The 53,238-nt window shown below is 52.7% G+C and carries 45 protein-coding genes and 4 tRNA genes; 38 read left to right on the top strand and 11 right to left on the bottom strand.

Features of this window, described 5'->3' with window-relative positions; all coding sequences use genetic code 11:
- Positions 1-133 (bottom strand): transposase (locus UC14_RS19025; protein ID WP_157962128.1); only part of this gene is annotated, 133 nt, incomplete at its 3' end.
- A gap of 373 nt (positions 134-506) precedes the next feature.
- On the opposite strand from UC14_RS19025, the gene ytfQ reads away from it, so the two are divergent.
- From ytfQ to yjfF, 4 genes are all read left to right on the top strand, one after another.
- Complete coding sequence (ytfQ, locus tag UC14_RS19015) at positions 507-1,463, top strand: galactofuranose ABC transporter, galactofuranose-binding protein YtfQ (protein ID WP_112198184.1); 957 nt, start codon at positions 507-509, stop codon at positions 1,461-1,463.
- 110 nt (positions 1,464-1,573) lie between these two features.
- Positions 1,574-3,055 carry a galactofuranose ABC transporter, ATP-binding protein YtfR gene (gene ytfR / locus UC14_RS19010; protein ID WP_153376635.1) on the top strand — a complete coding sequence of 494 codons (1,482 nt, stop codon included), beginning with the start codon at positions 1,574-1,576 and terminating at the stop codon, positions 3,053-3,055.
- Between the two features lie 12 nt (positions 3,056-3,067).
- Positions 3,068-4,087, top strand: a complete 1,020-nt coding sequence (gene ytfT, locus UC14_RS19005) for a galactofuranose ABC transporter, ATP-binding protein YtfT (RefSeq protein WP_015690591.1) — start codon at positions 3,068-3,070, stop codon at positions 4,085-4,087.
- The gene (yjfF, locus tag UC14_RS19000; RefSeq protein WP_013577553.1) at positions 4,087-5,073 is read left to right on the top strand and encodes a galactofuranose ABC transporter, permease protein YjfF; all 987 of its coding nucleotides are present in this window, start codon (positions 4,087-4,089) and stop codon (positions 5,071-5,073) included. Before ytfT ends, yjfF begins: the two co-directional genes overlap by 1 nt.
- Before the next feature lie 12 nt (positions 5,074-5,085).
- Here the strand turns inward: yjfF and hdfR are convergent, their stop codons facing one another.
- The gene (gene hdfR / locus UC14_RS18995) at positions 5,086-5,910 is read right to left on the bottom strand and encodes an HTH-type transcriptional regulator HdfR (RefSeq protein ID WP_013577552.1); all 825 of its coding nucleotides are present in this window, start codon (positions 5,908-5,910) and stop codon (positions 5,086-5,088) included.
- 118 nt (positions 5,911-6,028) lie between these two features.
- Between hdfR and UC14_RS18990 the strand changes: the two genes are divergently transcribed.
- Complete coding sequence (locus tag UC14_RS18990) at positions 6,029-6,367, top strand: DUF413 domain-containing protein (protein ID WP_013577551.1); 339 nt, start codon at positions 6,029-6,031, stop codon at positions 6,365-6,367.
- Between the two features lie 25 nt (positions 6,368-6,392).
- Here UC14_RS18990 and UC14_RS18985 read toward each other — a convergent pair whose 3' ends face one another.
- Entirely contained in the window at positions 6,393-7,928 is a 1,536-nt protein-coding gene (locus tag UC14_RS18985; RefSeq protein ID WP_013577550.1) for a YifB family Mg chelatase-like AAA ATPase, read from the bottom strand.
- A 366-nt stretch (positions 7,929-8,294) separates the two neighbouring features.
- Between UC14_RS18985 and UC14_RS18980 the strand changes: the two genes are divergently transcribed.
- From UC14_RS18980 to ilvA, 7 genes are all read left to right on the top strand, one after another.
- A complete protein-coding gene (locus UC14_RS18980) occupies positions 8,295-9,533 on the top strand; it encodes an MFS transporter (protein WP_013577549.1) in 1,239 nt (412 codons plus the stop codon).
- 132 nt (positions 9,534-9,665) lie between these two features.
- Complete coding sequence (gene ilvL, locus UC14_RS18975) at positions 9,666-9,767, top strand: ilv operon leader peptide (protein WP_015699153.1); 102 nt, start codon at positions 9,666-9,668, stop codon at positions 9,765-9,767.
- A gap of 147 nt (positions 9,768-9,914) precedes the next feature.
- Positions 9,915-11,561 carry an acetolactate synthase 2 catalytic subunit gene (ilvG, locus tag UC14_RS18970; RefSeq protein WP_112198183.1) on the top strand — a complete coding sequence of 549 codons (1,647 nt, stop codon included), beginning with the start codon at positions 9,915-9,917 and terminating at the stop codon, positions 11,559-11,561.
- A complete protein-coding gene (gene ilvM, locus UC14_RS18965; protein ID WP_013577547.1) occupies positions 11,558-11,821 on the top strand; it encodes an acetolactate synthase 2 small subunit in 264 nt (87 codons plus the stop codon). Before ilvG ends, ilvM begins: the two co-directional genes overlap by 4 nt.
- Before the next feature lie 16 nt (positions 11,822-11,837).
- Entirely contained in the window at positions 11,838-12,767 is a 930-nt protein-coding gene (locus UC14_RS18960; RefSeq protein WP_013577546.1) for a branched-chain amino acid transaminase, read from the top strand.
- A gap of 134 nt (positions 12,768-12,901) precedes the next feature.
- On the top strand, positions 12,902-14,752 hold the full coding sequence (ilvD, locus tag UC14_RS18955; RefSeq protein WP_013577545.1) for a dihydroxy-acid dehydratase: 1,851 nt from the start codon (positions 12,902-12,904) through the stop codon (positions 14,750-14,752).
- Between the two features lie 5 nt (positions 14,753-14,757).
- Positions 14,758-16,302 carry a threonine ammonia-lyase, biosynthetic gene (gene ilvA, locus UC14_RS18950; protein ID WP_013577544.1) on the top strand — a complete coding sequence of 515 codons (1,545 nt, stop codon included), beginning with the start codon at positions 14,758-14,760 and terminating at the stop codon, positions 16,300-16,302.
- Between the two features lie 48 nt (positions 16,303-16,350).
- Here ilvA and ilvY read toward each other — a convergent pair whose 3' ends face one another.
- Positions 16,351-17,232 carry an HTH-type transcriptional activator IlvY gene (gene ilvY / locus UC14_RS18945; RefSeq protein WP_112198182.1) on the bottom strand — a complete coding sequence of 294 codons (882 nt, stop codon included), beginning with the start codon at positions 17,230-17,232 and terminating at the stop codon, positions 16,351-16,353.
- A 186-nt stretch (positions 17,233-17,418) separates the two neighbouring features.
- Here ilvY and ilvC point away from each other — a divergent pair, with 186 nt between their 5' ends.
- Entirely contained in the window at positions 17,419-18,894 is a 1,476-nt protein-coding gene (gene ilvC / locus UC14_RS18940; RefSeq protein ID WP_013577542.1) for a ketol-acid reductoisomerase, read from the top strand.
- Positions 18,895-18,983: 89 nt separating this feature from the next.
- Here ilvC and ppiC read toward each other — a convergent pair whose 3' ends face one another.
- Positions 18,984-19,265, bottom strand: coding sequence for a peptidylprolyl isomerase PpiC (gene ppiC / locus UC14_RS18935; RefSeq protein WP_015690589.1), 282 nt, complete (start codon positions 19,263-19,265; stop codon positions 18,984-18,986).
- A 175-nt stretch (positions 19,266-19,440) separates the two neighbouring features.
- On the opposite strand from ppiC, the gene rep reads away from it, so the two are divergent.
- Positions 19,441-21,465, top strand: a complete 2,025-nt coding sequence (gene rep, locus UC14_RS18930) for a DNA helicase Rep (protein ID WP_013577540.1) — start codon at positions 19,441-19,443, stop codon at positions 21,463-21,465.
- A gap of 77 nt (positions 21,466-21,542) precedes the next feature.
- Here the strand turns inward: rep and gppA are convergent, their stop codons facing one another.
- Both gppA and rhlB read right to left on the bottom strand, forming a co-directional pair.
- On the bottom strand, positions 21,543-23,033 hold the full coding sequence (gene gppA / locus UC14_RS18925) for a guanosine-5'-triphosphate,3'-diphosphate diphosphatase (protein ID WP_013577539.1): 1,491 nt from the start codon (positions 23,031-23,033) through the stop codon (positions 21,543-21,545).
- A gap of 6 nt (positions 23,034-23,039) precedes the next feature.
- Positions 23,040-24,332 carry an ATP-dependent RNA helicase RhlB gene (rhlB, locus tag UC14_RS18920; RefSeq protein ID WP_013577538.1) on the bottom strand — a complete coding sequence of 431 codons (1,293 nt, stop codon included), beginning with the start codon at positions 24,330-24,332 and terminating at the stop codon, positions 23,040-23,042.
- A 117-nt stretch (positions 24,333-24,449) separates the two neighbouring features.
- Here rhlB and trxA point away from each other — a divergent pair, with 117 nt between their 5' ends.
- The 17 genes from trxA to UC14_RS18835 all read left to right on the top strand — a co-directional run bounded on the left by trxA (position 24,450) and on the right by UC14_RS18835 (position 39,822).
- Positions 24,450-24,776 (top strand): thioredoxin TrxA, encoded by a 327-nt coding sequence (trxA, locus tag UC14_RS18915; RefSeq protein WP_013577537.1) that lies wholly within the window; start codon positions 24,450-24,452, stop codon positions 24,774-24,776.
- A gap of 415 nt (positions 24,777-25,191) precedes the next feature.
- Positions 25,192-26,451, top strand: a complete 1,260-nt coding sequence (gene rho, locus UC14_RS18910; protein ID WP_013577536.1) for a transcription termination factor Rho — start codon at positions 25,192-25,194, stop codon at positions 26,449-26,451.
- A gap of 287 nt (positions 26,452-26,738) precedes the next feature.
- A complete protein-coding gene (gene wecA / locus UC14_RS18905; RefSeq protein ID WP_015690588.1) occupies positions 26,739-27,824 on the top strand; it encodes a UDP-N-acetylglucosamine--undecaprenyl-phosphate N-acetylglucosaminephosphotransferase in 1,086 nt (361 codons plus the stop codon).
- Between the two features lie 44 nt (positions 27,825-27,868).
- Positions 27,869-28,921 (top strand): ECA polysaccharide chain length modulation protein, encoded by a 1,053-nt coding sequence (wzzE, locus tag UC14_RS18900; RefSeq protein ID WP_013577534.1) that lies wholly within the window; start codon positions 27,869-27,871, stop codon positions 28,919-28,921.
- Complete coding sequence (wecB, locus tag UC14_RS18895) at positions 28,918-30,048, top strand: non-hydrolyzing UDP-N-acetylglucosamine 2-epimerase (RefSeq protein ID WP_013577533.1); 1,131 nt, start codon at positions 28,918-28,920, stop codon at positions 30,046-30,048. Before wzzE ends, wecB begins: the two co-directional genes overlap by 4 nt.
- Entirely contained in the window at positions 30,045-31,307 is a 1,263-nt protein-coding gene (gene wecC / locus UC14_RS18890) for a UDP-N-acetyl-D-mannosamine dehydrogenase (protein ID WP_112198181.1), read from the top strand. Before wecB ends, wecC begins: the two co-directional genes overlap by 4 nt.
- On the top strand, positions 31,274-32,008 hold the full coding sequence (gene rffC, locus UC14_RS18885; protein ID WP_112198180.1) for a dTDP-4-amino-4,6-dideoxy-D-galactose acyltransferase: 735 nt from the start codon (positions 31,274-31,276) through the stop codon (positions 32,006-32,008). Before wecC ends, rffC begins: the two co-directional genes overlap by 34 nt.
- 4 nt (positions 32,009-32,012) lie before the next feature.
- Complete coding sequence (gene rffA, locus UC14_RS18880; protein ID WP_013577530.1) at positions 32,013-33,143, top strand: dTDP-4-amino-4,6-dideoxygalactose transaminase; 1,131 nt, start codon at positions 32,013-32,015, stop codon at positions 33,141-33,143.
- 1 nt (position 33,144) lies between these two features.
- Entirely contained in the window at positions 33,145-34,395 is a 1,251-nt protein-coding gene (gene wzxE / locus UC14_RS18875) for a lipid III flippase WzxE (RefSeq protein ID WP_013577529.1), read from the top strand.
- Positions 34,392-35,474, top strand: coding sequence for a TDP-N-acetylfucosamine:lipid II N-acetylfucosaminyltransferase (locus UC14_RS18870; protein WP_112198179.1), 1,083 nt, complete (start codon positions 34,392-34,394; stop codon positions 35,472-35,474). Before wzxE ends, UC14_RS18870 begins: the two co-directional genes overlap by 4 nt.
- Entirely contained in the window at positions 35,471-36,850 is a 1,380-nt protein-coding gene (wzyE, locus tag UC14_RS18865; protein ID WP_112198178.1) for an ECA oligosaccharide polymerase, read from the top strand. The genes UC14_RS18870 and wzyE overlap by 4 nt, the downstream gene beginning before the upstream one ends.
- Positions 36,834-37,574: a lipopolysaccharide N-acetylmannosaminouronosyltransferase gene (wecG, locus tag UC14_RS18860; RefSeq protein ID WP_013577526.1), complete on the top strand. Its 741-nt coding sequence runs from the start codon at positions 36,834-36,836 to the stop codon at positions 37,572-37,574. Before wzyE ends, wecG begins: the two co-directional genes overlap by 17 nt.
- A 241-nt stretch (positions 37,575-37,815) precedes the next feature.
- Complete coding sequence (locus UC14_RS18855) at positions 37,816-39,210, top strand: amino acid permease (RefSeq protein ID WP_013577525.1); 1,395 nt, start codon at positions 37,816-37,818, stop codon at positions 39,208-39,210.
- A 143-nt stretch (positions 39,211-39,353) separates the two neighbouring features.
- Positions 39,354-39,430 (top strand) — tRNA-Arg (locus UC14_RS18850).
- Between the two features lie 65 nt (positions 39,431-39,495).
- Positions 39,496-39,571: transfer RNA gene (locus UC14_RS18845), tRNA-His, on the top strand.
- 29 nt (positions 39,572-39,600) lie between these two features.
- A tRNA-Leu gene (locus UC14_RS18840) sits at positions 39,601-39,686 on the top strand.
- A 59-nt stretch (positions 39,687-39,745) separates the two neighbouring features.
- Positions 39,746-39,822: transfer RNA gene (locus tag UC14_RS18835), tRNA-Pro, on the top strand.
- A gap of 590 nt (positions 39,823-40,412) precedes the next feature.
- Here the strand turns inward: UC14_RS18835 and hemY are convergent.
- The 4 genes from hemY to hemC are packed head-to-tail and all read right to left on the bottom strand — an operon-like array spanning position 40,413 to position 44,465.
- Positions 40,413-41,609, bottom strand: a complete 1,197-nt coding sequence (hemY, locus tag UC14_RS18830) for a protoheme IX biogenesis protein HemY (protein WP_013577524.1) — start codon at positions 41,607-41,609, stop codon at positions 40,413-40,415.
- 3 nt (positions 41,610-41,612) lie between these two features.
- Positions 41,613-42,764 (bottom strand): uroporphyrinogen-III C-methyltransferase, encoded by a 1,152-nt coding sequence (hemX, locus tag UC14_RS18825; RefSeq protein WP_013577523.1) that lies wholly within the window; start codon positions 42,762-42,764, stop codon positions 41,613-41,615.
- A 13-nt stretch (positions 42,765-42,777) separates the two neighbouring features.
- Positions 42,778-43,527: a uroporphyrinogen-III synthase gene (gene hemD / locus UC14_RS18820; RefSeq protein ID WP_037035461.1), complete on the bottom strand. Its 750-nt coding sequence runs from the start codon at positions 43,525-43,527 to the stop codon at positions 42,778-42,780.
- Positions 43,524-44,465 carry a hydroxymethylbilane synthase gene (hemC, locus tag UC14_RS18815; RefSeq protein ID WP_112198177.1) on the bottom strand — a complete coding sequence of 314 codons (942 nt, stop codon included), beginning with the start codon at positions 44,463-44,465 and terminating at the stop codon, positions 43,524-43,526. The genes hemD and hemC overlap by 4 nt, the downstream gene beginning before the upstream one ends.
- Before the next feature lie 327 nt (positions 44,466-44,792).
- On the opposite strand from hemC, the gene UC14_RS18810 reads away from it, so the two are divergent.
- From UC14_RS18810 to uvrD, 7 genes are all read left to right on the top strand, one after another.
- Positions 44,793-47,351, top strand: a complete 2,559-nt coding sequence (locus UC14_RS18810; protein WP_013577520.1) for a class I adenylate cyclase — start codon at positions 44,793-44,795, stop codon at positions 47,349-47,351.
- 158 nt (positions 47,352-47,509) lie between these two features.
- Positions 47,510-47,713, top strand: a complete 204-nt coding sequence (locus UC14_RS18805; RefSeq protein ID WP_013577519.1) for a lipoprotein — start codon at positions 47,510-47,512, stop codon at positions 47,711-47,713.
- A 96-nt stretch (positions 47,714-47,809) separates the two neighbouring features.
- Positions 47,810-48,634 carry a diaminopimelate epimerase gene (gene dapF / locus UC14_RS18800; RefSeq protein WP_013577518.1) on the top strand — a complete coding sequence of 275 codons (825 nt, stop codon included), beginning with the start codon at positions 47,810-47,812 and terminating at the stop codon, positions 48,632-48,634.
- The gene (locus UC14_RS18795; protein WP_013577517.1) at positions 48,631-49,335 is read left to right on the top strand and encodes a DUF484 domain-containing protein; all 705 of its coding nucleotides are present in this window, start codon (positions 48,631-48,633) and stop codon (positions 49,333-49,335) included. The genes dapF and UC14_RS18795 overlap by 4 nt, the downstream gene beginning before the upstream one ends.
- Positions 49,332-50,243 (top strand): tyrosine recombinase XerC, encoded by a 912-nt coding sequence (gene xerC, locus UC14_RS18790; RefSeq protein WP_037035463.1) that lies wholly within the window; start codon positions 49,332-49,334, stop codon positions 50,241-50,243. Before UC14_RS18795 ends, xerC begins: the two co-directional genes overlap by 4 nt.
- The gene (yigB, locus tag UC14_RS18785; protein ID WP_037035464.1) at positions 50,243-50,959 is read left to right on the top strand and encodes a 5-amino-6-(5-phospho-D-ribitylamino)uracil phosphatase YigB; all 717 of its coding nucleotides are present in this window, start codon (positions 50,243-50,245) and stop codon (positions 50,957-50,959) included. Before xerC ends, yigB begins: the two co-directional genes overlap by 1 nt.
- Before the next feature lie 96 nt (positions 50,960-51,055).
- Positions 51,056-53,218, top strand: coding sequence for a DNA helicase II (gene uvrD / locus UC14_RS18780; protein ID WP_013577514.1), 2,163 nt, complete (start codon positions 51,056-51,058; stop codon positions 53,216-53,218).
- Positions 53,219-53,238 lie beyond the last annotated feature (20 nt).

The raw sequence follows: 53,238 nt of genomic DNA, 5'->3' as shown, positions 1-53,238 counted from the left end.
CATACTTCTTACGCCAGGTGTAAAAGGTGGCGTCGGAAATGGCGTGCTTACGGCAGAGCTCACGGGCAGAAACCCCGGCTTCAGCCTCGCGGAGGATACTGATGATCTGTTCGTCGGAAAAACGCTTCCTCATGGGGATGTCCTCATGTGGCTTATGAAGACATTACTAACATCGTGGTGTATTAATCAACGGGGAGCAGGTCAGATTATTTGCACCAATGGGCTCAAAATCTTCGCTTTTGCCAGTTGTTTTTTGTCATGTTTTGGCTGAATACATGCACGAATTGATTGTTCTCCCCGTATGTGACCTTGCTCATGCTCCCATTTTCCCTATGTACTAAACCTAATCATCGTCTTATGACGACTATCAGACCCTGACAGCATTCTTTTATCCTTTTTCCGACAAAACTGTCGTAGCGGCTGAATGCGTATGTCGGGTAAACGTCCTGGCCGTACCCTACGAGTCATAACAAAAAGTAGCTCAGACTACACGCGAGGAAAGAAACATGTGCAAACGCTTATTTGTGGCAGCAGCAGTAGCAACAGCATTTTGTGGCGCAGTTCAGGCGGCTCCGCTGGTTGTTGGTTTTTCGCAGATCGGCTCTGAGTCTGGGTGGCGTTCTGCGGAAACCAAAGTCTCTAAATCAGAAGCGGAAAAACGTGGTATTACACTGAAAATATCTGATGCTCAGCAAAAACAAGAGAACCAAATCAAAGCAATACGTTCATTCATCGCACAGGGTGTTGATGCCATTTTCATCGCTCCTGTTGTTGCTACTGGCTGGGCTCCGGTTCTGACCGAAGCTAAAGAAGCTAAGATCCCTGTGTTCCTGTTAGACCGTACGATCGAAGTCAGTGATCCGTCTCTTTACACTGCTGCAGTCGCTTCTGACAGCGTGTATGAGGGCAAAGTGGCGGGTGACTGGCTGGTGAAGGACGCTGCTGGCAAACCATGTAATGTTGTCGAATTGCAGGGTACGGTCGGTGCCAGTGTGGCGTTAAATCGTAAACAAGGTTTTGCAGATGCGTTGAAAGCTGCACCAAACGTCAAAATTATCCGCTCACAGTCCGGCGATTTCACCCGCAGTAAAGGCAAAGAAGTAATGGAAAGCTTCATCAAGGCTGAGCAAAACGGTAAGAACATTTGTGCTGTTTACGCCCATAACGACGATATGGCGATCGGTGCAATTCAGGCTATCAAAGAAGCTGGCCTGAAACCGGGTTCGCAGATCAAAATCGTCTCTATCGACGGTGTTCCTGATATCTACAAAGCTATGCTGGCGGGTGAAGCGAATGCTTCTGTTGAGCTGACACCAAACATGGCTGGCCCGGCATTTGATGCGCTGATTGCGATGAAAAAGGATGGTACGCAACCGAAGAAATTCATTCAGACTCAATCCGCGTTGATCCTGCCGGACATGGCTCAGAAAGAGTATGACATGAAGAAAAACATGGGTTACTGAGCCGGTTTACCGGCTTGTCTCACGGGCAAGCCGGTAACAATTATTCCCTTTTCGCTTATAGCGAATGCAGCAGGAGTAGTGACGTGACGGATAATCCTGGTTCAGAAACGCTGCTTGAAGTACGCGGTTTATCAGTTGAATTCCCCGGCGTAAAAGCGCTGGAAAATGTCGACTTTACCCTCGAACGCGGTGAAATTGTTGCCCTTTTAGGTGAGAACGGCGCCGGTAAGTCCACAATGATTAAGGCCCTCACCGGTGTCTATAAACGTTCTGCTGGCCAGGTCTTTCTTAACGGAAAACCGATCGAGCCAATCAGTACTGCTGATGCCCAGTCGCTGGGGATTGGTACGGTATATCAGGAAGTAAATCTCCTGCCAAATATCTCTGTTGCTGCCAACTTGTTCATCGGGCGCGAGCCAACCCGTTTCGGTCTGGTCAATCAGCGCAAGATGGAACAACAGGCCGACGCCCTTCTGGAAGGCTATGGGCTGCATCTGGATGTCAGCCAGCCACTCTCAACCTACTCCATTGCGATTCAGCAAATCGTGGCAATTGCCCGCGCTGTTGACCTGTCTGCACAGGTTTTAATTCTTGATGAACCCACCGCCAGCCTTGATGCCAAAGAAGTCAGTATGTTGCTCGATATTCTGGTTCAACTGCGTGATAAAGGGGTGGGGATGATTTTCGTCACCCATTTCCTCGATCAGGTTTATCGGATCAGCGACCGGATTACCGTTTTGCGAAACGGTAAGCGTGTGGGGTCTGAACGAACGGTGGATTTACCGCGTATCGATCTCGTACCGATGATGCTGGGACACAGTTTTGATGAAAACCTGCTCAAACGCACCGAACATAGAAATGTGACGGGTGAGCCGTTAGTGGATTTCAAAGACTATGGGCGTCGAGGTGTGGTCGAGCATTTTGACCTGAAAGTACGTCGGGGTGAAATCGTCGGACTGGCGGGGTTACTGGGATCAGGACGGACAGAAACCGCTCAGCTGATTTTTGGCATTAAAGGGCATGACAGCGGCAATGCACGTGTCGATGGTAAAGAAGTCGCCATCAGCACGCCCAGAAAAGCGGCTAAACTGGGATTTGGTTACTGCCCGGAAGATCGTAAAACTGATGGCATTATCGGCGCGGCTACAGTGCGTGAAAATATCATCCTTGCCTTACAAGCGCAGCGCGGCTGGTTGCGTCCTTTACCCATGAAAGAGCAGTATCAGATCGCCGAAAAATTTATCAAACTCCTTGGCATCCGTACACCCGGCACTGAGCAGGAAATTCAGTATCTTTCCGGTGGTAACCAGCAAAAAGTATTGCTGTCCCGCTGGCTTGCAACCAATCCTCGTTTCCTCATTCTCGATGAACCTACCCGTGGGATTGACGTCGGTGCCCATGCAGAAATCATCCGTCTGATTGAAAAACTTTGTGACGAAGGCCTGGCGTTACTGGTCATTTCCTCTGAGCTGGAAGAACTGGCGGGTTATGCCGATCGTATTGTTGTCTTACGAGACCGTCGTCATATTGCCGAAATTGAGCAGGCTGATATCTCCGTGCCAGCCATTATGAAAGCCATTGCGGCGCAATGAGGGGAGATAGTGATGAATAACAGGAGCCTGCCAATGACGGGAAAACCGCGCAAAGTAAGATGGGTATTTCCAAAAGGCACCACGCAAATCGGTGCTTTCGTCGCAATATTAATCATAGACAGCCTGGTCGCCCCGGGCTTTTTCTCTATCCATATTCAGGATGGCCGCTTGTTTGGCAGCCTGGTGGATATTTTCAACCGTGGTGCCCCTGTCGCTTTGCTGGCTCTCGGGATGACGCTGGTTATCGCGACCGGCGGCATCGACCTTTCCGTCGGTGCGGTCATGGCGATTGCCGGTGCAACAGCCGCGACCATGACGGTGCAAGGATATCCGCTGATGATCGTGCTGCTGGCCTCGGTCGGGGTGGGGGCAATATGCGGTTTGTGGAATGGCTTTTTGGTCGCTGTTCTCCAAATTCAGCCGATTGTTGCCACGCTGATGCTGATGGTTGCCGGACGTGGCATCGCACAGCTAATTACGGAAGGGCAAATCGTCACGTTTGAACACAATGGCCTATCGCAGTTTGGCAGTGGTTCTTTGTTCTATCTGCCAATGCCGGTGATCATTGCCGTCGCCATGCTGGTTCTTGTCTGGGCACTGACGCGGAAAACAGCGCTTGGCCTGTTCATCGAATCAGTCGGCATCAATATCCGTTCTGCTTATAACGCCGGCGTAAATGCCCGTTTAGTGCTGATCTCCACTTACGTCATTTGTGGGATTTGCGCGGCCGTTGCGGGCGTTATCATAACAGCCGATATTCGCGGAGCGGACGCCAATAATGCCGGACTATGGCTGGAACTTGATGCCATTCTTGCCGTCGTCATCGGCGGCGGCTCGTTACTGGGTGGACGTTTTAACCTGCTTCTTTCGGTTGTCGGTGCACTGATCATTCAGGGAATGAATACCGGCATTCTGCTCTCCGGCTTCAAACCGGAATTCAACCTGGTGCTGAAAGCTCTGGTGGTGCTCGCTGTACTGGTAGTTCAGTCTCCCCGCGTCTCTTTCAGTAATCTGTTCCGGAGGAAAGGATAATGCTCAAAAGAAATCTGCCCCTGCTGATTACGATCGTGGTTTTCCTGGCCGGATACGCCTATTGCTTCACTCAGTTCCCCGGTTTTGCATCCACACGCGTGTTTTTTGATTTGCTGACGGATAACGCGTTTCTCGGCATCGTGGCCGTCGGGATGACATTTGTCATCTTATCCGGCGGCATCGATCTGTCAGTGGGTTCTGTTATCGCTTTCACCGGTGTTTTGCTGGCGAAACTCATCGGTGCTTATGGCATCGCGCCTGGCTATGCCTTTGTCATCGTGCTGTTGATGGGCACCACGTTTGGTGCGCTGATGGGATGGATCATTGATACGTTGAAACTGCCTGCTTTCATCATCACGCTGGCGGGCATGTTTTTTGTGCGCGGTATGAGTTTTATTGTTTCGGAAGAATCGTTGCCGATTAACCATCCGGTTTATGAATTCCTCGCCAATTATGCCTGGAAAATGCCCGGTGGTGGTCGTTTCACATTGCTGGCTCTGGTTATGCTGCTGGTGGTGCTTGGCGGGATTATTCTGGCTCACCGTACGCGATTCGGTAACAACGTCTATGCCGTTGGCGGCAGCAATGTGTCGGCTGCGCTGATGGGGGTGCCGGTAAGGCGTACCACGATTTATATCTACATGCTGTCCAGTACGCTGGCGGTCTTATCGGGCATCATTTTCTCGCTCTACACTTCTGCGGGTTATGCACTCGCGGCGAGTGGTGTAGAACTGGATGCTATCGCCTCTGTTGTGATTGGCGGGACGTTACTGAGTGGCGGCGTAGGCACGGTTTTAGGCAGCTTGTTTGGTGTGCTTATTCAGGGGCTGATCCAAACCTACATCACTTTCGATGGTACGCTTAGTTCGTGGTGGACCAAAATCGTGATGGGCGTTTTGTTGTTTATCTTCATCGGATTGCAAAAAGGGATGGGCAGCTTCTGGACAGCCAGAAGAGCGCGCCATCCGCGACCAGAACCGTCCTGAAACAGGGCGGTATCAGAAATTAGTGATCAGCGGTGTTTTGAGTAACTGACGGATCAACACTTGCTGGTCGCTGGTTTGCAGCCAGACGGCGTAAAGCGGGCGGATCACCGGCGGAACATCTTCATGTGCGGCCAGTTGCGGATATTCTTTGGCCCAGTGCGCAGGCAGGAACGCACAACCGCCGGTATTTTCCAGCAACTGACGCGTCAGATGTGCAGAGGTTGTGGTTAACACCGGTTCCTGATCGCTGTTTTGCAGTTTTTCCTGCTGAGGAAAATCAGCGCCCCATTCCAGCTTCACATACGGTGATTGTTCGCTTCTGACCGTTTTCTGCGATGAGAATAGTCGTAACGAGAAATTACCTAGTAACTGACTTGAGAGCTCGTCCATCTTTGGTGGCTCGGTGGTGATCAGCAAATCCAGTTGTCTTTCATGCAATTGTTTGACCAGCGACTGACGCAGTGCAATGCGCGCCTCAAGCCTAAGCGTGCCACGCTGGGTGTAAAGAGACTGCAGCCACGGGGTCAGATAGGCTTCCCAGAGCGACGCCGTCGCACCAATCGACAATTCTGTGTGCTGTAACGAGCGTACAACCTCTTTTTTCGCCATTTGCCATGTTGACATAAGATTCTCTGCATAAGGCAGCAGACGTTCTCCTGCGGGCGTTAAGCGGATGTTATTGCGATGCCGTGTGAATAAATTGGCGCCAAGTTGGGTTTCCAGTTGCCGGATACGAAAGCTGACAGCGGATTGAGTCAGGTAAAGGGATTCCGCCGCCCGACCAAAGTGGCGAGTTCTACTGACCTCCAAAAAGGTTTTCAGTAATTCCGTGTCCAAAACTATCTCCAATATTTTTTGTCGTTAAGATTTAAATGTTTTGTTTTACACAATGTCAAGCCTAACTAATACTCCGCGCCATAACAGCACGACCATGAGAGAATTAGGAGCGTGTCAGATGGCGGAAAGCTTCACCACGACAAGTCGTTTTTTTGATAATAAACATTACCCTCGCGGGTTCTCCCGGCATGGCGATTTCACCATTAAAGAAGCGCAAATGCTAGAACGTTACGGCTTTGCTTTTAACGAGCTGGATCTGGGAAAACGTGAGCCCGTTACCGACGAAGAAAAACTGTTCCTGGAGGTTTGCCGTGGTACGCGCGAACCGGTAACGGATGCAGAAAAAGTGTGGAACAAATACATTGTCCGCACTCGTCGTCCGAAGAAATTCCACACGTTGTCTGGCGGTAAACCGCAGGCTGACGCTGTAGAAGACTACACGGAAAGCGATGACTAATGAAACGGGGCGATGCCCCGTTTTTTTATGCCAGGCTCTTATGTAGAGTTAACAATAGCCTATCCATGCTGCGATAGCTCAGTGCTTCAGCAATATGTCTTCGTTCAATCGATTCCCCGCCACCCAAATCAGCCAATGTTCTCGCGACTTTCAGAATGCGATGCCAGGCTCTGACCGATAATCCCAGTTTGTGCAGGACTTCTTCCAGAAATTCAGCATCTGCTTTGGTTAACACACAGTACGTCTCCACTTCGCTACTGCTCAGATGCGCGTTGACTTTTCCCGCGCGTTTTAACTGAATTTCTCTGGCGGTCAGTACCCGTTCCCGTACTTGTACACTATTTTCCCTGAGCACAGGCGTATGGTTTTGCTGGCTCAAAATGCCGGGCGGCAGGAGCGGGACTTCAATCGACAGATCGAATCTGTCGAGAAATGGCCCGGAAAGCCGGCTCAGGTAGCGTAAAACCTGCTGTGGCGGTGTGCGGTTATGAATGCCCTGATAGTGTCCGGTCGGGCTGGGATTCATCGCTGCAATCAGTTGCGCTCTTGCCGGATAGCGGACTTTCGCCCGTGCACGGGAAATGGTGATTTCGCCGGATTCCATTGGCTGGCGCAGAGCATCAAGAACCTGGCGCTGAAATTCTGGCAGTTCGTCGAGAAACAATACGCCGTTATGTGCCAGTGATATTTCTCCCGGTCTGGGTAACGACCCGCCTCCCACCAGCGCGCTCATGGATGTGCTGTGATGCGGTGCACGAAAGGGGCGGATGCGTGAAAACTCGCCGTCATCTTCGGGGTTATACACCAGGCTGGCAATGGCGGCCGTTTCCAGCTTTTCCTCGTTACTCATGGGCGGCAGTAAACCGGGCAACCGGCTAGCCAGCATGGTTTTTCCGGTGCCAGGAGGCCCAATCAACAATAAATTATGCCCTCCCGCTGCCGCCACTTCGAGCGCGCGCTTTGATTGCTCCTGTCCGATGATATCGGCAATGTCAGGTTGATACTCGGGCGGAGGCGCCGTCGCCGGAAATTCAATCGGTGGCAAATTGTCCTCGCCCTGAAGGAATGCGCAGACCTGCAATAAGTGCCCGGCCACCTGCGCTACACCGGGATCAAGAAGCGTCATTTCCGTCTGATTACTTTGCGGCAGGATCAACACCCGGCCTTCTTTTTGCGCCTCAAGTGCCGCCGGAATCGCGCCATTTACGCTGCGCAGCGCACCGGAAAGGCCCAGCTCACCCAGAAACTCGTACTCCTCAAGCTTATCGCCCTGAAGCTGCTCTGAGGCCACCAGAATCGCCAGCGCGATGGACAAATCATACCGGCCGCCTTCTTTGGGTAAATCAGCGGGTGCAAGATTGACGGTGATGCGTTTGGCCGGAAAGGTAAACCCGCAGTTGATGATGGCGCTGCGAACCCGATCTCTGGCTTCCTTGACGGTGGTTTCCGGTAAACCGACCAGTGTCAGGGCCGGTAATCCGTTGCTGATATGGACCTCGATCGAGACACCGGGTGCCTGAACCCCCAGCGATGCGCGGGTATATACCACGGCTAATGACATGCTTTTTCCTTTGCTATGAGCTCTGCTGACGGCAGCATGCCTGAGCTGGAAACGCTTTCGGGAAGAAGTTTGCTGCAATGCGTAATGCGATGGGAAAATAATCTGCAAGTCACCGACTTAACATGAAGGGATGCGAACTGCTTCGCAACGACAGCAATACTCCTTAACAGTTTAAGGTTTCTGGAAACAAATTAGCGGACTAATTAAGTTGCCGCAAATACCGGCAGGGGTGTTTAATCTTGCTGTATTTAACAATAAATAAACAAATACAGAACACTGATTAACATCTCTCTGCCTGACCAGGGATTTTCCGCAATGCTCTGGTGAGTGCACTACCTGCAGCTATTCCGAAATAGGGACTCACCCATGTTTGGTTGGACTTCTCGGCAGCGTAACGTTGCCATCGCCAGCTTTCTGAGCTGGACTCTCGACGCTTTCGATTTCTTCATTTTGGTCTTCCTGCTCAGCGATATCGCATCGGCATTTCAGGTAGATATCAAACAGGTCACGCTGGCAATACTGCTGACGCTGGCCGTGCGACCGATTGGGGCGTTGCTGTTCGGGCGTGCGGCGGAAAAGTACGGGCGCAAGCCGGTGCTGATGGTCAATATCGCGCTATTTTCTTTCTTCGAGCTGTGTACTGCGGCGGCACCTTCCCTGACCGTTTTCCTGATCCTTCGCGTGATTTACGGCATTGCGATGGGCGGTGTCTGGGGCGTAGCTTCTTCTCTGGCGATGGAAACCATACCTGACCGTTCCCGTGGCGTGATGTCGGGGATTTTTCAGGCGGGTTATCCGTTTGGTTATCTGCTGGCGGCGGTGGTATATGGTTTGCTGTTTAATGTGGTCGGCTGGCGCGGCATGTTTGTGATTGGTGCTGTGCCGGTTTTCCTGCTGCCTTTCATCTGGTTCAAAGTACAGGAATCGCCGGTCTGGCTGGCGGCGCGGGAACGCAACGAAAGCACGGCACTGATGCCGGTGCTGAAGAAAAACTGGAAGCTATGTATTTATCTGGTTGTGCTGATGGCGGGTTTTAATTTCTTCAGCCACGGTACGCAAGATCTCTATCCGACGTTCCTGAAAGTTCAGCACGGTTTTGACGCACATACCGTCAGTTTAATCGCCATAAGCTACAACATTGCGTCAATTATCGGTGGGATCTTCTTTGGTTCGCTGTCTGAGAAAATTGGTCGTAAGAAAGCGATTATTATCGCCGCGTTGCTTTCACTGCCGGTCATTCCATTATGGGCCTTCTCCGGCGGTTCATGGATGCTGGGGCTGGGCGCGTTCCTGATGCAGTTTATGGTGCAGGGCGCATGGGGCGTCGTGCCGACTTATCTGACCGAACTGGTGCCTGCTAACACGCGCGCGGTTCTGCCGGGGTTTGTTTACCAGCTCGGTAATCTGATTGCTTCGGTTAATGCGACGCTTCAGGCTTACATTGCCGAAAGCCACGGACACAACTACGGACTGGCGATGGCAATTGTGGCCGGTACCGTCGCCATTCTGATTTCTGTTCTGGTGGCATTTGGCCGGGATACCCGTGGAAAAGCGATTGCTGGAGCAATAAATAATCAAACGGCAAATCATCACGCTAAGTTTTGATTTTTCAGATGATTTTTCATGGTTTCTGCAACGGACTGCAAATAATAACGCAAGAAAAATGTTGTCATTAATCATCTTACTGTGATAACTCTGTAGGCAATCGTTCGCAATATGAATTTTAGAAACCTAAAAATGAAAGCCCTTCTCCTCGTAGTTAGCCTAGTCGTGATTAGCGTGGTGGTGATTATTATCCCACCGTGCGGGGCTGCACTTGGACGAAGAAAGGCTTATTAAACAAGCCTGAACCTGAAAAGAAACCCCGCACCGAAAGGTCCGGGGTTTTTTTTTGGGTCAGGAATTTCAGAGAACAGAGAAGCGGGGTCGGAAAATGAGCAACAGCATAATATTCTGCACTTGTCGCAAAAAGGCAGGAGAATAAAGATGAACGGAGCACAATGGGTAGTACAAGCGTTGCGTGCGCAGGGTGTAAATACAGTATTTGGTTATCCTGGCGGGGCAATCATGCCGGTATACGATGCATTGTATGACGGCGGCGTGGAACACCTGTTGTGCCGGCATGAGCAGGGTGCTGCAATGGCCGCCATCGGCTATGCCCGTTCTACCGGAAAAGTTGGCGTCTGTATCGCCACTTCCGGTCCTGGCGCGACCAACCTGATCACCGGTCTGGCCGACGCGCTGTTAGACTCCGTTCCGCTGGTGGCCATCACCGGGCAGGTTGGTTCTGCCTTCATCGGCACCGATGCCTTCCAGGAAATCGACGTTTTAGGGTTGTCCCTGGCCTGCACCAAACACAGTTTCCTGGTTGAATCTCTGGAAGCGCTGCCGGAAATCATGGCGGAAGCCTTTGCCATCGCCAGCTCCGGTCGTCCGGGCCCGGTTCTGATCGACATTCCGAAAGATATCCAGCTGGCCGTGGGTGAATTACCGCCGCATCTGGTGGCGGTTGAAGAAACTTTTCCGCACCCTGCGGCTGAATTACAACAAGCCCGCGCCATGATCGCTGCCGCGCAAAAACCGATGGTTTACGTCGGTGGCGGTGTCGGTATCGCGCAGGCCGTTCCGGCATTACGCGAATTCATTACTGCGACAGGCATTCCTGCGGTAGCAACGTTGAAAGGTCTGGGGGCGCCGGATGCCAGCGACCCATGTTATCTGGGTATGCTGGGCATGCACGGTACCAAAGCGGCGAATCTGGCTGTTCAGTCCTGCGATTTGCTGATTGCCGTCGGTGCGCGTTTCGACGACCGCGTGACCGGCAAGCTGAATACTTTTGCGCCAGACGCCGCGGTTATCCACATGGATATCGACCCGGCCGAGCTGAACAAATTGCGCCGGGCGCATGTGGCGTTGCAGGGTGCTCTGAATGCGCTGTTACCGGCGCTGCAACAACCCCTGAACATCAACGCCTGGCGTGATGAAGTGATGACGCTGAAAGCGCAGGGCGAATGGCGCTACGATCATCCGGGTGAAGCGATTTATGCGCCGTTGTTACTGAAACAAATCTCTGACCGTAAATCGGCCAATACCGTGGTGACCACCGACGTCGGCCAGCATCAGATGTGGACCGCGCAACATATGCAGTTCACTCGCCCGGAAAACTTCATCACCTCCAGCGGTCTGGGCACGATGGGTTTCGGCGTTCCTGCCGCCGTCGGCGCACAGGTTGCCCGCCCCGACGATATGGTGATCTGCGTTTCCGGTGACGGTTCATTCATGATGAATGTTCAGGAGCTGGGCACCATCAAGCGAAAACAGTTGCCCGTCAAAATCCTGTTGCTGGATAACCAGCGATTAGGGATGGTTCGACAGTGGCAGGAATTGTTCTTCGACGGACGCTTCAGTGAAACCAACCTCTCCGATAACCCCGATTTTGTCACGCTGGCCAGCGCATTCAACATCCCCGGCCAGCGTATCCACCGTAAAGATCAAGTCGATGCCGCTCTGGACGCTTTCTTCAACAGTGAAGGTCCGTATTTGCTCCAGGTTTCCATCGACGAAAATGAGAATGTCTGGCCGCTGGTTCCACCGGGCGCAGGCAACGAAACCATGCTGGAGAAAATGTCATGATGCAACATAACGTCTCAATTCAGGCCCGCTTCCGCCCCGAAATGTTAGAGCGCGTATTACGCGTCGTCCGTCACCGTGGTTTTCAGGTGTGCGCAATGAACATGACGCCGATGGTCAATGCGGAAAACATAAATATCGAATTGACCGTTGCCAGTCAGCGGCCCGTAGATTTACTGTCTTCACAGTTACGCAAACTTATGGATGTCGCTTGTGTCGAGATCCAGCAACATACATCACAACAAATACGCGCGAATGCGTGAGTAAAGGAACGAGAGAATGACGAAGAAAGCTGATTACATTTGGTTCAACGGCGAGATGGTTCCGTGGGCAGAAGCTAAAGTCCATGTCATGTCACACGCACTGCATTACGGCACTTCCGTTTTCGAAGGCGTGCGTTGCTACGACTCCCATAAAGGCCCGGTCGTATTCCGTCACCGTGAACATATGCAGCGTCTGCGCGATTCCGCAAAAATTTACCGTATGCCTGTTTCCCAGAGTGTGGATGAGCTGATGGAAGCTTGCCGCGAAACCCTGCGTAAAAACAATCTGGTCAGCGCGTATATCCGTCCGCTGGTGTTTGTCGGCGATGTGGGTATGGGCGTTAATCCGCCGGACGGCTACAAAACTGATGTGATCATCGCCGCCTTCCCGTGGGGCGCGTATCTGGGTGAAGAAGCGCTGGAGCAGGGTATCGACGCGATGGTGTCTTCATGGAACCGCGTTGCTGCAAACACCATTCCAACCGCTGCGAAAGCCGGTGGTAACTACCTGTCCTCCCTGCTGGTCGGCAGCGAAGCACGTCGTCACGGTTATCAGGAAGGTATCGCGCTGGACATTCACGGCTATGTGTCTGAAGGCGCTGGCGAAAACCTGTTTGAAGTGAAAGAAGGCATTCTGTTCACACCGCCATTTACCTCTTCTGCCCTGCCAGGTATCACCCGTGACGCTATTATTAAACTGGCAAAAGACCTGGGTCTTGAAGTGCGTGAGCAAGTTCTGTCCCGTGAATCCCTGTATCTGGCAGACGAAGTCTTCATGTCCGGTACCGCTGCAGAAATCACCCCGGTGCGCAGCGTTGACGGCATTCAGGTCGGTATCGGTAAACGTGGTCCGGTGACCAAACAAATTCAGGATGCATTCTTCGGCCTGTTCACCGGCAAAACCGAAGATAAATGGGGTTGGCTGGATCCAATCAACCCACAATAATTTTACCCGTCATCCTTCAGGCCGCCTCCGCGTTCGCTGCCTGGTGCAACCCGAATGATTCAGGGTAAATAAGAAATTCAGCAGGTAGCGATTTCGCTGCCTGCTAAACAGAAATGATTTGGAGTGAACAGAGCATGCCTAAGTACCGTTCCCACACCACGACACACGGCCGCAACATGGCTGGCGCCCGCGCATTATGGCGCGCTACCGGCATGACGGATAACGATTTTGGTAAGCCCATTATTGCCGTCGTCAACTCATTCACCCAGTTCGTGCCGGGCCACGTGCATTTGCGCGATTTGGGTAAGCTGGTTGCCGAGCAAATCGAAGCGTCCGGCGGCGTGGCGAAAGAATTCAACACTATCGCTGTGGATGACGGGATTGCCATGGGGCATGGCGGCATGCTGTATTCATTGCCTTCACGCGAACTGATTGCTGACTCGGTGGAATACATGGTTAACGCGCACTGCGCTGATGCCATGGTGTGTATTTCCAACTGCGACAAAATCACCCCGGGAATGCTGATGGCGTCACTGCGCCTGAATATTCCGGTGATCTTCGTTTCCGGTGGTCCGATGGAAGCCGGTAAAACCAAACTGTCTGACAAAATCATCAAACTCGACCTGGTCGATGCGATGATTCAGGGCGCAAACCCGAACGTCAGTGATGCCGACAGCGAACAAATCGAACGTTCTGCCTGTCCGACCTGCGGCTCCTGTTCCGGTATGTTTACCGCCAACTCCATGAACTGTCTGACCGAAGCGCTGGGCCTTTCTCAGCCGGGTAACGGTTCATTGCTGGCTACTCACGCCGATCGCCGCGATTTGTTCCTTAACGCCGGTCGCCGCATCGTTGAGCTGACCAAACGTTATTACGAAAAAGACGATGAAAGCGCATTGCCGCGCAACATCGCCAGCAAAGCGGCATTCGAAAACGCCATGATCCTGGATATCGCGATGGGCGGCTCGACTAACACCGTTCTTCACCTGCTGGCTGCCGCGCAGGAAGGCGAAATCGACTTCGACATGACCGACATCGACCGTCTGTCACGCAAAGTCCCGCACCTGTGTAAAGTCGCGCCAAGCACTCAGAAATACCACATGGAAGACGTTCACCGTGCCGGTGGCGTGCTGGCGATTCTGGGTGAACTGGATCGCGCCAATCTTCTGAACCGCGACGTGAAAAACATTCTTGGCCTGACCCTGAACCAGACGCTGGATCAGTACGACATCATGCTGACCAAAGACGAAGCGGTGAAAAAAATGTTCCGCGCCGGTCCCGCAGGTATCCGTACTACCCAGGCGTTCTCACAGGATTGCCGCTGGGACACATTGGATGATGACCGTGCCGATGGCTGTATCCGTTCTCTGGAACATGCTTTCAGTAAAGACGGCGGTCTGGCCGTGCTTTACGGCAACATCGCCGAAGCGGGCAGTATCGTTAAAACGGCGGGCGTGGATAAATCCAACCTGACTTTCCGTGGTCCGGCAAAAGTGTACGAAAGCCAGGACAGCGCAGTTGAAGCGATTCTTGGCGGCAAAGTGGTTTCCGGCGACGTTGTTGTGATTCGTTACGAAGGGCCGAAAGGCGGGCCGGGCATGCAGGAAATGCTGTATCCGACCACTTACCTGAAATCCATGGGTCTCGGCAAAGAGTGCGCGCTGATTACCGATGGTCGTTTCTCCGGCGGCACATCCGGTCTGTCTATCGGCCACGTTTCTCCGGAAGCGGGCAGCGGCGGCCTGATTGCACTGGTGGAAGATGGCGACATCATCGATATCGACATTCCGAACCGTAGCATGGTGCTGGATGTGCCTGCGGCAGAACTGGCGGCGCGTCACGAAGCTGAACTGGCACGTGGCGACAAAGCCTGGACGCCGAAAAACCGCGAACGTGTGGTTTCACTTGCGCTGCGTGCTTACGCATTGCTGGCGACCAGTGCCGATAAAGGCGCAGTGCGCGACAAGTCTAAGCTGGGAGGCTGACAGTCATGGCGGTATCACAACCTCTACCCGACCAGCCGTGCGGCGCAGAATACCTGCGTGCCGTGCTGCGTGCGCCGGTTTATGAAGTCGCACAGGTTACGCCTTTGCAGGTCATGGAAAAGATCTCTTCCCGGTTGGGTAACACCATTCTGGTGAAGAGGGAGGATCGTCAGGCCGTCCACAGTTTTAAACTGCGCGGTGCCTATTCGATGATCGCCAGCCTGACGGAAGAACAGGCTGCGCGTGGCGTTATCACTGCGTCCGCGGGAAATCACGCGCAGGGTGTTGCATTGTCGGCGACCAAAAAAGGCATCAAATCTCTGATTGTGATGCCGGTTGCCACAGCGGATATCAAAGTGGATGCCGTGCGTAACTTTGGCGGTGAAGTGTTGCTGCATGGCGCGAATTTCGATGAGGCGAAAGCCAAAGCGATCACGCTGTCGCAGGAACAGGGCATGACTTTTGTGCCGCCATTTGATCATCCGGCGGTGATTGCCGGGCAGGGCACGCTGGCCATGGAGTTGCTGCAACAGGATGCGCATCTCGACCGCGTATTCGTGCCTGTCGGCGGTGGCGGTCTGGCCGCTGGTGTCGCCGTGCTGATCAAACAACTGATGCCGCAGATTCAGGTCATCGGTGTTGAAGCTGAAGATTCTGCCTGTCTGCGCGCGGCAATGGACGCCGGTGAACCGGTCGACCTGGCGCGTGTGGGTTTGTTCGCAGAAGGCGTGGCGGTGAAACGTATCGGCAACGAAACGTTCCGCTTGTGTCGCGAATATCTTGATGACGTCATCACCGTCGACAGCGATTCAATTTGTGCCGCGGTGAAAGACTTGTTCGAAGACGTGCGTGCAATTGCCGAACCTTCCGGCGCACTGGCGCTGGCAGGACTGAAGAAATACGTGCAGCAGCACAATATTCAGGGCGAACGACTGGCGCATGTGCTTTCCGGCGCGAACGTGAATTTCCACGGTCTGCGTTATGTGTCGGAACGCTGTGAGCTGGGCGAGCAACGCGAAGCGCTGCTGGCGGTGACCATTCCTGAGCGCAAAGGCAGTTTCCTGAAGTTTTGCCAGTTGCTGGGTGGCCGTTCGGTGACAGAGTTCAACTACCGTTATGCCGATGCCGACAACGCCTGCATTTTTGTGGGCGTGCGTCTGACGCGCGGTCACGCAGAGCGTCAGGAAATTATCGACGAACTGAATCACGACGGTTATCAGGTTGTGGATCTGTCCGACGATGAAATGGCGAAACTTCATGTGCGTTACATGGTGGGCGGGCGTCCGACCAAACCTCTGCGCGAGCGGCTTTACAGCTTTGAATTCCCGGAATCTCCGGGGGCTTTGCTGAAATTCCTGCATACGCTGGGCACGCACTGGAATATTTCGCTGTTCCATTACCGCAGTCACGGTACCGATTTCGGTCGTGTGCTGGCCGCGTTTGAGCTGAACGAGGAAGAGCCGGAGTTCGAGCAGAACCTGTCGGCGCTGGGTTATGACTGTCACAACGAAAGTGATAATCCGGCGTTCCGCTTCTTCCTGGCGGGCTAAAACTAAACGGGGCATCTGAAAAGTGCCCCTTTTTTATTCTGTAAACGTTCAGAGCAACTGCCAGAACGCGTCGATCAGTGGCTCGCTAAGGCGTTTTCTTTGCACGCAGACGCCCAGTTCCAGCGGCGCGCCGAGCGTGATGTTATCCAGAATGGAAATACGGTTGCGCACCGGTTCCGGGCTGTTATCGACCACTACGGACGGGATCAGCGCGATGCCGCAGCCGAGCGCGACCATCGATACAATGGCTTCGTGGCCGGATACCGTGGCATAAATCAGCGGATTGCTCAGGCGGTTGCGTTTGAACCAGACGTCAATGCGTTTTCGCGCCGGGCCATGTTCCGGCAGGATGAAGGGAATTTGTGACCAGTCCGGATGCGACTCACTGACCTGGGTGCGGACGGCGCAGGGCAGGGAAGGAGAAATCAGGATCATCGGGATTTCGCCGATCTGCGTGAAATCGACGCTGCCTGGCAAACTTTCCGGACGTCCGGCAATCGCCAGATCCGCTTCGGTGGACTGGACTTTTTCAACCGCATCCGCAGCGTCGCCGGTGGTGAGTTTGATTTCGACCAGCGGATGCTGCGCACGGAAGCGGTCAAGGATTGGCGGCAAATGGCTGTAGGCGGCCGTCACCGAGCAGAACAGGTGCAGTTCGCCGCTCAGCGTCGGGCCATGCTGATCCAGCCCGCTGCGCAGTTGCTGGTAATGCAGCAGCGTCTGCTGGGCAAAGTTTTTGAGTTGTTCACCGGCACTGGTCAGTTGCACGGTGCGGTTATCACGCTGAAATAACGGCTGGCCGAGTTCTTCTTCCAGCCGCTGGATCTGGCGTGACAACGTGGACGGGCTGACATGCATCGCCTTCGACGAACGGCCAAAATGGCGGCTTTCCGCCAGATGTAAAAACAGTTTCAGATCACGTAAGTCCATAAAGAATATCCGGCTCTTTGGTTTCACAGATGACAGGCTAAGTATATTGCATAATTTGCAACGTCATCTTCGTAATATATCAATTTAAGCAATGTGTCACATGACATATAGTGAATTCACGGCGTTCACCGGCTCACCGGTGAAACAAAAAATAACAGCACTTACCTCGATAGAACGGAGCAAGACATGGCTAACTATTTCAACACACTGAACCTGCGTCAGCAGCTGGCACAACTGGGCAAATGCCGCTTTATGGGTCGCGATGAATTCGCGGACGAAGCCAGCTACCTCAAAGGTAAAAAAGTGGTGATTGTAGGCTGTGGCGCACAGGGCCTGAACCAGGGGCTGAACATGCGTGATTCCGGTCTGGATGTGTCCTACACCCTGCGTGCAGAAGCGATTGCTGAGAAGCGTGCTTCATGGCGTAAAGCGACCGAAAACGGCTTTAAAGTCGGTACTTACGAAGAACTGATCCCGCAGGCAGATCTGGTTATTAACCTGACACCAGACAAACAGCACAGCGCGGTAGTGAAAGCGGTTCAGCCTCTGATGAAAGACGGTGCAACACTGGGCTATTCCCACGGCTTCAACATCGTTGAAGTGGGCGAGCAAATCCGTAAAGACATCACCGTGGTGATGGTTGCGCCGAAATGCCCGGGTACCGAAGTGCGTGAAGAATACAAACGTGGTTTCGGTGTACCAACACTGATCGCCGTTCACCCGGAAAACGACCCGAAAGGCGAAGGCATGGCGATCGCTAAAGCCTGGGCAGCAGCAACCGGCGGCCATCGTGCAGGTGTTCTGCAATCTTCCTTCGTTGCCGAAGTGAAATCTGACCTGATGGGCGAGCAGACTATCCTGTGCGGCATGTTGCAGGCGGGTTCTCTGCTGTGCTTCGACAAACTGGTTGCTGACGGCGTTGATGAAGCTTACGCAGAAAAACTGCTGCAGTTCGGCTGGGAAACCATCACCGAAGCGCTGAAACAAGGCGGCATCACGCTGATGATGGACAGACTGTCTAACCCGGCGAAACTGCGTGCTTATGCGCTGTCCGAACAACTGAAAGAGATCATGGCGCCGCTGTTCCAGAAACATATGGACGACATCATCTCTGGCGAATTCTCCAGCGGCATGATGGCTGACTGGGCGAACGACGATAAGAAACTGCTGACGTGGCGTGAAGAGACGGGCGCAACCGCATTCGAAAACGCGCCACAGTTCGAAGGTAAAATCTCCGAGCAGGAATACTTCGACCACGGTGTTGTGATGATTGCGATGGTGAAAGCAGGTGTTGAGCTGGCTTTCGAAACCATGGTAGCTTCCGGCATCATCGAAGAATCTGCTTACTACGAATCACTGCACGAACTGCCGCTGATCGCCAACACCGTTGCACGTAAGCGTCTGTACGAAATGAACGTGGTAATCTCCGATACGGCTGAATACGGTAACTACCTGTTCGCTAACGCTGCTGTACCGTTGCTGAAAGAGTTCATGACCACTCTGCAGGCAGGCGATTTGGGCAAATCAGTTGCCGAAACTCAGGTTGATAACGCGCAGCTGCGCGATGTTAACGAAGCGATTCGCAATCACCCGATTGAGTCCATCGGCCGCACCCTGCGTGGCTATATGACCGATATGAAACGCATTGCTGTAGCGAGTTAATTCATTAACCCTCAGGTATGAAATAGAAATAAAAAGGGCACTGCATGAAAATGCGGTGCCCTTTCTTTTGGTTCTGTCTGAGGCAGAACTTAGTTGCGGTACAAAATCTTAATGATGTGGTAACCGAACTGAGTGTGCAGCGGGCCCTGTGGCTCGATCAGCGGCGCAGAGAAAACCACTTTATCGAAAGCTGGCACCATTGCGCCTTGCTTGAATTCACCTAAATGGCCGCCTTTCTTGCCTGACGGACAGGTAGAATGTTTTTTAGCCAGTTTCTCAAAATCGCCACCGTTCTTCAGTTGTTCCAGAAGATCAAGTGCCTGTGCTTCTTCCTTTACCAGGATATGCATTGCTGCGGCAGTTTTTGCCATGATAAGACCTTTTTGCGAGAGTGTTTCCAGAGGCGTAATGTAACATCTGAAACACTGCGGGGGGAATCCGGCCTGCATTCCATACATCACAAATTGCGCCTTAAAGCCTGTCAATCTCAGGCGATGTTTCTGCTACAATCGCCGTCCTTGTCTATCAGGTGAGCAAAAATACGCCATGCGATTAAACCCCAGCCAACAACACGCCGTCGAATTCGTCACCGGACCCTGCCTGGTTCTGGCGGGGGCTGGCTCCGGTAAAACCCGTGTAATTACCAATAAAATCGCACACCTGATCCGTGAATGTGGCTATCAGGCACGTCACATTGCGGCTGTCACCTTTACCAATAAAGCCGCGCGTGAAATGAAAGAGCGTGTTGCACAAACCCTCGGTCGCAAAGAAGCGCGGGGCTTGCTTATTGCAACGTTCCACACGCTCGGGCTGGAAATCATCAAACGCGAATTTGCTGCCCTGGGGATGAAATCTAACTTCTCTTTATTTGATGATCAGGACCAGCTGGCGCTGCTGAAAGAGCTGAGCGAAAAATGGCTGGAGAACGATAAAACATTATTGCAGCAGTTGGTTTCCACGATCTCCAACTGGAAAAACGATCTGGTTGATCCTTCGCATGCCGCCGGGCTGGCGCGATCTGAACGTGATCAAATCTTTGCGCACTGCTACAGCCTTTATCACGATCATATGCGCGCGTGTAATATTCTCGACTTCGATGACCTGATCCTGTTGCCTACGTTACTGCTGCAAAGTAATGAAGAAGTGCGTGAACGCTGGCAGAACAAGTTGCGTTATCTGCTGGTCGATGAATATCAGGACACTAACACCAGCCAGTACATGATGGTGAAATTGCTGGTTGGCAACCGCGCACGTTTCACCGTTGTTGGTGACGATGACCAGTCGATTTACTCCTGGCGCGGTGCTCGACCGCAAAACCTGGTGCTGCTGAAAGAAGACTTCCCGCAGTTACAGGTCATCAAACTTGAGCAAAATTACCGTTCCACCCAGCGCATTCTGAAAGCCGCCAACATTCTGATTGCCAATAATCCGCATGTGTTCGAGAAGCGCTTGTTCTCTGAACTGGCTTATGGCGAAACGCTGAAGGTCGTGACGGCGAATAATGAAGATCATGAATCCGAGCGGGTGGTCGGTGAGCTAATTGCTCATCATTTCATCAACAAAACCGCTTATGGCGATTACGCGATTTTGTACCGTGGTAACCACCAGTCGCGTTTGTTTGAAAAAATGCTGATGCAAAACCGCATCCCGTACCGGATTTCCGGCGGCACGTCCTTCTTCTCCCGACCGGAGATTAAAGATCTGCTGGCCTATTTGCGTGTGCTGACCAATCCGGACGACGACAGCGCATTCCTGCGCATCGTTAACACGCCACGTCGTGAAATCGGCGCGGCCACCCTGCAGAAACTGGGGGAGTGGGCCAATCAGCGCAACAAAGGGCTGTTCAAAGCCAGTTTTGATATGGGGCTGAGCCAGTCTCTGACCGGACGCGGGCTGGAATCCCTGCAACGTTTCACGCACTGGATGGGCAATATCTCTGAGCTGGCCGAACGTGAGCCGGTTGCGGCTGTCCGGGATTTGATCCACGGCGTTGACTATGAAAGCTGGCTGTTTGAAACCTCGCCAAGCCCGAAAGCGGCTGAAATGCGCATGAAAAACGTTAATCAGCTGTTCAGCTGGATGACGGAAATGCTTGAGGGTACCGATCTGGATGAGCCAATGACGCTCACGCAGGTGGTCACCCGCTTCACGCTGCGTGACATGATGGAACGCGGTGAGAACGACGAAGAGCTGGACCAGGTTCAGCTGATGACGCTGCATGCTTCGAAAGGGCTGGAGTTCCCGTATGTGTATCTGGTCGGTATGGAAGAAGGTTTGCTGCCGCATCAGAGCAGTATCGATGAAGACAACGTGGATGAAGAGCGGCGTCTGGCTTATGTGGGGATTACCCGGGCACAAAAAGAGCTGACGTTTACACTCTGTCGCGAACGCCGTCAGTACGGCGAGCTGATCCGTCCGGAACCGAGCCGCTTCCTGCTGGAGTTACCGCAGGATGACCTGGCCTGGGAAAGCGAACGCAAAGTGGTAAGTGCGCAGGAACGCATGGTGAAAGGGCAAAGCCATCTGGAGAAAATTCGCGAGCAACTGGCGAAAGCGAAAGGCGGCAATTAGCCATTAAGCATGAGCCATTAAAAAAGCAGAGGCTGATGAATCAGGTCTCTGCTTTTCTAACGTTTTACAACTGCTCATTACTGTTCTTCGACAAACAGCGGCCAGTGGACATAACTTTGCCAGTGGCTTTCCTGCTCTAATTCTTCAGCGCGCAAAGGATGCTGTTCCAGCCAGCCCTGCGGCACAATCACACTCAGTTCATCATCATTAGCACGTAAACGCACAGCCGGCAGTGTGTCGTCGCGACGACGGCTGGCAAATATAATCGCCAGGCGCAGAATACGACAAAGACGTTGTGCCTGACGCGGCGGCACGGCGTTTTGCTCATTGAGCAACGGTAAATCGAGCATGTTGTTCTGGTTTTGCAGTAACGTCGCCAGCAGTTTTTTCTGTGCTGGCGTGAAACCCGGTAAATCCAGATGACGGATCAGATAGGCTGCGTGATGCGGTGCTTTCTTGAAATCGACACTCAGCCCAATTTCGTGGATCAGGCAGGCACTGTTGAGCAGTTCACGGGCACGGGCATCCAGCTTCCATTCCTGAGCCACCTGCAGCGAAAAGTTCTCGGCCAGTTGCGCCACACGCTCGGCCTGCTCGTTATCCAGCAGATAACGGCGTTGCAGATTACGCAGCGTACGCTGACGGATATCCTGCTCGATCGGCAAATGCAGCATGCCGTAAACCAGACCTTCACGCAGTGCACCACCCGCCAGTGTCATCATCTCGATGTTCAGCGTTTTGAAAATGGCGATCAGAATAGACAGTCCGCTCGGGAAAACCAGCGCACGTTCAAGGGTCAGACCTTCAATCTCCAGTTCTTCCAGCTTGCCGCACTGAATGGCGCGCTGTTTGAGCTGCTGAAGTTTAGGCAGTGTGATGCGTTCATCCATGCCCTGAGCGACCATGATTTCCTGCAAGGCTTGCACGGTACCTGAAGCGCCGACACAAATCTGCCAGCCATTGGCAATCAGCTCAGGTGCCACAGGAAGGATCATGTCGGTCGCAGCCTGTTCAGCCTGATCAAAGTTTTCTTTTGCCAGATTTCGATCTGCAAAATACTGCTCGAGCCAGGTGACGCAGCCCATCGAAAGGCTATAAAGCGTGGTGGCCTGAGCCCCAATGCCGGTCACCAGTTCGGTGCTGCCACCACCAATATCGACCACCAGACGTTTATCTGGCCCGCCCGTGGTGTGAGCAACGCCGTGATAAATCAGACGTGCTTCTTCTTCACCGGTAATGACCTGAATCGGGCAACCGAGAATTGCCTGAGCTTTACCCAGAAACTCATCGGCATTGCTGGCAAGACGCAGCGTTGCGGTGGCAACCACACGAATTTGGTCGCGCGGGATATCCTGCAATCTTTCAGAAAATAGTTTCAGACATTGCCAGCCACGCTGCATCGCTTCCTGAGAAAGCAGGTTTTGTTTATCCAGACCGGCTGCCAGACGCACTTTGCGCTTAATTCTGGCGAGGGTCTGGATACTGCCTGCCACCTCACGAACAACCAGCATGTGAAAGCTGTTAGAGCCCAGATCAATCGCTGCATACAGTGAGGTGGAACTTAACATAGGTTATCAGCCCGGACGTTTACGGTTGCTACGTGGTGCACTGCTGCGACGTGAAGACGAATTACTGTTGCGGCGCGGGCCGTTACCGGTGCGCGAGCGGGCAAGACGTTTTGCAGGAGGCAAATCAGTTAACAGCGCATCGCTGTTGTATTTACTCACCGGAATGCTGTGGCCGGTATAGGTTTCTATCGCTGGCAGATTCAGGGCATATTCTTCACACGCCAGGCTGATGGAATGACCACTCAGACCCGCACGGCCGGTACGACCAATGCGATGCACGTAGTCTTCACAGTCGTCAGGCAAGTCATAGTTAAAGACGTGTGTCACGGCAGGAATGTGCAAACCACGGGCAGCAACGTCGGTCGCAACCAGAATATCCAGCGTGCCTTTAGTGAAGTCTTCCAGAACGCGAAGGCGTTTTTTCTGCGGGACGTCACCGGTCAGCAAACCGACGCGGTGTCCGTCGGCAGCCAGATGGCCCCAGACATCTTCACAACGGTGTTTGGTGTTTGCAAAAATAATGCAACGATCCGGCCATTCCTCTTCAATCAGCGTCTGTAACAGGCGCATTTTTTCTTCATTTGAAGGATAGAACAGCTCTTCCTGAATACGGTGGCCCGTTTTTTGTTCCGGTTCGATCTCAATCGACTCGGCATTATTCATGTTTTCGAACGCCAGTTCTTTCACACGATAGGAAAGCGTTGCTGAGAACAGCATGTTCAGGCGTTGATTAGCAGGAGGCATCCGGCGGAACAACCAGCGGATATCTTTGATGAAGCCCAGATCGAACATACGGTCTGCTTCATCCAGTACCACCACCTGGATCGCGCCCAGGTCGATGTGGTTCTGTTTAGTGTAATCGATTAAACGGCCGGTGGTTCCGATCAGGATGTCCACGCCGCTTTCCAGCACTTTAAGCTGTTTGTCGTAACCGTCGCCGCCATACGCCAGACCTAATTTCAGCCCGGTAGATTCAGATAATGCTTCGGCGTCGGAGTGAATCTGCACCGCGAGTTCACGCGTAGGTGCCATGATCAAGGCACGCGGCTGGTTAGTCTGACGACCTTCCGCAGCAGGGTGAGAAAGCAGATAATGGAAAGTAGACGCTAAAAAAGCCAGCGTCTTGCCGGTACCGGTTTGCGCCTGACCTGCAACATCACGCCCAGCGAGCGTGATTGGCAATGCCAATGCCTGAATAGGAGTACAGTAATGGAACCCTTTCTTTTCAAGGGCTTCTACTGCCAGCGGGTGCAGGGCGAAGTCGGAAAACTTCTGTTCGGTCAAGTGTGTTTTGCTCATAGTGTGGTAGAATATCAGCTAACTATTGCTTTACGAAAGCGTATCCGGTGAAATAAAGTCAACCTGATGTTGGTTAATGCTACATCAACAAGGTAAAGATAATCCTTTGGAGTAAACATGAGCGATAAAATTATTCACCTGACCGATGACAGTTTCGACAACGACGTATTGAAAGCCGAAGGGCTGGTGCTGGTCGATTTTTGGGCAGAGTGGTGCGGACCATGTAAGATGATCGCTCCAATTCTGGATGAAATTGCCACTGAGTTCGAAGGCAAGCTGACCATCGCGAAACTGAATATCGACGAAAACCCAGGTACTGCGCCTAAATACGGCATCCGTGGTATTCCTACCCTGCTGTTATTTAAAGGCGGCGAAGTCGCAGCAACTAAAGTTGGCGCACTGTCGAAAGGTCAGCTGAAAGAGTTCTTAACAGCTAATCTGTAATCGGTCGGGATGACCCAAGCCAGGTGTTTAGCGGGCTGTCGTGTTTTTCACATTGTCCGCTAGACGCCTGTCAAGAAGCGTGCTAAGTTTACGCTTACTGCAAATAGAGCTTACCTGTAGTTTGATTCTTACGTTTTACTCTGTTGTGTCAAAAACATCTGCCTATAAAGTTTCTTTGAATAATAATTAAATTGAACTGGCACTGTGCTTGACCATCTAACGGTTTTGACAAAATCGGCTTTAAGACACCTTCAATATCAGCACTATCCCTCAAGAATCGCCCGCGAGCGACTACCTGCGGCTGGATTTCCGGGCTGTTATTTAAGTGTCATACAATAAACAGGCATGGATGACCCTGCCATACCCATTCACGACAGATGTTCGAGACATACCCCGAGTTTAAGAACCCACCATTATGAATCTTACCGAATTAAAGAATACGCCGGTCTCTGACCTGATTGCACTCGGCGAAAATATGGGACTGGAAAACCAGGCCCGCATGCGCAAGCAAGACATTATCTTTTCAATATTGAAGCAGCATGCGAAAAGCGGAGAAGACATCTTCGGTGATGGCGTACTGGAGATATTGCAGGATGGATTTGGTTTCCTCCGCTCCGGAGACAGTTCCTACCTCGCAGGCCCCGACGACATCTACGTATCTCCAAGCCAAATCCGCCGCTTCAACCTTCGTACTGGCGACACCATTTCCGGTAAAATCCGCCCACCTAAAGAAGGTGAACGTTATTTTGCCCTGTTGAAAGTTAACGAAGTTAACTACGACAAACCAGAAAACGCCCGCAGCAAAATCCTGTTTGAAAACTTAACCCCTCTGCACGCAAATTCACGTCTGCGTATGGAACGGGGTAACGGTTCAACAGAAGATTTGACCGCTCGCGTACTGGACTTAGCGTCTCCAATTGGCCGTGGCCAACGTGGTCTGATTGTTGCGCCGCCGAAAGCCGGTAAAACCATGCTGCTGCAAAACATCGCGACCAGCATTGCGTATAACCACCCTGATTGCGTACTGATGGTTCTGCTGATTGACGAACGTCCGGAAGAAGTGACCGAGATGCAGCGTCTGGTGAAAGGCGAAGTTATCGCTTCCACCTTTGACGAACCGGCATCCCGACACGTTCAGGTCGCCGAAATGGTGATCGAGAAGGCGAAGCGTCTGGTTGAGCATAAGAAAGATGTGATCATTCTGCTGGACTCCATTACCCGCCTGGCACGTGCTTACAATACCGTGGTACCGGCTTCAGGCAAGGTACTGACCGGTGGTGTGGACGCCAACGCCTTGCACCGTCCAAAACGTTTCTTCGGTGCTGCGCGTAACGTGGAAGAGGGCGGCAGCCTGACCATCATCGCTACTGCGCTGGTCGATACCGGTTCTAAAATGGATGAAGTTATCTATGAAGAATTTAAAGGTACCGGTAACATGGAATTACATCTGGCGCGTAAAATCGCTGAAAAACGTGTATTCCCTGCCATCGACTACAACCGCTCTGGTACCCGTAAAGAAGAGCTGTTGACCACTTCTGAAGAACTGCAAAAAATGTGGATCCTGCGTAAAATCATTCATCCGATGGGTGAGATTGATGCGATGGAATTCCTCATCAACAAGCTTGCAATGACTAAGACAAATGACGACTTCTTCGACATGATGAAACGTTCGTAATTTGGTGTAACGTCAGATCAACGCCACGCACAGTCGTGGCGTTTTTTGCTTTTGGTGGCTACCATAATGCTACTTTGGGAAGATTGTCAGACTATTCGGATAATAGCTGATGGTTTTCCACGTGCCCTTTCTTTACTTTGTCGGTTGATTGCCCAAGAAATGGCAGCAGATAAGGTCTTGCCCGAGACAAAACCATAACTGCCACCATAGGATATGATTTAAGGCTGTGAGGTTTATGATGCTTTCGACTCCACACACCTTATTTTTGCAGAAGAGAATTCTTAACTGTGAATTTACTCAATATGAGTACTGAGCTAGCTGTTGTTTTCGTATTTTCATTCCTCTTTTTATTCGTTGCCCGGAAGGTAGCGAATAAAATCGGACTTGTTGATAAGCCAAATTTTCGTAAGCGTCACCAGGGACTGATCCCACTGGTGGGTGGGATCTCTGTATTTGCTGGCGTTTGCTTTGCCTTTCTGATCACCAGTTATACCATCCCCCATGGCTATCTTTACCTTGCCTGCGCCGGACTACTGGTATTAGTCGGTGGTCTGGATGACCGTTTCGATATCAGTGTCAAAACCCGGGCGATGGTTCAGGCTGTGGTCGCTGTTGCGATGATGAGTTTTGCTAACCTCACCCTTCGCAGCCTCGGACATCTGATTGGTCCCTGGGAAATGGTATTAGGCCCGTTTGGCTATCTTGTCACCCTGTTTGCCGTTTGGGCTGCTATTAATGCCTTCAACATGGTCGACGGTATTGATGGCTTACTGGGTGGCTTGTCTTGTGTCAGCTTTGGTTCGTTAGGCATTATCATGTACGACAGCGGACACATGGAACTCGCGTTCTGGTGCTTCGCGATGATTGCCGCGATCATCCCCTATATTTTACTCAATCTGGGTGTTTTAGGGCCCCGTTACAAAGTCTTTATGGGTGACGCTGGCAGCACGCTGATAGGGTTTACTGTCATCTGGATCCTCCTGCAAAGTACGCAAGGTGAATCTCATCCGATGAATCCGGTGACGGCACTTTGGCTTATCGCTATTCCCCTGATGGACATGGTTGCCATCATGTACCGACGCCTTCGCAAAGGAATGAGCCCGTTCTCAGCGGATCGTCAGCACATTCATCATTTGATCATGCGTGCAGGTTTTACTTCTCGCCAGGCTTTCGTCTTAATTACCGTCGCTGCCGCCATTCTGGCGGGGATTGGCGTGGTGGGCGAACATCTGAGTTTTGTTCCCGAATGGATAATGCTGGCTTTATTCTTCGTTGCCTTCCTGGTGTACGGCATTTGCATCAAGCACGCCTGGCGCGTGGCGCGGTTTATTAAACGGGTTAAAAGACGTTTGCGCCGTTCCTCTAATCAATAATCACTCTTTTAAGCAAGGGCATACTGGCTGTGGATAAACCAGAAATGATGAGAAACCAGAACGAACACGCCATCGAGAACGAGCTTGATATCCGTGGGTTGTGCTGCACTTTATGGAACGGAAAATTCTGGATTGCAGGTCTGGCGATACTCTTTGCCTTAATCGCCCTGGGTTCGTCTTACCTGATGAAACAGGAGTGGAGTTCCACGGCGATCACGGATCGACCTACGGTCAATAATCTTTCGTCCTATTTCTCGCAGGCACAGTTTCTGCGTAATTTGGATGTGCATAACGCGCCGCAGTCAGACGCCAGCAGGCCACCCATTTCTGATGAAGCCTACAACGAGTTTGTCATGCAACTCGCGGCTTATGACACCCGCCGGGATTTCTGGCTGCATAGCCCTTATTACAAGCAACGTCAGGAAAATGATGCGCGTGCTGATGCCGTTTTGCTGGATGAAATGATCAATGACATTCAGTTTACTGCCCGTGATGTACCGAAAGTGCCGAACGATATTGTGAAACTCACTGCGGAAAACGCCGCTGATGCTAATAAGCTTTTACGCCAGTATGTCGATTTTGCCAGCCAGCGTGCTGCACAGCATCTGTATGATGAACTGGAAGGTGCGTGGGCGGCACGAACGCAGTCAATGAAAGCGCAGGTCAAACGTCAGGAAGAAGTTGCTCAGACTATTTTCAAGCGCACCACGCATAATACTGAGCAGGCACTGAAGATTGCTCAGCAGCAAAACATTCATAAAAGTGTGACTGACACCCCCGCTGAAGAATTACCGGATTCCGATATGTTCCTGCTGGGTGTGCCCATGCTCAAGGCCCGTCTTGAATTACTGCAAGCATCCGGTCCGGGATATGATCTGGACTACGATCAGAACCGTGCGATGCTGTCGACCCTCAACGTCGGGCCAACGCTTACGGCAAAATTCCAGACTTATCGTTATTTGAGAACGCCTGAAGAACCTGTAAAACGTGACAGCCCGCGCCGGGCATTACTGATGATTATGTGGGGCATTGTCGGTGGTTTAATCGGGGCTGGCGTTGCCCTGACTCGCCGTAAAAATAAGAGAAACACATTGTGAAAGTGTTGACGATTTTTGGCACTCGTCCGGAGGCCATCAAAATGGCCCCGCTGGTGCTTGCTTTGTCGCAGGATGCGGCTTTTGAATCTAAAGTTTGTGTTACGGCTCAACACCGTGAAATGCTCGATCAAGTATTGCGCCTCTTTGAAATTACTCCGGATTATGATCTCAACATCATGAAACCAGGGCAGGGTCTGACAGAAATTACCAGCCGGATCCTGACCGGGCTTAAGCCTGTTCTGGATGAGTTCAGGCCTGACATTGTGCTGGTTCACGGTGATACCACCACGACGTTATCTGCCAGCCTTGCGGCGTTTTATCACCAGATCCCCGTCGGGCATGTTGAAGCAGGCCTGCGTACCGGAGATCTGTCTTCTCCGTGGCCGGAAGAAGGCAATCGCCTGTTAACAGGTCATCTGGCGAAATGGCACTTTGCGCCCACCGAGAATGCCAGTGCCAATTTGCAGCGGGAAAATATTGCCGGAGAGAATATTTTTGTCACTGGAAATACGGTGATTGATGCACTGCTCTGGGTTCGCGACCGCTTTAACAGCGATGCCTCGCTGGCCCAGCAACTGGCTGATAACTATCCATTTCTTGATGCGAACAAAAAGCTGATTTTGGTGACGGGCCACCGCCGTGAAAGTTTTGGCGAAGGCTTTGAGCGGATTTGCTCGGCCCTGGCGGAAATTGCGTGCAAGCACCCTGATGTACAAATTGTTTATCCGGTGCATCTCAACCCCAATGTCAGCGAGCCGGTGAACCGCATTCTGCAAAGCATCGACAATATCGTGCTGATTGATCCTCAGGATTATCTGCCGTTCGTTTATCTGATGGATAAAGCCTATCTGATCCTGACCGACTCCGGCGGCGTGCAGGAAGAAGCGCCTTCACTGGGCAAGCCCGTGCTGGTGATGCGTGAAACCACAGAACGTCCGGAAGCGGTTGATGCCGGAACAGTCCGGCTGGTGGGTACAAATCCCGCTAAAATAGTCGAGGAAGTGAACCGTCTGCTGAACGATGAAAACGAATACAACAGCATGAGCCGGGCGCACAATCCTTACGGCGACGGGCATGCCTGCCGCCACATTCTTGACGCATTGAAAAATCATTGGGTATCACAATGAGTTTTAACACTATCTCTGTTATCGGACTGGGCTACATCGGTCTGCCAACCGCCGCCGCTTTTGCCTCACGCCAGAAAAAGGTGGTGGGTGTTGATATCAATCAGCATGCCGTGGAGACGATTAACCGCGGTGCGATCCACATTGTTGAACCCGATCTCGACCTTCTGGTCAGACAGGCGGTTGATGCGGGATTTTTGCGGGCAGTGACTCAGCCTGAACCTGCGGATGCTTTCCTGATCGCTGTCCCGACGCCATTTAAGGGCGATCATTTACCGGATATGAAATTCGTCGAATCTGCTGCACGTTCTCTGGCGCCGGTTCTGAAAAAAGGCGATCTGATCATTCTGGAGTCCACGTCACCAGTGGGTGCGACAGAGCAAATGGCCGCCTGGCTGGCAGAAGTCCGCCCTGACCTGAGCTTCCCTCAGCAGGCCGGTGAGCAATCCGATATCAATATTGCCTATTGCCCGGAGCGCGTGTTGCCAGGGCAGGTGATGGTTGAACTGATTAAAAATGACCGCGTGATTGGCGGCATGACATCAGTTTGTTCACGGCGTGCCAGCGATTTGTATAACATTTTTCTCGAAGGCGAATGTGTTATTACCCACTCCCGCACTGCCGAAATGTGCAAGCTGACGGAAAACAGTTTCCGCGACGTAAACATTGCCTTTGCTAATGAATTGTCGCTGATTTGCGATGCGCAGGGCATTAACGTCTGGGAACTGATCAGCCTGGCGAACCGCCATCCACGGGTAAATATTTTGCAGCCGGGTCCGGGTGTGGGCGGGCATTGTATTGCGGTTGATCCGTGGTTCATTGTTGCGCAAAACCCTGAGCTGGCAAGAATTATCCGCACGGCGCGTGAAGTGAACGACAGCAAACCGCACTGGGTGGTGGAGCGCGTGAAAGCGGCACTGGCAGATTGCCTGACTACCACGGGCAAACGTGCAGCCGACATCAAAATCGCCTGCTTTGGTCTGGCGTTTAAACCGAATATTGACGATCTCCGTGAAAGCCCGGCAGTGGAAGTGACGCACCTGATTGCCGACTGGCACGCCGGAGAAACCTGGGCGGTTGAGCCTAATGTGCATCAGCTTCCTGCTTCTCTGGCGGACAAAGTGACGTTACATCCCCTTGATCGCGCGCTGGCAGAAGCCGATCTGCTGGTGATGTTAGTCGATCACAAGCCGTTTAAAGCGATCCCTGCTGATCAGGTCCGGCAGTCATGGATTGTGGATACCAAAGGCGTATGGCGATAAACCTGCCTTTGCACGGCAATATCGCCCCGCTCGAATGGGAGAGTGATTTCTTCCAGCTCAACAGTGCGCGTCTGACGCCAGAGGCCTCTGCCGGTGAAATCACGCCGCAGAGGCTGGAACAATATGCGCTGGTGCAGTCGAAAGTGGATGCGTCACAAACGCACACGCTGGACGCACTTTCTGCGCTGGGTTTCCGGCTGGCAGAAGGTGAAACGGACATTTGTGTCGCGGTGACGACGCAAGATAATGCGCTGACGGCCGGGCGTCTGGCGGTACCGGACAATATTGCGGATGTGACCGCGATTGCCCGTCAGGCTTTTCATCTCAGCCGTTTTCGCGCGCCCTGGTATCAGCCTGATGACAGCGCCCGTTTCTATGCGATGTGGTCGGAAAAGGCGGTGCTGGGTACGTTCGACCATCTTTGTCTTTGGGCCGATGACGAGCAGGGCAATGCGCTGGGTTTTGTCACCTTGCGTCGTATTTCGCAAGACGAAGCAAGAATTGGCCTGCTGGCTGTCAGACCTGAATATCAGGGGCAGGGAGCGGGCAAAAAGTTAATGGCGGCTGCGAAAAAATGGTGTGCTGAACAGGGCGTGTCGCGAATGTATGTGGCCACGCAAACCGGCAATATCGCGGCCTTAAATCTTTATCTCGCCAGCGGTGGCAAAGTTATCCGCACGGCGTACTGGTTGTACAGGTGAAACGATGATCCCTTTTAATGCGCCACCGATTGCGGGTACTGAAATTGATTTCATGCGCGAGGCGATGAACAGCGGCAAACTGTGCGGTGACGGCGGGTTTACCCTGCGCTGCCAGAAATGGTTTGAACAGCGTTTCAACTGTCCGAAAGTTTTGCTCACGCCGTCCTGTACGGCCTCGCTGGAAATGGCCGCGTTGCTGCTGGATATTCAGCCCGGCGACGAAGTGATTATGCCGAGCTTCACGTTTGTTTCGACGGCCAATGCGTTCGTTTTGCGCGGTGCGAAGATTGTGTTTGTGGATGTCCGCCCGGATACCATGAATATTGATGAAACCCTGATTGAAGCGGCTATCACGGAGAAAACGAAAGTGATTGTCCCGGTGCATTACGCGGGCGTGGCCTGTGAAATGGACACCATTATGGCACTCGCCGAAAAACATCATCTGTTTGTGGTGGAAGATGCCGCGCAGGGCGTGATGTCGACCTACAAAGGCAAAGCGCTGGGCACTATAGGTCATATCGGCTGTTTCAGTTTTCACGAAACCAAGAATTACACGGCGGGTGGCGAAGGCGGGGCAACGCTGATTAACGATCCGGCGCTGATTGACCGTGCTGAAATCATTCGCGAAAAAGGCACTAACCGCAGTCAGTTCTTCCGCGGTCAGGTGGATAAATACACCTGGCGCGACATTGGTTCCAGCTATCTGATGTCCGATTTGCAGGCTGCGTATCTGTGGGGAAATCTGGATGCGGCTGAAAAGATTAATCAGCGCCGTCTGGCAATCTGGAATCAGTATTATGAGGTGTTGCAGGATCTGGCCGATGCAGGCCGCATTCAGTTGCCTTCGGTTCCACAAGATTGTGTGCAAAACGCCCATATGTTCTATGTGCGCCTGAACGATATCGACGACCGCGATGCCTTTATTCGTCACATGAAAGCGGCCGATATTCTCACCGTATTCCATTACATCCCGCTGCATGCTTGTCCGGCGGGCGAAAATTTTGGTCGTTTCGCGGGTGTCGATCGTTTCACGACAAAAGAGAGTGAGCGGCTGGTGCGTTTACCGTTGTTTTACAACATGACCGATGACACGCAGCGCGTCGTGATTGCGGCCATGCTGCAATATTTCGCCTGATATGTCGCTGGCAAAAGCATCAGTCTGGACCGCCGGTTCTACGCTGATTAAAATTGGTGCCGGGTTGCTGGTGGTGAAATTGCTGGCCGTAACCTTCGGCCCTGAAGGCGTGGGGCAGGCAGGCAATTTCCGCCAGCTCGTAACCGTACTTGGCGTTCTGTCCGGTGCAGGTATTTTCAATGGTATAACCAAATACGTTGCCGAATATCATCAGGATCCTGAGCGGCTCAAAGCCGTACTCGGCACGTCGTCTTCGCTGATTTTGGGTTTCTCGACGCTGCTGGCCACCATCTTTTTGCTGGCCGCCGGGCCCATCAGTGTCGGGTTGTTCGGGCACGATCGCTATCAGGCCGTTGTCCGGGCCGTGGCCTTTATCCAGATGGGCATTGCTTACGCCAACTACTTTCAGGCCATCCTGAAAGGTTATCGTGATGCGATGGGTAATGCGCTGGCCGTGATTGGCGGCAGTCTGATTGGTTTACTGGCCTATCTGTTGTGTTTCAAACTGGGTGGCTATGAAGGCGCGCTGGCCGGGCTGGCGCTGGTGCCTGCACTGGTAATACTCCCTGCGGGTGGCATGGTGTGGCGACGAAAATCCTTTCCGCTGGCCTACTTAAAACCGGGCTGGGATCGCTTTATCGCCAGCCATTTGGGGAAATTTACCCTGATGGCGCTGATCACGTCTGTTACGTTGCCCGTGGCGTATGTGATGATGCGAAATCTGCTGGCGGAGCATTACAGCTGGAAGGATGTGGGGATCTGGCAGGGCGTCAGCAGTATTTCTGATGCCTATTTGCAGTTTATCACCGCTTCTTTCAGCGTGTATTTATTGCCGACGTTATCGCGCATGACTGACAAACGCGATGTCTCGCGTGAAATCGTTAAGTCGCTAAAATTTGTTCTGCCCGCCGTGGCGGCCGTCAGTTTTACTGTCTGGCTGCTGCGCGACTTCGCCATCTGGTTGCTGTTTTCAACACAATTTATCGCAATGCGCGATTTGTTTGCCTGGCAGTTAGTCGGTGACGTACTGAAAGTCGGCTCGTATGTTTTTGGCTATCTGGTGATTGCGAGAGCGTCTCTGCGCTTTTACGTGCTGACTGAAATCAGCCAGTTTGCGTTACTGACGGGTTTTTCACATTGGTTGATCCCGATACGGGGTTCTCTTGGCGCCGCGCAAGCGTATATGGCGACGTATGTCGTTTATTTCGCCCTGTGCTGTACCGTATTTGTTATTTATCGTAGACGAGCATGACAACGCTGATTCACGTTTTGGGATCTGACATTCCCCACCATAATGTCACCGTGCTGCGCTTTTTTAATGATGTTCTGGCCGAATGTGCGCCTGAAAAGCTGATTTATCATTTTATGGTGGCGGCAGCGGATGCATCAGCATTTGCTGAATTCACTCGTCTGGATATTCGTGTTTATCCGGACAAAAAATCGCTGGCCGATGCGGTTATTTCCCGCGCCCAGGATCGCACACATCACTTCTTCTTCCATGGTCAGTTCAACCCGACGCTCTGGCTGGCGCTGCTGACCGGCAAAATTAAGTCGCAACAGGCCAGCTGGCACATCTGGGGTGCCGATCTTTATGAATCGGCAGGTGGTCTGAAATTCCGTCTGTTCTATCTGATGCGTCGTCTGGCACAGGGACGTATCGGCCATGTTTTCGCTACCCGCGGCGATCTGATTTATTTCCATCAGCGACATCCGCGTGTACCGTCCTCATTACTGTATTTTCCGACGCGCATGGATCCGTCACTGACGCTTCCAGCCGGTCAGCCTGAACCGACAGGGCCGATGACGGTGCTGGTCGGCAATTCCGGTGACCGCACTAACCGACATATTGAAGCGCTGCGTTCGTTGCATCAGCAGTTTGGTGCGGATATCCGGGTGATTATCCCGATGGGGTATCCGGCCAATAATCATGCGTACATCGACCAGGTGCACAGTGAAGCGTTGAAACTGTTTGCGCCCGAAAACATTGAAGTGATGACTGGCTCGATGCCTTTTGCTGATTATCTTGATGTGCTGCGCCGTTGCTCGCTGGGGTATTTTATTTTCGACCGCCAGCAGGGTATCGGGACGCAGTGTTTGCTGATTCAGTTCGGCGTGCCGTTTGTGGTCAGCCGTCAGAACCCGTTCTGGCAGGATTTGGCGGAGCAAAATCTGCCGGTACTGTTTTATGGTGACGCGCTGGATGCCAGAACCGTGGCCGAAGCGCGCCGTCAGTTGCTGAACACGGATCGGGAGAATATCGCCTTCTTCAACCCGAATTACATCGCGGGCTGGCAACAGGCATTACTGCTGGCGGCAGGAGAAACATCATGACAATGGCACAGCTTGGCGGCCTGTCTGTCGTTTATGCGTTCTCGCTGTTGTTCATTCTGACGCTGACTTATAAAGAATTCCGCCGCGTACGTTTTAACTTCAACGTCCTGTTTTCGCTGTTGTATCTGCTGACATTTTATTTTGGTTTTCCGCTGACCTGTCTGCTGGTTTTCCAGTTCGATGTCAACGTCGTACCGGTTGAAAACCTGTTACAGGCGATGCTGGCCGCAACCTGTTTTTACGGTATTTATTATGTCAGCTATAAAACGCGGCTCAGGGCGAAACATGAAGGCCCGTCCCGCCCGCTGTTTACGATGAACCGTGTCGAAACCCACCTCACCTGGATGTTGCTGGCGCTGATTGCGGTGGTGACGGTTTCTATTTTCTTTGCGCATAACGGCTTTTTGCTGTTTAAGCTCAAGTCGTACAGCCAGATTTTTTCCAGTGATGTGTCCGGAGTTGCGCTTAAACGCTTCTTCTATTTCTTCCTGCCGGCGATGCTGGTGGTGTTCTTCCTCAAACCCAATCCGCAGCGCTGGCTGTTTTTCCTGGTGAGTACCGTCGCATTTGGCCTGCTGACGTACATCATCGTCGGCGGGACGCGCGCGAATATTATCATCGCGTTCGCACTGTTTTTGTTTATCGGCATTGTACGCGGCTGGATTAGTTTGTGGATGCTGGCGGCGGCAGGCGTACTGGGTATCGTCGGTATGTTCTGGCTGGCACTTAAACGCTACGGATTGAATGTCAGCGGCCCCGAGGCGATTTACACGTTCCTTTATCTGACGCGTGATACGTTCTCGCCATGGGAAAATCTGGGGCTGTTGCTGCAAAATTACGACAAAATTAGTTTTCAGGGGCTGGCGCCTATTGTCCGTGATTTCTACGTCTTTATCCCCGGCTGGCTGTGGCATGACCGTCCGGGCGTAGTGCTCAACACGGCCAACTATTTCACCTGGGATGTGCTCGACAACCATTCCGGTCTGGCCATTTCGCCGACGCTAATTGGCTCACTGGTTGTGATGGGCGGCGTTTGGTTTATCCCGCTTGGCGCAGTGGCTGTGGGCATGATCATTAAATGGTTCGACTGGCTTTATGAAAAAGGCAAAGCCGACACCAACATTTATAAGGCCGCCATTTTGCAAAGTTTTTGCTTTGGTGCTGTGTTCAATATGATCGTACTTGCCCGCGAAGGCGTGGATTCCTTTTTCTCGCGGGTGGTGTTTTTCTGTGTCGTATTCGGCGCCTGCCTGATTGTCGCAAAACTGTTGTACTGGATGTTTGACGCTGCCGGGCTGATACGTGCCAAAATGCCGGTCAGGAAAAACCTCATGGAGCCTTTGGCAGTAAGGAAGATGGATGAATTTGGAGAATAAAATCCCGCAATACGACATCCGTGGGATCCGCCTTTGGGGCTTTCGCAATATGGCGCATTTTCTCGATTATCTTTTTGCCGGTCATCAGGTGAAAAACGGTTCGCTGGTGGCGATAAATGCAGAGAAAGTGCTGACGGTCGAAAGCAATCCTGAAATGCGTACGCTGATCGAGCACGCGGAATTTAAGTACCCTGACGGGATCAGCATTGTGCGGGCTATACGGCGTAAATACCCGCAGTCACACGTCTCGCGTATCGCGGGTGCTGACCTCTGGGAAGGGCTGATGGAGCGAGCAGGCCGTGAAGGAACACCGGTCTTTCTGATAGGCGGTAAGCCGGAAGTACTGGCGCAGACAGAAGAAAAGCTACGCGCCAAGTGGAACGTCAATATTGTCGGTAGCCAGAATGGTTATTTTGTGCCGGAACAGCGCGAGGCATTGTTCGAAAGGGTGAAAAGCAGCGGCGCGGCTATCGTGACCGTGGCAATGGGTTCACCAAAACAGGAAATCCTGATGCGCGATTGCCGCCTTGTGCATCCTGATGCGCTTTATATGGGCATCGGCGGAACCTATGACGTCTTTACCGGACATGTTAAACGTGCGCCTAAAATCTGGCAAAATCTGGGGCTGGAATGGCTCTACCGGTTGATTTTACAGCCGAGCCGTTTACGTCGTCAGCTCAAACTGCTTAAATTTATCCGTTATTACTACACCGGTCGTCTGTAATACTTGCGCCGTGGCTGATCTTCAGCGCGGCGTTTTACCTCTCATTTCACTCCATCGTTTACTGTCGTTTTCACCCTGACATGTCTACCCGTGCGGATCTTTCTCAATTGTGATTTGCAACTCATGCTGAAATGCGGAACCATAGCGCCGTTTTTCCGCCCTATATGGGCATCATCACAAATAAAAATAACATTTCGGTCATTCCGGAAGGCAAACACAATTAAAGAGAAACTGAGGAACTATGGCGAATCAAGAGGAAAAGGGTGGGCTACACCGGGGGCTTGAAGCGAGACATATTGAGCTGATAGCGCTCGGCGGCACCATCGGGGTTGGATTATTTATGGGCGCGGCCAGTACCCTGAAATGGGCCGGGCCGTCAGTATTGCTGGCCTATATTCTGGCGGGTGTGTTCGTCTTCTTTATCATGCGCTCGATGGGCGAGATGCTGCACCTGGAGCCCGTTGCCGGTTCGTTCGCCGTCTACGCCCATAAATATCTTGGGCCATATTACGGCTACCTGACCGCATGGAGTTACTGGTTTATGTGGATAGCAGTGGGGATTTCTGAAATCACCGCTATCGGAGTATACGCCCAATACTGGTTCCCGGATTTACCACAGTGGATCCCCGCGCTGATGGCTGTGGCGATTGTAGCCGCCGCGAACCTTGCCGCCGTTAAACTGTATGGCGAAATGGAGTTCTGGTTTGCGCTGATCAAAATCACTACCATCATTGTGATGATCGTGGTGGGGCTGGCGGTAATCTTCTTCGGCTTTGGCAATCACGGCGAAGCTGTCGGTTTTGCCAATCTGACCGCGCACGGTGGTTTCTTCGCAGGCGGCTGGAAAGGTTTCCTGTTTGCGTTGTGTATCGTTGTGGCGTCCTATCAGGGCGTGGAACTGGTGGGGATTACCGCCGGTGAAGCGAAGAATCCGCAGGTTACGCTCAAACGCGCTATCAACAATATCCTGTGGCGTATCCTGATTTTCTACGTCGGTGCGATTTTCGTCATCATCACCATTTTCCCATGGAACGAAATGGGCACACACGGCAGCCCGTTTGTCCTGACATTCGCGAAGATTGGCATTGCTTCGGCGGCTGGCATTATCAACTTTGTGGTGCTGACGGCGGCGTTGTCCGGCTGTAACAGCGGTATGTACAGCTGCGGACGTATGCTTTATGCACTGTCGAAGAATCGGCAGTTGCCTGCGTTTCTGAGCAATGTCTCGAAAAGTGGTGTGCCGGTTTACGGTATTGCCATCACCATTTTGTGTCTGCTGGTCGGTTCGTGCCTGAACTACATCATCCCGAATCCTGAGAAAGTGTTCGTGTATGTCTACAGTGCCAGCGTACTGCCGGGCATGGTGCCGTGGTTTGTGGTGCTGATCAGTCAGTTACGTTTCCGTGATGCACATAAAGAGAAACTGAAAAACCATCCGTTTAAATCGGTTCTCTTCCCTTATACCAACTACCTGACGCTGATTTTCCTGGCATGTGTGCTGGTCGGTATGGCGATTAATCCGGATACGCGGGTTTCTTTACTGGTCGGCGGTATTTTTATCGCGGCAGTCTCGCTGATATACTTCGGTCTCGGCATGCATAAGCGCGCTGCGCTGACGGCAGAAAAAGCAAAATAACGTCGTAAGTCACGGGTGGGGAAGGCAAGATGCTTACTTTTACTGCGTATTGGATAAAGCGTAATCAAACGCAATATTTCTGATAAAAAGCACTAGACAGCCAAGCGTTAAAACCGTAGTATCCCCACCCGCAACGGCGCTAAGCGCCCGTAGCTCAGCTGGATAGAGCGCTGCCCTCCGGAGGCAGAGGTCTCAGGTTCGAATCCTGTCGGGCGCACCATTTAGTATGCGCTAGAGTTGCGGTGGAATGTTGAAGTCAGACAATTCACGTTAGTTAGAGATATGGTGGCTATAGCTCAGTTGGTAGAGCCCTGGATTGTGATTCCAGTTGTCGTGGGTTCGAGTCCCATTAGCCACCCCACTCTAAAAATGATTTTGTGATTGTGACATGCGATGGTGGCGGAATTGGTAGACGCGCTAGCTTCAGGTGTTAGTGTCCTTCGGATGTGAGGGTTCGAGTCCCTCCCTTCGCACCACACACAAAATACATTTAAATGATGCAGTTAGCGTCAGAAAGTAGTAAGATGCACGACATCGGCGAGTAGCGCAGCTTGGTAGCGCAACTGGTTTGGGACCAGTGGGTCGGAGGTTCGAATCCTCTCTCGCCGACCACATTCGAAGAAACCTGCTTTTTTAAAGCAGGTTTTTTTTCGTCTGGAGTTTCTCAACTCACCCTGTTGTTTATCTGCGACATTCCGCTGTATGCCTGTCTCTTGCAGGAGACACTTATCTTATTGATAAATAAAGCTTCACATAAGCTGACATTCACACGTCGCTCACTGGCGACAGAATGGCGGTTTAACGGGAAGTCTCTGGCTTTCCAAAAATTGACTGCTGAGGGTTAGTGAAAATAAAGCTGTTAATTATCAGTTAAATAAAAAATTTTAAACGGACTCTTGCCATATTGGCACGCGTCCTGCAATATTCCCGCCGTAGATGCTCATTCCACCTATTATGTTTGCTCCGGCTTCATAAACCTGGGAATGATGCAGAGCCAATTTACAGTGCCTATTGTCATCCTGACCGATAACGCGCAAGCGCTATCATCCAGAAGGCAAAACGTTGAGTGAGGCACTAAATCTGTTGTCCTAGACCTGATTGTTTTTAGACACTTGTCTTCCAGACAAGTGTTTTTTTTGTCTGAAATTTACGACCGACATAAAAAAGGCTCCCGAAGGAGCCTTTTACAGACAGCAAGGTTATTACTGTTGCTGCGAATTATTCAGGGTTAGCATCAGCCCTTCACGGCGCATCTCCGCTGCTTCTGCCGGTTTATGCAGCTTGTCCAGCGCATCAGCCAGCCAGGCGTAATCATACGCGTCAGGACGCTGTTTCAGCGCCTCACGGAAGGCTTCGCTCGCCTGTTGCCATTCACCGTGTTTCATCAGCAACTGACCTAGCGTGCTGCTCAGCAGCGGCGTTGTGCCATTCTGTTTGATCAACTGACGCAGTGTTTTTTCCAGTTGCTCAGGATTACCCGAACGCAGCTTCGGCATCAGCGCGACCAGCCGATCGTCGTACTGGCGTTTCAGCCCGTCGAGGATCACTTCCTGTGCCAGATCCTGATCGTTGCATTCAATCAGATGCGTTGCCATTGCGACCTGCAGGGCCACTTCATGACGGGTTTTACGGCTCTGATCTTTCCACCAGCGCTTCAGGCCTTCGCTGCCTTCTTCAGCCATCAGCTGATTCATCATGCCGATATAAGCCTGCTCCTGAAGCACACGAATTTCATCGTCGGTATGAATATCGGCTTTCGCCATCGACGGTAAAATCTCCAGCAGTGAACCGTAAGCGCCGGTCAGAAGATAAGCTTGCTCTGCCAGACGTAAAACTTCCGGATGACGTGGCGACTGACCCAGCAAACGGTCAACGCCGTGGCGTGCTGCGTGAACTTCACCTCTGGCCAGCTGGATACGTACGCGGGTGATATCGACCGGCATCTGGTCGATATCCGCGATTTCTGCCGCCCGCTCCAGATACTGATTGGTGCGGATATCGTCGCCGCGCTGCTGCGCCGCTTCCGCTGCCAGTAAATAGTTCACCACCGGCTGTTCGGCGTGATCAGCATTGCGCGCCAGCAATTTCTCCATCTGACGATGATCGCCTTCCGCCAGCTTGAGCATAGCTGCGTGAGTTTGCTTACGCGCTTTAGAGCTTTTGCGTCCGGCAAACCAGCCGCGGGTGCGGGCACCGGTACGCAAAACGCGGCGCAGGATCCATTCAATCAAGAACAGCACCACAATCAGCACGATCAGCATGATGACTAAACCGGTGACGCTGGTTTCAATATTGTAATTGTCGGTTTGGATCAGGACATAGCCCTGATGGCCGGCCAGAATCGGGCCGACAATAATCCCGGCAAACACAATCAGGAACAACACGAAAACTCGTAACATGTGTTATTCCCCCTGCGTGGCGGCGGCGGGCTGCTGAAGCAGGTTACGCACGCGGGTCTGCATCAGTTTTTCCAGCATCGGCTGGCTTTTCAGCTCCTCCGGCACGTCCATCGAAACAGATTGCTGGCTGAGATTGTCCAGTTCTTCAAGAAACGCTTTGGTCGAAGGATCGGACGTATCAAAGTAGGCGCGAACCCAGGTTGAGACGCTTTCCAGCGACTGTTTGTAGACTTCATCCTGATGACGCGGAACGGCTTGTGCGGCAATCAGCAGACGCGAGCGAATATTCTCGCGCAGGTACACATCCTGATTCGGTGCCAGGAGCGGTTCTGCGCTGCTATCACGGCGGCGAATGGTGATGAAGTCATCCATAAAGTTGTGCCAGCTTTTGGTCAGGTTCTGACGCCATTCGGTCAGAGAGCTGGACAAGCTGGAACTGTCATTGTCCATCGGGGAATCGTCAGTATCATTGTCGGCCAGACGCAGGTTATCCACCTGATTCGATAGCTGATTCAGCTTGAGAATGATGCCGTCGAAATCGACCTGCGCAACGGCAGAAAGGCTGCCCACGTCTTCGTTCAGCGCACGGCGCACGTCAATCAGGCTCGGATCGTTCATGTCGGCCAGGCTGGCATCTGCGCTTTTCAGCAGTGCGGCAGCGGTGGTGACATCCTGATCGCTCCACAATTTGCGGCCAGCGAGTTTCACCAGATAATCGGCCTGCGCCAGTAACCAGGTTTTGGCATCGCTGCCGGAAATGCTGGCGACTTTGTCTTGTAGCTCATTTAGCTGACGACCAAAGGAAGCCTGCTGACGATCGGCCTCTTGCCGGGTTTTTTGCTGCTGAGCGAGCAGATCAGCGATTTGTTGTTTGTCCTGCTGCTGGGTTTTTTGCAGCGCATCGAGTTGTTCAGAAAGCGCTTCATCTGAGGCAACCTGCGCCAGCGACTGCTGGTGGCCGTGATAATAGAGACCGGCGCCAAGCGCGATCACCAATACAATTGCTATAGCACCCAGTACCGGCGCCGTGCGTTGCTTTTTCTGCAACGTTTTCAGCGTCTTGTCCAGGTCGGAAGCGTCTGGCTGGGGGCTCTCAACCGCTGGGGAGACAACAACATTCTCATCCGGCGCGGAAGGATTTTTTTGTTCCGTCATTTTGGCACATCCCTTAGTCAGGTAGTTGTAATGCGCGGATCAGCGCATCATTGTCTGCATTCTCAGCAACCCGAATTGCGCTCCAGCCAAGCTGGCGTGCAAGGGCTGCCAAACGTTCACTGACCACCACCAGATTACAGCGCAGTAACCATGAATTTCGGTAGTAATCAGGAACTAACTGGTACAACTGTTGCAGCATTTCTCCGCTGGTCACGACCAGCGTATCAACTCCGGCCCGTTGCCAGAGTGCACTCTGTTCACTGGCATCGTAGTAAACCGGGCTGCGCTGATAACATTCGCAGTAAGTGACATCGACACCGCGTTCTGTCAGCGTTTCGGCTAACAGCTCCCGTCCGCCATTACCGCGTAATATCAGCGCTTTTTTACCCTGTATGCGTTGCAATGCCGGAAGATTCAATAACGTCTCGCTGGTTTCGCCATCCTGAGGATAGAGAACCGGCAGGCTGCTGACCCGGTGGAAAATCAGGCCAGTGGTGCGACCAATGGCAAAATAATTCACGGTGTCCGGCCAGTTTGTGGCGGACTGGCGCAAAGCCCGGTCAGCGTAACTGACGGCATGTTGCGAGAGCACGAACACCAGATCTTGCTGATTTAATGAGGATAGCAGGTTCGGAAGCGATGCGAGCTGGTTCCCCGGTGCAAAATCAATCAGCGGGGAATGGAAGGCAACCCGCCCCAGAGCGCGCAGCCGGCTAACCAGTGCTTCTCCTGCCGGAGAGGGGCGGGTGACCAGAATGGTCATTTAGGCACGTTCCCCTGATAGACCTCATGCAGGATTTCGCGCGCGCCGTTGGCGAGCAGCTCTTCTGCCAGGTCGACACCCATGCGGTGCGCGTTAGCGGCCGGACCGCGACGTTCTCCACACACCATCTGGCTGCCATCCGGTGCGCCGACCAACGCACGAAGCCAGAGCTCGTCACCTTCCAGCTCGGCATAGCTGCCGATTGGCACCTGACATCCCCCTTCAAGACGCATATTCATTGCCCGTTCAGCTTGCACACGTAACGTGGTTTCATGGTGCGCCAGTGGTGCCAGCAAGTCGCGGGTAGTTTGATCGTCAAGGCGGCATTCGATACCGACGGCACCTTGTCCTACAGCGGGCAGACACTCTTCCGGTGTCAGTGCGTAAGTGATGCGGTTTTCCAGACCCAGACGTTTCAGGCCAGCGACAGCCAGAATAATGGCATCGTATTCACCGTTATCGAGTTTGGATAAGCGGGTGCCCACATTGCCGCGCAGATCACGGATCATCAGATCAGGACGTTTCTGACGCAACTGACACTGACGGCGCAGGCTCGATGTTCCGACAATACTGCCTTGTGGCAAATCCGCCAGACTGGCGTACTGATTGGAGACGAAAGCATCGCGCGGGTCTTCGCGTTCACAAATAGTGACCAGTCCCAGACCTTCCGGGAACTCTACCGGCACGTCTTTCATGGAATGCACGGCGATATCCGCACGGCCATCGAGCATCGCCAGTTCAAGCTCTTTGACGAACAAACCTTTGCCACCCACTTTGGCCAGCGGGGTATCTAAAATGATATCGCCTTTGGTCACCATTGGAACCAGTTCCACCTGCAAACCGGGATGACAGGCCATCAGCCGGCTTTGAACATATTGTGCCTGCCACAAAGCCAGCGGGCTCTGGCGGGTGGCAATTCGAATGATTTTGTCTACCATGTTTGATACCGTTTAACTGTCTCTGTGCCCATCCTACCACTGACAATAGAAAGCTGTCAGCGTAAGAAGCCATTCGTAAAAGAAGGTTAACGGGTGTTGAAGAGATTTGTTCCGTTTCGGAACAGACGGTAAAATCCAGAGAAGCGGAAGAGTAATTGTGGTGCGTTACTTTCTTTACGGTCAAACAGCAAGGTGTTAAATTGATCACGTTTCCAGCAATTATTCGTCAACTATTTGCACAATCGCGGTTGTTCAAAGCATAAGCATCACGATAAATGACGGATTTGGAACGGGGTTCTTTCCAGACACATAATCAGGCGAAACGTCTTGTACCTCTACATCGAGACATTGAAGCAAAGATTGGATGCGATCAATCAGTTACGAGTAGATCGCGCACTGGCAGCAATGGGTCCTGCGTTTCAACAGGTCTACCAGCTGCTTCCTGTCTTTTTACATCAACATCACCCTCTGATGCCGGGATACCTTGAAGGTAAGGTTCCGCATGGTATCTGTGTTTTCACGCCTGATGAATCCCAGCAAACCTACCTGACTGACCTTGAAGATAAATGGGGCAGCGCGCTCGAACCTCTTGTGAAAGGTGAATTGCCTATCACTGGCGTGTATTCCATGGGCAGCACCTCTTCCATTGGCCAGAGTCAAAGCTCTGATCTGGATATCTGGGTCTGCCATCAGTCCTGGCTCGATAACGAAGAGCGTAACCGCTTACAGCAAAAATGCAGCCTGTTAGAAAAATGGGCGGCCTCGCTGGGCGTAGAAGTCAGCTTCTTCCTGATCGACGAAAACCGCTTCCGCCACAATGAAAGTGGCAGCCTGGGTGGTGAAGACTGTGGTTCAACACAGCACATCTTATTGCTCGACGAGTTCTACCGTACCGCCGTCCGTCTGGCCGGTAAGCGTATTCTATGGAATATGGTGCCGGGTGAAGAAGAAGCGCATTACGACGAATATGTGCTTTCGCTGTATGCGCAGGGCGCACTGACGCCAAACGAATGGCTCGATCTCGGTGGCCTCAGTACGCTGTCAGCGGAGGAGTATTTCGGCGCGAGTTTGTGGCAGTTGTATAAAAGTATCGATTCTCCTTATAAAGCGGTGCTCAAAACGTTGCTGCTGGAAACATACTCCTGGGAATACCCTAAAACGCAATTGCTGGCGATGGATATTAAACAACGCCTGCATCAGGGTGAGATCGTCTGCTTCGGGCTTGATTCCTATTGTATGATGCTCGACCGCGTGACCCGTTATCTCACCCAGATTGAAGATTTCACCCGCCTTGATTTAGTCCGCCGTTGTTTCTATTTAAAAGTCTGCGAAAAACTCTCCCGTGCACGGGCATCGGTCGGCTGGCGTCGTGAAATTCTCAGTCAGCTTGTGGCTGAATGGGGATGGGATGAAGAACGTCTGGCTATGCTGGATAACCGGGCGAACTGGAAAATCGAGCGTGTGCGCGAAGCGCATAACGAACTGCTCGATGCCATGATGCAAAGCTATCGCAACCTGATCCGCTTTGCCCGTCGCAACAATTTAAGCGTCAGTGCCAGCCCGCAGGATATCGGCGTGCTGACCCGTAAGTTGTACGCCGCGTTTGAAGCGCTGCCGGGCAAAGTCACGCTGGTGAATCCGCAGATTTCACCTGATCTGTCAGAAAGCGATTTAACCTTTATTCATGTGCCGATTGGCCGGGCGAACCGCACCGGCTGGTATCTGTATAATCAGTCGCCGTCGATGGAATCTATCGTCAGCCACCAGCCGCTGGAATATAACCGCTATCTGAATAAACTGGTGGCGTGGGCCTATTTCAACGGACTACTGACGTCCACGACACGCCTGCATATTAAAAGCGGCAGCTTGTGTGATATCGCCAAACTGCGCGAACTGGTGGCAGATGTTTCGCACAACTTCCCGCTGCGTCTGGCGGCACCGACGCCAAAAGCGTTGTACAGCCCGTGCGAAATTCGTCACTTAGCGATTATCGTTAATCTGGAACACGATCCGACCGCAGCTTTCCGCAATCAGGTGGTGCATTTTGATTTCCGTAAGCTGGATGTTTTCAGTTTCGGGCAGAATCAGCAATGCATGGTCGGCAGTATTGACCTGCTCTATCGCAACTCATGGAATGAAGTGCGTACGCTGCATTTCAGCGGTGAACAGGCGGTGCTTGAAGCGCTGAAAACTATCCTGGGCAAAATGCATCAGGATGCTGCACCGCCGGAATCGGTAGAAGTGTTCTGCTACAGTCAGCATTTACGTGGCCTTATCCGTACGCGGATTCAGCAACTGGTGTCGGAATGTATTGAGCTTCGCCTGTCGAGCAAACGACTCGAACCCGGGCGCTTCAAAGCCGTGCGTGTTGCCGGGCAAACCTGGGGACTGTTCTTTGAACGTCTCAGCGTTTCTGTGCAAAAGCTGGAGAATGCGATCGAATTCTATGGCGCGATTTCCAACAACAAACTGCACGGTTTGTCGGTGAAATTGCAGACCGATCAGGCGCATCTCCCCGCTGTGATTGACGGCTACGCCAGCGAAGGGATCATTCAGTTCTTCTTCGAAGACAGTTCGGATGACATCGGCTTTAATATCTACATTCTTGATGAATCCAACCGTGTTGAGGTCTATCACCACTGCGAAGGCAGCAAAGAGGATCTGGTGCGCGATGTCAGCCGGTTCTACTCATCTTCCCATGACCGGTTTACCTACGGCTCAAGCTTTATTAACTTCAACCTGCCGCAGTTCTATCAAATTGTGTCGCTCGATGACCGGATTCAGGTGATCCCTTTTCGCAGCAATGCCCTCTCTGCCGCCTGCGCCACCTTGCCTGAAAGCGACGTCGAACCTTCGCGGCTGAAGCAGCAATTCCAGTTGCATTAGAAAAGGTGTCCGTATCACGGACATGTGGCAGATTATCCGGCTTTCCTGCGCTTTAAACCCTGAAAATGTGCCCGGGGGTTTTGTCGATTCCTGTTGCTTTTCATGATCCACCTGCGATTATAGAGAGCTTGGTCGCATGAATTACGGGCATTCATAAAATGAAAAACGCTTTACGCTGGTCTCTGGCCGCGACAATACTCTTTTCTCTCTCCGGTTGCGGACTTAAAGGGCCGTTGTATTTCCCACCGCCGGAAAAATCAGCCACGCAAAAAACCAGCAATGTTCCGGGTACGGCGAACGATGGTTCGTCGCAGGAAAAAGGGGTATCACCAGAAAGCCTCACGACGAACTCCAGAGATTGACCAGCAAATTGTCGGGGGTTTCGTGCCATGCTGGCAGAACCCTCTTCTTAAAGGATCATCGCGACTGGATTTGACCAGCGGTAAACGGAGTCAGTTATGCAGTTCTCCAAAATGCACGGCCTGGGTAACGATTTTATGGTCGTTGATGCCGTCACTCAAAATGTCTATTTTTCTCCCGAGTTGATCCGTCGTTTGTCTGACCGTCACCGTGGCGTAGGTTTTGACCAGTTACTGGTGGTGGAACCTCCTTACGATCCCGAATTAGACTTTCATTACCGTATTTTTAACGCGGACGGCAGTGAAGTCGCGCAGTGTGGTAATGGTGCGCGCTGTTTTGCCCGCTTTGTCCGCATTAAAGGTCTGACAAACAAACGTGATATCCGCGTCAGCACGCAGACCGGCCGCATGGTGCTGACTGTCACCGAAGATGAAGAAGTGCAGGTCAACATGGGCGAGCCGGTTTTCGAGCCGCAACAGGTGCCTTTCCGTGCAGCGAAACCGGAAAAGACCTATATTCTGCGTGCAGAAGAGCGCACAGTATTTTGCGGTGTGGTGTCGATGGGAAACCCGCATTGCGTATTACAGGTGGATGATGTGCTGACAGCAGAAGTCGAGGTTCTCGGACCGATGCTGGAAAGTCATGACCGTTTTCCTGAGCGTGTGAACGTCGGTTTCATGCAGATCCTCAGCCCGGAAAGCGTAAAATTGCGCGTGTACGAGCGCGGTGCCGGTGAAACACAGGCATGCGGAAGTGGTGCCTGCGCGGCTGTGGCGGTTGGCATTCAGCAAGGTTTACTCGCAGAAGAAGTTCAGGTGGAACTGCCGGGAGGCAGCCTCGACATTCGCTGGAAAGGGCCGGGTCATCCGCTTTATATGACCGGACCTGCCACTCATGTTTACGACGGATTTATTCATCTATGAACAATCTTGATGACCAGATTGAACCGGTAATAGCTCTCGACGATGACAGCGTGATGCAATATCTGCTGCAAAACCCGGATTTCTTTATTCGCAATGCGCGCAGCGTCGAGCAGATGCACGTACCGCATCCGGTGAAAGGCAGTATTTCGCTGGTTGAATGGCAACTCGGACGTCAGCGTCATCAGATTGCCCAGCTTGAAGAAGAAATTACCTTGCTGATGGAGCAGGCTTCGGTCAACGAAGCGTTGTTCGGGCGGATGATCGAGCTTCAGGCCACGCTTGCGGCGGCCAGCAGTTTGCAGGATATGCTTAACCGCCTGCAACGCTGGGCACGCAGTCTGGGGCTGGCGGGCGCCAATGTGCGCTTGTTCAGTGAAGGCTGGCGCATCGGCGCGCCATCAGATTTCACTCATCTTGCGGTGAGCCGCAGCGCGTTTGAATCCATGCGCATCCAGCGTCTGGGCGAAACGCCGCATTATCTCGGCGGCCTGAACGGTCCGGAATTACTGCTGTTATTGCCGCAGGCGAAAGCCGTGGGTTCCGTCGCACTGTCGCTGATGGGCGAACAGGGTGAGCTGGGCGTGCTGATTTTCAGCAGCCGTGATCCCCAGCATTATCAGCCAGGAATGGGCACGGTGCTACTCAACCAACTGGCAAAAATGTTACCTGGCCTGCTGGAACGCTGGATCGAACGCGTATGAATCACACCGAATCGCCTCTCTATCCCGCAGTCGAGGCGTTTCTGCGTTACCTGCATGTTGAACGCCAGCTCAGTCCGCTTACCACCACCAATTACAGCCGCCAGTTAGAAGCCCTGATCGCCATCTCCGGCGAGATCGGTATTTCCCACTGGCAGCAACTGGATGCGCCAAAAGTCCGCATGTTACTGGCGCGCAGTAAACGCGCCGGTTTGGGGCCATCCAGTCTGGCGCTGCGCATGTCTTCGCTGCGCAGCTTTCTTGACTGGCTGGTGCGTCAGGGCGTATTAAGCGCCAATCCTGCCAAAGGCATTTCCACGCCGCGTTCACCCAAGCATTTGCCAAAAAATCTTGATGTCGATGAAGTGAATAAACTGCTGGACATCGATCTCAATGATCCGCTTTCCGTGCGTGACCGCGCGATGCTGGAAGTGATGTATGGCGGCGGGCTGCGTCTTTCGGAACTGGTGGGTATCGACTGCAAACATATCGATATGGCCTCCGGCGAAGTGCGCGTGTTGGGTAAAGGCAGCAAAGAGCGCAAAGTGCCGATCGGGCGAACGGCTGTCACCTGGCTCGAACACTGGCTGGAACGCCGCGCTGATTTTAATCCGCAGGATGACGCGATGTTTTTGTCGAGCAAAGGCAGCCGTATTTCTGCGCGCAACGTGCAAAAACGGTTTGCTGAATGGGGCGTGAAACAGGGCGTTAACAGCCATATTCATCCGCATAAACTACGACATTCTTTTGCCACGCACGTGCTGGAATCCAGCGGGGATCTGCGCGCGGTACAGGAATTGCTGGGGCACGCGAATCTGTCCACCACCCAAATCTATACCCACCTCGACTTTCAACATTTGGCGACGGTTTACGACGCCGCGCATCCCCGCGCAAAACGAGGAAAATCCTGATGAAGTTCTATCGTCCGCTGAAACGCATTGAAGCGATCACCTTCGATTTAGACGACACGCTGTATGACAATTACGACGTTATCCGCCGTACCGATACCGAAACGCTGAAATTCATGCAGGGTTTCCATCCGGCGCTGACGGATATGGCACCGGATACTGTCCGCCTGATGCGTGCAGAATTACTGGCGCAGGACGCGGAGATTTATCACGACGTCACCGAATGGCGCCGTCAGGCGGTTTTGCTGGCGATGACCCGCGCGGGTCTGAGTCGCAGTGAGGCTGAGCAGGGCACCAAAGCCACAATGGAAACCTTCGCGAAGTGGCGCAGCAGGATTTATGTTCCGCAGGAAAATCACGACGCGCTGGCGGCGCTGGCCGAACGCTGGCCGCTGGTTGCTATCACTAACGGCAATGCCGATCCGCACGCCTGTGGTCTGGCGCAATATTTCCAGTTTACGTTGCGGGCGGGCGATCATGGCCGTGCCAAACCTTACGCCGACATGTATAAAAAAACGTCGATGAAGCTGGATATCCCGCTGGAAAACATTCTGCATGTGGGCGATGACCTGACGACAGACGTCGCGGGCGCGGTGCGTTGCGGGATGCAATCATGCTGGATTAATTTGCGCGAAGGCGACCTGATGCACATTAACGATGCCCGTCTGTTACCGCATATTGAGATTTCGCAGTTGGCATCGCTGACAGCATTGCTATAATCCCTTCTTAAATTACTCTGTATAAATTCACAGTGGAAATGCATTCGCGGCGATAATTTTCGCGTGAGTGCTTTTCTCATCTGACAAACGGTGCCTATGGACGTTTCTGACCTGCTCGACAGCCTGAATGAAAAACAACGTGAAGCCGTGGCCGCGCCGCGCAGCAATCTGTTGGTGCTGGCCGGAGCAGGCAGTGGCAAAACCCGCGTGCTGGTTCACCGCATAGCGTGGTTGCTGGCGGTAGAAAAGTGCTCGCCGTATTCTATTATGGCCGTCACATTTACCAATAAAGCGGCGGCAGAAATGCGCCACCGTATCGACCAGCTGATCGGCACCAGTCAGGGCGGCATGTGGATTGGTACCTTCCATGGCCTCGCGCACCGTTTGCTGCGTGCACACCATTTAGACGCCAATTTGCCACAGGATTTCCAGATCCTCGACAGTGATGACCAGATACGTCTGATCAAACGCCTGATCAAAGCCCTGAACATCGACGATAAACAATGGCCCCCGCGTCAGGCGATGTGGTACATCAACGGCAAAAAAGACGAAGGTCTGCGCCCGCAGCATGTCGAAACCTACAACAATCCCGTTGAAGCGACCTGGTTACGCATTTATCAGGCCTATCAGGAAGCTTGTGACCGTGCCGGGCTGGTGGATTTTGCCGAGCTGTTGCTGCGCGCCCACGAACTCTGGCTGAACAAGCCGCATATTTTGCAGCATTACCGCGAACGTTTTACCAACCTGATGGTGGACGAATTCCAGGACACCAACAGCATTCAGTACGCGTGGATCCGCCTGCTGGCAGGTGACAACAATAATGTGATGATCGTGGGTGATGATGACCAGTCGATTTACGGCTGGCGCGGTGCGCAGGTTGAAAACATCCAGCGCTTCCTGAAAGATTTCCCGAATGCACAAACCATCCGTCTGGAGCAGAACTACCGTTCAACCAGCACCATCCTGAAAGCCGCCAACTCACTGATTGAAAACAACAATGGCCGTATGGGTAAAAACCTGTGGACCGAGGACGGCGAAGGCGAACCGATTTCACTCTATTGCGCATTCAACGAACTGGATGAATCGCGCTTTGTGGTTAACCGCATCAAAACCTGGCAGGACAACGGCGGTGCGCTGAAAGATTGCGCCATTCTTTACCGCAGCAACGCCCAGTCGCGTGTGCTGGAAGAAGCCTTATTGCAGATGGCGATGCCATACCGTATTTATGGCGGTCAGCGGTTCTTCGACCGTCAGGAAATCAAAGATGCGCTGGCGTATCTGCGATTGATGTCGAACCGCAATGACGATGCCGCTTTTGAGCGCGTGGTGAACACACCGACGCGCGGCATCGGCGACCGCACGCTGGATGTGGTGCGCCAGACAGCACGTGATCGTCAGATGACCATGTGGCAGGCCACCCGCGCGCTGTTGCAGGAAAAAGTGCTGGCAGGTCGTGCGGCATCTTCACTGCAACGCTTCACCGAACTGGTTGACGCACTGGCGCATGAAACCTCAGATATGCCGCTGCACGTGCAGACTGACCGGGTGATTAAAGATTCCGGCCTGTTCATCATGTATGAGCAGGAAAAAGGCGAAAAAGGGCAGGCGCGAATCGAAAACTTAGAGGAACTGGTGACAGCAACACGCCAGTTCAGCTATCAGGATGAAGACGAAGATCTGATGCCGCTGCAGGCGTTTCTGTCGCATGCCGCGCTCGAAGCAGGCGAAGGGCAGGCGGATGCCAATCAGGACGCTACGCAGCTGATGACACTGCACTCGGCCAAAGGGCTGGAGTTCCCGCAGGTGTTTATCGTCGGCATGGAAGAGGGCATGTTCCCGAGCCAGATGTCGCTGGAAGAAGGCGGACGTCTGGAAGAAGAACGCCGTCTGGCGTATGTCGGCGTCACCCGCGCTATGCAGAAACTGACCCTGACCTACGCGGAAACCCGCCGTTTATACGGCAAAGAAGTGTCTCATCGCCCGTCACGTTTTGTCGGCGAACTGCCGGAAGATTGTGTCGAAGAAGTCAGGATGCGCGCCAGTGTGTCACGCCCGATGAGCAACCGCAGCGTCGGCACGCCAACCAGCGTCAGCGACACCGGCTTCAAACTCGGCCAGCGCGTTGTGCATCCTAAATTCGGCGAAGGTACTATCGTCAATATGGAAGGCAGCGGCGAACACAGCCGTCTGCAGGTGGCGTTCCCGGGCGAAGGGATTAAGTGGCTGGTTGCCGCCTACGCCCGCCTCGAAGCCGTCTGATTTTTAACTCCCTCCCCTGC

Source organism: Rahnella sp. NRRL B-41462 (assembly GCF_003263525.1).
Lineage (GTDB): Bacteria > Pseudomonadota > Gammaproteobacteria > Enterobacterales > Enterobacteriaceae > Rahnella > Rahnella aceris.
Note: the sequence above shows the minus strand (reverse complement) of the source record. Positions and strands in the feature narration are given on the sequence as shown.

Coding starts and splice junctions, on each gene's coding strand:
- rhlB (WP_013577538.1), bottom strand. CDS start 24,332: ATGAGCAAAACACACTTGACCGAACAGAAGTTTTCCGACTTCGCCCTG.
- rffC (WP_112198180.1), top strand. CDS start 31,274: ATGGATTGTGGATACCAAAGGCGTATGGCGATAAACCTGCCTTTGCAC.
- trxA (WP_013577537.1), top strand. CDS start 24,450: ATGAGCGATAAAATTATTCACCTGACCGATGACAGTTTCGACAACGAC.
- ilvG (WP_112198183.1), top strand. CDS start 9,915: ATGAACGGAGCACAATGGGTAGTACAAGCGTTGCGTGCGCAGGGTGTA.
- rep (WP_013577540.1), top strand. CDS start 19,441: ATGCGATTAAACCCCAGCCAACAACACGCCGTCGAATTCGTCACCGGA.
- UC14_RS18985 (WP_013577550.1), bottom strand. CDS start 7,928: ATGTCATTAGCCGTGGTATATACCCGCGCATCGCTGGGGGTTCAGGCA.
- dapF (WP_013577518.1), top strand. CDS start 47,810: ATGCAGTTCTCCAAAATGCACGGCCTGGGTAACGATTTTATGGTCGTT.
- ilvA (WP_013577544.1), top strand. CDS start 14,758: ATGGCGGTATCACAACCTCTACCCGACCAGCCGTGCGGCGCAGAATAC.
- wzyE (WP_112198178.1), top strand. CDS start 35,471: ATGACAATGGCACAGCTTGGCGGCCTGTCTGTCGTTTATGCGTTCTCG.
- ytfT (WP_015690591.1), top strand. CDS start 3,068: ATGAATAACAGGAGCCTGCCAATGACGGGAAAACCGCGCAAAGTAAGA.
- wecC (WP_112198181.1), top strand. CDS start 30,045: ATGAGTTTTAACACTATCTCTGTTATCGGACTGGGCTACATCGGTCTG.
- hemX (WP_013577523.1), bottom strand. CDS start 42,764: ATGACGGAACAAAAAAATCCTTCCGCGCCGGATGAGAATGTTGTTGTC.
- ilvM (WP_013577547.1), top strand. CDS start 11,558: ATGATGCAACATAACGTCTCAATTCAGGCCCGCTTCCGCCCCGAAATG.
- ilvY (WP_112198182.1), bottom strand. CDS start 17,232: ATGGACTTACGTGATCTGAAACTGTTTTTACATCTGGCGGAAAGCCGC.
- UC14_RS18870 (WP_112198179.1), top strand. CDS start 34,392: ATGACAACGCTGATTCACGTTTTGGGATCTGACATTCCCCACCATAAT.
- hemC (WP_112198177.1), bottom strand. CDS start 44,465: ATGGTAGACAAAATCATTCGAATTGCCACCCGCCAGAGCCCGCTGGCT.
- yigB (WP_037035464.1), top strand. CDS start 50,243: ATGAAGTTCTATCGTCCGCTGAAACGCATTGAAGCGATCACCTTCGAT.
- UC14_RS18990 (WP_013577551.1), top strand. CDS start 6,029: ATGGCGGAAAGCTTCACCACGACAAGTCGTTTTTTTGATAATAAACAT.
- uvrD (WP_013577514.1), top strand. CDS start 51,056: ATGGACGTTTCTGACCTGCTCGACAGCCTGAATGAAAAACAACGTGAA.
- hemY (WP_013577524.1), bottom strand. CDS start 41,609: ATGTTACGAGTTTTCGTGTTGTTCCTGATTGTGTTTGCCGGGATTATT.
- wzzE (WP_013577534.1), top strand. CDS start 27,869: ATGATGAGAAACCAGAACGAACACGCCATCGAGAACGAGCTTGATATC.
- UC14_RS18855 (WP_013577525.1), top strand. CDS start 37,816: ATGGCGAATCAAGAGGAAAAGGGTGGGCTACACCGGGGGCTTGAAGCG.
- yjfF (WP_013577553.1), top strand. CDS start 4,087: ATGCTCAAAAGAAATCTGCCCCTGCTGATTACGATCGTGGTTTTCCTG.
- ilvC (WP_013577542.1), top strand. CDS start 17,419: ATGGCTAACTATTTCAACACACTGAACCTGCGTCAGCAGCTGGCACAA.
- UC14_RS18980 (WP_013577549.1), top strand. CDS start 8,295: ATGTTTGGTTGGACTTCTCGGCAGCGTAACGTTGCCATCGCCAGCTTT.
- UC14_RS18960 (WP_013577546.1), top strand. CDS start 11,838: ATGACGAAGAAAGCTGATTACATTTGGTTCAACGGCGAGATGGTTCCG.
- ppiC (WP_015690589.1), bottom strand. CDS start 19,265: ATGGCAAAAACTGCCGCAGCAATGCATATCCTGGTAAAGGAAGAAGCA.
- rffA (WP_013577530.1), top strand. CDS start 32,013: ATGATCCCTTTTAATGCGCCACCGATTGCGGGTACTGAAATTGATTTC.
- wzxE (WP_013577529.1), top strand. CDS start 33,145: ATGTCGCTGGCAAAAGCATCAGTCTGGACCGCCGGTTCTACGCTGATT.
- hemD (WP_037035461.1), bottom strand. CDS start 43,527: ATGACCATTCTGGTCACCCGCCCCTCTCCGGCAGGAGAAGCACTGGTT.
- ilvL (WP_015699153.1), top strand. CDS start 9,666: ATGAAAGCCCTTCTCCTCGTAGTTAGCCTAGTCGTGATTAGCGTGGTG.
- UC14_RS18805 (WP_013577519.1), top strand. CDS start 47,510: ATGAAAAACGCTTTACGCTGGTCTCTGGCCGCGACAATACTCTTTTCT.
- gppA (WP_013577539.1), bottom strand. CDS start 23,033: ATGTTAAGTTCCACCTCACTGTATGCAGCGATTGATCTGGGCTCTAAC.
- ilvD (WP_013577545.1), top strand. CDS start 12,902: ATGCCTAAGTACCGTTCCCACACCACGACACACGGCCGCAACATGGCT.
- ytfQ (WP_112198184.1), top strand. CDS start 507: ATGTGCAAACGCTTATTTGTGGCAGCAGCAGTAGCAACAGCATTTTGT.
- wecG (WP_013577526.1), top strand. CDS start 36,834: ATGAATTTGGAGAATAAAATCCCGCAATACGACATCCGTGGGATCCGC.
- xerC (WP_037035463.1), top strand. CDS start 49,332: ATGAATCACACCGAATCGCCTCTCTATCCCGCAGTCGAGGCGTTTCTG.
- UC14_RS18795 (WP_013577517.1), top strand. CDS start 48,631: ATGAACAATCTTGATGACCAGATTGAACCGGTAATAGCTCTCGACGAT.
- rho (WP_013577536.1), top strand. CDS start 25,192: ATGAATCTTACCGAATTAAAGAATACGCCGGTCTCTGACCTGATTGCA.